The organism is Burkholderia territorii (genome assembly GCF_902833055.1).
GTDB lineage: Bacteria > Pseudomonadota > Gammaproteobacteria > Burkholderiales > Burkholderiaceae > Burkholderia > Burkholderia territorii.
This window is the reverse complement of record NZ_CADFEJ010000006.1, coordinates 57,429-112,768: the sequence shown is the minus strand read 5'-3', so window position 1 is coordinate 112,768 and position 55,340 is coordinate 57,429. Positions and strand designations below refer to the sequence as shown.

The window sequence follows — 55,340 nt, the reverse complement described above, 5'->3', positions numbered from 1 at the left end:
CGTTCTACCGCGTCGACACGGCGCGCACCAAGGCGGACGGCACCGGGCTCGGCATGGCGATCGTGCTGCGCCTCGTCGGCCGCTATCGCGGCGCGCTGCGCCTGCGCAACCGCAGCCCCGAAGCGGGCCTCGAAGTCACGCTCGAATTCCCCGGCGCCGGCAAGGCGCGTGCGACGGCGTGACGCGTTCGCGCACGCTTCTTGCGCGTCACACTATCGGCGCGGTTGAAAAAAACTATGGGAATCATTAGTCAGAAACTATTGAAGCGCCTTGTTAATAGTGTTATAGTCGAGCTCATGCTGTCACATCAGCGTTGCAGCACCGAGGTAGCTTGACTCAGTCTTCTTCCCAACTCACACAGGAGTATCCGCATGAAAACCGTGGGCGATAAACTCGAAGCATTCACCGTCGTAGCCGCGAAGCCGGGCTTCAACAATCACGAGGAAAACGGCCAGTCGGCGTTCGAGACCGTCACCGAAGCGTCGTTCCCGGGCAAGTGGAAGATCATCTACTTCTATCCGAAGGATTTCACGTTCGTGTGCCCGACGGAAATCGTCGAGTTCGCGAAGCTGGCGAAGCAATTCGAAGAGCGCGACGCCGTCCTGCTCGGCGGCAGCTCGGACAACGAATTCGTGAAGCTCGCATGGCGCCGTGAGCACAAGGATCTCGACAAGCTGAACCACTACTCGTTCGGCGACGTCAAGGGCGAGCTGATCGACCAGCTCGGCGTGCGCGACAAGGAAGCCGGCGTGGCCCTGCGCGCAACGTTCATCGTCGATCCGGACAACACGATCCAGCACGTTTCGGTGAACAACCTGAACGTCGGCCGTAGCCCGGAAGAAGTCCTGCGCATTCTGGACGGCCTGCAAACGGACGAACTGTGCCCGTGCAACCGCGCAGTCGGCGGCGCAACGCTGTAAGCGCATCGATGCACGAAGCCCGCGGCGCACGTCCTGCCTGCGGGCTTTTTTAACGGCCAACCCATAGGAGATATCAATGGAATTCATCGACTCGATTAAGGCACGCATCCCCGACTACGCGAAGGACATTCGCCTGAACCTCGACGGCACGATCTCGCGCTCGTCGCTCGAAGGCAACGATGCAGTCGGCGTCGCGCTGGCGGCGGCGGTCGCGGCGAAGAGCACCGTGCTCGTGAAGACGATCCGCGAAGCCGGCGTGCTGTCGCCCGAAGAGACGAACGCCGCGCTGACGGCAGCCGCGCTGATGGGGATGAACAACACCTGGTATCCGTATGTCGAGATGGCCGACGACGCCGACCTGAAGACCCAGCGTGCCGAGCTGCGGATGGGCGCGTATGCGTCCCACGGCGGCGTCGACAAGCGCCGGTTCGAGATGTATGCGCTCGCCGCATCGATCGTCGGCAAGTGCCACTTCTGCGTGAAGTCGCACTATGCGCTGCTGAAGAACGAGCAGGGCATGACGACGACGCAGCTGCGCGATGTCGGCCGCATCGCGTCGGTGATCAATGCCGCCGCGCAAGTGATCGCCGCCGAAGGCGAATAAGCGGCACCGCGGTGCGGCGATCACGCGCGCACCGCCTCGCACCGCAAAACGAAAATGCCACGCAAGCGCGTGGCATTTTTTCATTCCGGCGGCGCAACGGCGCGCCGCCCGGACCGGCTTCAGGCGCTCACGCGCCCTGCTTCACCAGCAACGCGGCGGCCTGCGCCTCGATGCCCTCGCCGCGGCCGAGATAGCCGAGCTTCTCGTTGGTCTTCGCCTTCACGTTCACGCGCTCGAGCGGCAGCCCGAGATCGGCCGCGATGTTCGCGCGCATGCCGTCGATGTGCGGCGCGAGCTTCGGCGCCTGCGCGATCACCGTGCTGTCGACGTTCTGGATCGTGAAGCCGGCCGCCGTCACGCGGGCAACGCACTCGCGCAGCAGCACGCGGCTGTCCGCGCCCTTGAACGCCGCGTCGGTGTCGGAGAAATGACGGCCGATGTCGCCCAGCGCGGCCGCACCGAACAGCGCGTCGGTGATCGCGTGCAGCAGCACGTCCGCGTCCGAATGACCGAGCAGGCCACGCTCGTACGGAATCGTCACGCCGCCGATGATGAGGGGGCGCCCCGGGACGAGCTGATGCACGTCGTAGCCTTGTCCGATTCTGAAATCCATGCGTATTCCGGTTGAGATGAGGTGAAAGTCAGGAAGCGTTCGCGGGGCGCGCGAGGATCGCTTCCGCGAGCGCGAAATCTTCCGGGTACGTGACCTTGAAGTTGCGCAGGCTGCCCTGCACGACGCGCGGCGTATGGCCGGCCCACTCGATCGCGCTGGCCTCGTCGGTCAGGTCGTGCCCTTCGCGCTGCGCGCGCAGGATCGCGTCGCGCAGCATGCCGATGCGGAACATCTGCGGCGTCTGCGCCTGCCACAGCGCGTCGCGCGATTCGGTGCGCGCGATCGCGTCGCCGCCGGCCGGCACGCGCTTGAGCGTATCGGCCACCGGCAGCGCGACGATCCCGCCGACCGGGTCGTCCTTCAGCGTCGCGACCAGCGTGCGGATCAGCTCGGGCGTGATGCCCGGGCGGGCAGCGTCGTGCACCAGCACCCAGTCGTGGTCGGTCGCGCCGAATTCGCCCAGCTCGAGCAGGCCGTTGAGCACCGACGCCTGCCGCGAGCCGCCGCCGCAGCGGCGCACCGCGAAACGCAGGCCCGCGAAGCGGCGCGCGTCGAAATGCGTGTCGTCGGGCGCGAGCACGACGAGCGTCTGCGCGAATTCGCTGCATGCGTCGAACGCGGCGAGCGTGTAATGCAGGAGCGCGCGGCCGGCCAGCGTGCGGTATTGCTTCGGCACGGCCGAACCGGAACGGCTGCCCGTGCCGGCGCAAGGAATCAGGGCGAAAAGTCGGGGAGTCACGAAGGGGAAACGCCGGAAAGATGAAATCGAGAAGCGGATTTTATAATAGGTCTTTCGTCTCGACCGGCGCACCGCGATGCGCCCGTGCCCGCCACCCCTGCCGTCCCTATGCCAGACAACGCTTCCACCCCGTTCGCCTCGCCCGTCGCCCGCGTCAAACCGGGCCAGCGGTTCGCCTTCGACGGTACGCACGGCTCCGCCGACGCGCTCGTCATCGCCCGCTATCTCGCCGACAACCGCGACGCGGTCCCGCTCCTCGCGGTGATCTGCGCGAATGCGGTCGACGCGCAGCGGCTGTCGCAGGAACTCCGCTACTTCTCGCCCGATGCGCGCGTGCGTCTGCTGCCGGACTGGGAAACGCTGCCGTACGACACGTTCTCGCCGCACCAGGATCTCGTCTCCGAGCGCCTCGCGACGCTGCACGACCTCGGCGAGGGCCGCTGCGACATCCTGCTGGTGCCCGCGACCACCGCGCTGTACCGGATGCCGCCCGCGTCGTTCATGGCCGCGTACACGTTCGCGTTCGCGCAGGGCGAGCGGCTCGACGAAGCGAAGCTGAAGGCGCAGCTCACGCTGGCCGGCTACGAGCACGTGAGCCAGGTCGTGCGGCCCGGCGAATACTGCGTGCGCGGCTCGCTGATCGACCTGTACCCGATGGGCTCGCCGCTGCCCTACCGGATCGACCTGTTCGACGACCAGGTCGACTCGATTCGTGCGTTCGATCCCGATACGCAGCGCAGCCTCTACCCGGTGCGCGACGTGCGCCTGCTGCCGGGCCGCGAATTTCCGTTCGACGAAGCCGCGCGCACGGCGTTCCGCAGCCGCTGGCGCGAAACCTTCGAAGGCGACCCGAGCCGCGCGCCGATCTACAAGGACATCGGCAACGGCGTGCCGTCAGCGGGCATCGAGTATTACCTGCCGCTCTTCTTCGACGAGACGGCCACGCTGTTCCACTACCTGCCGCAGGATGCGCACCTCGTGTTCGCCGGCGATCTCGAAGCGTCGATCCGCCGCTTCACGGCCGATACGAAGCAGCGTCACGCGTTCCTCGCGCACGATCGCGAGCGGCCGATCCTCGAGCCGCAGCGCCTGTTCCTGTCCGACGAGGATTTCTTCGCATTCGCGAAGCCGTTCGCGCGCGTCGTGCTGCCCGCGCAGCCGGCCGGCGGCTGGGCGACGGGCCTGCCCGAGCTCACCGTCGATCGCCATGCCGACGATCCGCTCGCCGCGCTGCGCACGTTCGTCGAATCGTCCGGCAAGCGCGTGCTGCTGACGGTCGAATCGGCTGGCCGCCGCGAAACGATCCTGCAACTGCTTGCCGAGCATCACCTGCGCCCCGCGTCGAACGACCACTTCGCAGGCTGGCTCGAAAGCGACGCGCCCTTCGCGCTCGGCGTCGCGCCGCTCGCGAGCGGCTTCGCGGTGCCGGGCGAAGGCTACGCGATCGTCACCGAAACCGAGCTGTACGGCGCGCTCGGCCGCCGTGCCGGGCGCCGCCGCCAGGAACAGGCGAGCAACGTCGATGCGATGGTGCGCGACCTGTCGGAGCTGAAGGTGGGCGACCCGGTCGTGCACGCGCAACACGGCATCGGCCGCTACATGGGCCTCGTGTCGATGGATCTCGGCGAGGGCGAGACCGAGTTCCTGCATCTCGAATACGCGGGCGACAGCAAGCTCTACGTGCCGGTCGCGCAATTGCACGTGATCTCGCGCTACAGCGGCGCCGATCCCGACAGCGCGCCGCTGCATGCGCTCGGCTCCGGCCAGTGGGAGCGCGCGAAGCGCAAGGCCGCGCAGCAGATCCGCGACACGGCCGCCGAGCTGCTGAACCTGTACGCGCGCCGCGCGGCCCGCGAAGGCCATGCGTTCGCGCTGGAACCGCGCGACTACGTGAAGTTCGCGGAAAGCTTCGGCTTCGAGGAAACCCCCGACCAGGCCGCGGCGATCGCGGCCGTGATCGGCGACATGACGAGCGGCAAGCCGATGGACCGTCTCGTGTGCGGCGACGTCGGCTTCGGCAAGACCGAGGTCGCGCTGCGCGCGGCGTTCATCGCGGTGATGGGCGGCAAGCAGGTTGCGCTGCTGTCGCCGACCACGCTGCTCGCCGAGCAGCATACGCAGACCTTCGCCGACCGTTTCGCGGACTGGCCGGTGCGCATCGTCGAGCTGTCGCGCTTCAAGACCACGAAGGAAGTGAACGCGGCGATCGCGCAGATCAACGAAGGCAGCGTCGACATCGTGATCGGCACGCACAAGCTGCTGTCGTCGGACGTGCAGTTCAAGCGCCTGGGCCTCGTGATCATCGACGAGGAGCATCGCTTCGGCGTGCGCCAGAAGGAAGCGCTGAAGGCGCTGCGCGCGGAAGTCGACGTGCTGACGCTGACCGCGACGCCGATCCCGCGCACGCTCGGCATGGCGCTCGAGGGGCTGCGCGACTTCTCGGTGATCGCCACCGCGCCGCAAAAGCGGCTCGCGATCAAGACCTTCGTGCGGCGCGAGGAAGAAAGCGTGATCCGCGAGGCGATGCTGCGCGAACTGAAGCGCGGCGGCCAGGTGTACTTCCTGCACAACGAGGTCGAGACGATCGAGAACCGCAAGGCGATGCTCGAGGAACTCGTGCCCGAGGCGCGCATCGTGATCGCGCACGGCCAGATGCACGAGCGCGAACTCGAACGCGTGATGCGTGATTTCGTCGCGCAGCGCGCGAACGTGCTGCTGTGCACGACCATCATCGAGACCGGCATCGACGTGCCGAGCGCGAACACGATCATCATGCATCGCGCGGACAAGTTCGGCCTCGCGCAGCTGCATCAGTTGCGCGGCCGCGTCGGCCGTTCGCACCACCAGGCGTATGCGTACCTGCTGGTCCACGACCCGCAGTCGCTGACCAAGCAGGCGCAACGCCGGCTCGAGGCGATCCAGCAGATGGAGGAACTCGGTTCGGGCTTCTATCTCGCGATGCACGACCTCGAGATCCGCGGCACCGGCGAGGTGCTCGGCGACAAGCAGTCGGGCGAGATCCACGAGATCGGCTTCCAGCTTTACACCGACATGCTGAACGACGCGGTGAAGGCGCTGAAGAACGGCAAGGAGCCCGACCTCACCGCCCCGCTCGCCGCGACGACGGAGATCAACCTGCATGCGCCCGCGATCCTGCCGGCCGATTACTGCGCGGACGTGCAGGAGCGGTTGTCGCTGTACAAGCGCCTCGCGAACTGCGAGCACGGCGACGCGATCGACGGCATCCAGGAAGAGCTGATCGACCGCTTCGGCAAGCTGCCGCCGCAGGCGCACGCGCTCGTCGAGACGCACCGGCTGCGGCTCGCCGCGAAGCCGCTCGGCATCGTCAAGATCGACGCGAGCGAGGCCGCGATCGGGCTGCAGTTCGAGCCGAACCCGCCGATCGATCCGATGCGGATCATCGAGATGGTGCAGAAACACCGGCACATAAAGCTCGCGGGCCAGGACAAGCTGCGCATCGAGACGCGCTCGCCCGACCTGGCGATCCGCGTGTCGACGATCAAGGAGACGCTGCGCGCACTCGCGCCGCGCGCCGACGCGGCGAGCGCGGCACGTTGACCGCACGGCCGCGATGTTGCACCGCATCGCGGCCGACGAAGGCGGGCGAACGCGTTTTTGAGTATGATTTTCCAATTCATCAGACGGAGTCTTGCCATGTCCACACTCGACGCGCCGGCGCCGTCCGCCGCACCCGAAGGCGACGCTTCGCCCGTCAGCCTGCCCTGGATCCAGCGGCTGGTGTCGATGGACACGACGAGCCGCGTGCCGAACCTCGGCCTGATCGAAACGGTGCGCGACGCGCTTGCCGCCAAGGGCATCGCGTCGACGCTCACGCACGATCCGCGCGAAGGCTGGGCCAACCTGTTCGCGACCGTGCCCGCGCACGACGGCTCGACCGACGGCGGCATCGTGCTGTCGGGGCACACCGACGTCGTGCCGGTCGACGGCCAGCAGTGGGACAGCGACCCGTTCGCACCGGCGCTGCGCGACGGCCGCCTCTACGGTCGCGGCACGTGCGACATGAAGGGCTTCATCGGCGCGGCACTCGCGCTGCTGCCCGAGATGCAGGCGACGAAGCTCGCGCAGCCGATCCATTTCGCACTGTCCTATGACGAGGAAATCGGCTGCGCGGGGGCGCCGCTGCTGATCGCCGATCTCGTCAAGCGCGGCGTGAAGCCGTCCGGCTGCATCGTCGGCGAGCCGACCAGCATGCGGCCGATCATCGCGCACAAGGGCATCAACGCGTACCGCTGCTGCGTGCGCGGCCATGCGGCACACTCGTCGCTGACGCCGAAGGGCCTGAACGCGATCGAATACGCGGCGCGCCTGATCTGCCACATCCGCGACATCGCCGAGCGCTTCCGCGCCGAAGGCCCGTTCGACGAGCTGTACGACGTACCGTTCACGACCGCGCAAACGAGCACGATCCAGGGCGGCAACGCGATCAACACGGTGCCGGCCGAATGCCGGTTCGATTTCGAATTCCGCAACCTGCCGACGCTCGATCCCGAGCAGATCTTCGCGCGCATCGAAGCGTATGCGCAGGAAACGCTGCTGCCGCAGATGCGTCGCGAGCATCCGAACGCGGCGATCGAATTCTCGAAGATCGCGGCCGCACCGGGGCTCGACGCGACCGAGCAGGCCGCGATCACGCAGCTCGTGCGCGCGCTGACGGCCGACCAGGACAAACGCAAGGTTGCCTACGGCACCGAGGCCGGACTGTTCGAACGCGCGGGCATCCCGAGCATCGTCTGCGGGCCCGGCAACATCGAACAGGCGCACAAGCCGAACGAATATGTCGAACTCGCGCAGCTCGCCGCCTGCGAGCAGTTCCTGCGCAAGTTCATCCGCAGCATGTCGGTCGACGCACGCTGACTGCCCCCGCCCCGCCGGCCTGCGTGCGCGGGCCGGCCCACCCCGCCACCTGCCACGTCATGTCGACTGAACAACAGGGCACCGCCCATACGACCATCGATGGCGAGCCGATCCCGACGCTCGATGAAATCGCCGCCCAGCATTTCGCGTTGTCGCCATGGGTCGCGCGCACGCCCGTGTTCGAGCGCGCCGACCTGCCGTCGCTGGAGGGCACGCACGTCAACTTCAAGTTCGAGCTGCTGCAGGTGAGCGGCAGCTTCAAGGCGCGCGGTGCGTTCACCCACCTGCTGGCCCTCGACGAAGCTCGCAAGAACGCCGGCGTCACGTGCGTGTCGGCCGGCAATCATGCGGCAGCCGTCGCCTACGCGGCGATGCGTCTGGGCAGCAGCGCGAAGGTCGTGATGTTCCATACCGCGAGCCCGGCGCGCATCGCGCAGTGCAAGCAGTACCGCGCGGAAGTCGTGCTCGCCGGCAGCGCGTCGCAGGCATTCGACCTCGTGCGGCGGATCGAGGCCGAGGAAGGCCGCTTCTTCATCCATCCGTTCAACGGCTATCACACGATTCTCGGCACCGCGACGCTCGGCTACGAATGGGCGACGCAAACGCCCGATCTGGACGCCGTGATCGTGCCGATCGGCGGCGGCGGGCTCGCGGCCGGCATGGCGACGGCGCTGCGGCTCGCGAATCCGCGCGTGCACGTGTATGGCGTCGAACCGGAAGGCGCGGATGCGATGTGCCGCAGCTTCGCGGCAAATCACACGATCAAGATGAGCGCGATGCAGACCATCGCCGATTCGCTGATGGCGCCGCACACCGAGGAATACAGCTACCAGCTGTGCCGGCGCCACGTCGATCGCATCGTGACCGTGTCCGACGACGCGCTGCGCGCGGCGATGCTGTTCCTGTTCTCGCACCTGAAGCTGTCGGTCGAACCGGCGTGCGCGGCGGCGCTCGCGGCGCTGCTCGGCCCGCTGCGCGAAACGCTGCAGGGCAAGCGGGTCGGCGTGCTGCTGTCGGGCACGAACACCGACCCCGCGACGCTCGGCATGCATCTCGCGCACGCGAAATTGCAGCGCTGAAGCCGCGCACCGCACCGAGGGTTATCCCCAGTTTATGTTGACAGCCCTGTTGATAACCCGCCGGACATGCACGCAAGTAGTTGAGCGCGCAGCGTTTTACGCGCGTGAAGCGTGCCGGACGCGAAATAGGCAGATAACGCCTGCGGACGCCCACGCCGCGACGTGGGCGCGTCGCGCGCGCCACGCGATCGGCGCTGCCGCCATCGCACTGCTCGCCGGTTGCGCGACACCGCCGTCGCCCGTCATCGACACCCCCGCCGCCTGCGTGCAGCCGGACGCGCGGCACATGCTGCAAGCCGACCTGCTGTTCGGGCGCGATATCGCCGGACGCGGCCCCGTCACCGATGCGCAACGCGCGGCATTCCTCGCCGACGTCGTCACGCCGCGCTTTCCGGACGGTTTCACGTACTGGGACACCCATGGCCAATGGCGCGACCGCGCCACCGGCCGGATCGTCCGCGAAGCGAGTTTCGTGATCCGCATCGTCGCCGACGATACGGCCGACACGCGCACGAAGCTTGCCGAGATCCGGCAAGCGTACCGCGAGCGCTTCCGGCAGGAGTCCGTCGGCATCACGCTCGTGCCGGCCTGCGCGTCGTTCTGATTCGTCCTCGCCGGCCGACGCGCGACGACGCGCAAAAAAACGGGCACCCGAAGGCGCCCGTCGCATGCGAGACATCCGCGTGTCGGTTACTTGTTCTCGAACATGTCCATGATCTGCTGCTTCTCCTGCTGCGTGACGGGCGGCGGCGCGAGCCCCTCCGAGCCGGCCGAGCCGAGCGCGTCGTTCGCGCTGATCGCGTTCGCGGCCGGGTTGATGTCCACGCTCCCGACGAAGCCGTTGCCCGGCGTGCGATCGGCGTAGTAAAGCTCGCCGTCGATCGTCGTCAGCCCGTCCGGCATCGGCATCTGCTGCTCGGGCACGCCGTTCAGCGCGGTGCGCATGTAGTTCACCCAGATCGGCAGTGCGAGCTGCGCGCCGAATTCGCGGCTGCCGAGACTCTTCGGCTGGTCGAAGCCCATCCATGCGACCGCGACGAGCGACTGCTGGTAGCCGGCGAACCAGCCGTCCTTCGCATCGTTCGTCGTACCCGTCTTGCCCTGCAGGTCACTGCGGCCGAGCACGTTGGTGCCCGCGCCCGTGCCGGCCGTCGCGACCGTGTGCAGCAGGCTGTTCATCACGTATGCGTTGCGGCCTTCGATCGTGCGCGGCGCGGTGCCGCCGGCGATCACCGGCTGCGACTTCTGCAGCGGCTGGCCGCGCGCGTCGTCGACTTCGGCGATCAGGTACGGATCGACCTTGTAGCCGCCGTTCGCGAACACCGCATAGCCGGTCGCGAGCTGCAGCGGCGTGACGAGGCCGGCGCCCAGCGCCATCGGCAGGTACGGCGGCGTCTTCGCCGGATCGAAGCCGAAGCGCTGCGTCACGTACTCCTGCGCATACTGCGTGCCGATCGATGCGAGGATCCGGATCGACACGAGGTTCTTCGAACGCTGCAGGCCCGTGCGCATCGACATCGGGCCGTCGGGCTGGTCGTCGTCCTTCGGCTCCCACGCGGTGCCGCCCGGCACGCTCGGCGGGAAGTACAGCGGCGCATCGTTGATGATCGTCGCCGGCCCGAGCCCCTTGTCGAGCGACGCCGAATAGATGAACGGCTTGAACGACGAACCCGGCTGGCGCCACGCCTGCGTCACGTGGTTGAACTTGCTCTTGTTGAAGTCGAAGCCGCCGACGAGCGAGCGGATCGCACCGTCCTGCGGCGCGATCGCGACGAGCGCGCCTTCGACCTGCGGCAGCTGCACGACCTGCCAGCCCGTCTTGCCGTCCTTCAGCACGCGCACGATCGAGCCCGGCTTGATCCGCAGCGTCGCATTCGCGCGCGGGCTCAGCGCGGCCGACACGAAGCGCAGACCGGCCGGCCCGATCGTCGTCGTCGCGCCGCCGACGAACTGCACCTCGACCGCGTTGGGCGACGCGGCGAGCACCACCGCCGACTGCAGGTCGCCGTTGTCCGGGTGATCGGCGAGCGCATCGTCGATCGCCTCGTCGCGATCGTCGCCGGCGGCCGGCAGGTTGATCGAGCCTTCCGGCCCGCGATAGCCGTGGCGGCGCTCGTAGTCGAGAATGCCGCGACGCACGGCCTGGTACGCGGCTTCCTGGTCGGCCGCGTTGATCGTCGTCGTGACGGTCAGCCCGCGCGTGTAGGTTTCGTCCTTGTACTGCTGATACATCATCTGCCGCACCATCTCGGCGACGTATTCGCCGTGCACCGCGTACTGGTTGCCCGGCGTGCGCACGTGGATCTCTTCCTTCACCGCCTGGTCGTACTGCGGCTGCGTGATGTAGCCGATCTCGAGCATGCGTTTCAGGATGTACTCCTGACGCACCTTCGCGCGCTTCGGATTGACGACCGGGTTGTACGCGGACGGCGCCTTCGGCAGCCCCGCGAGCATCGCCGCTTCCGCGAGCGTGATGTCCTTCAGGTCCTTGCCGAAATACACGCGCGCGGCGGCCGCGAAACCGTACGAGCGCTGGCCCAGATAGATCTGGTTCATGTACAGCTCGAGGATCTGGTCCTTCGTCAGCGCCTTTTCGATCTTGTACGCGAGCAGCATCTCGTAGATCTTGCGCGTATACGTCTTCTCGCTCGACAGGAAGAAGTTGCGCGCGACCTGCATCGTGATCGTGCTCGCGCCCTGCCGCGCGCCGCCGTGCATCAGGTCGGCAACACCCGCGCGCAGGATGCCGAGGAAGTCCACGCCGCCGTGCTCGTAGAAGCGATAGTCCTCGATCGCGAGCACCGCCTTCTTCATCACGTCGGGGATGTCCTGGAAGCGCACGAGGCTGCGGCGCTCCTCGCCGAACTCGCCGATCAGCACGTGATCAGCGGTAAACACTCGCAGCGGCACCTTCGGCTGGTAGTTGGTCAGCGCATCGAGCGACGGCAGTTGCGGCGCCATCACGACCAGCGCGTAGCCGACGATCAGCGCACCGACGACCGCGAGCGTCGCGAACAGGCCGACGAACCACAGCGCGACGCGCGAGCCGAACGAACGGCGATCGCCGCCCCCGCTTCCGCGACGCTGCGCGCGCCGGTCGTCGCCGCGCTCATCGTCATCGGGGTAATAGGCTCCCGACGGCGAACGGCGCAGCGTGTAGTGAGGTTCGTTCCGGTCGGAAGGAGAAGACGGTCGTTTGATAATTGGCATGTCGGAATGGCGGGCGGCGTGGCGCCCTCGGACGCATGCGGAAAATGCAAGCGGATGAGTCAGAGTGGGTGCATCGTGGCAACTGTCACGTCGACAGACCCCGCCGCGCGGCGATCCGTTCCCGCGACGTGACAGCGCATTTTAATGAAATCGTCCGGCCGGCTTCGCGATTTTTTGTAAAAATTCCCGCACGAGCGTGAATTGCGGAACGTATTCGCGCCATGCTCCGCCTATCATGGACTCGCAACCCGCTGCGTGCCGCGGCATTTCTTTCAGATACGAAAGGTCGGCATCCGCACGCGCATGGCGCTTGAACTCGCGCACTTAAGCCGTATTTAAGGGGCCGGCGGTGTAATATCCGCGAGCTCGCGCGGGTCGGAACGGATTCGCGACGGGCCTTGCCGCCCACGCGGCACCTTTTAACCACGGAGGATTTCATGTCGCTTTTCGACTCTGTTTCGCGCACGATCAAAGGCCTGCTGAACGACGCGGCCGACTCGGTACAGGATCCGTCGCGCGACGCACGGCAGATCGTGCGGGAGCTCGACGACAGCATCGGCCGTGCCGAGAATTCGCTGATCGAGATCGAAGCACAGGTCGCGACCCAGCGCAGCAAGCGCGACGCGGCCGACGACAAGGTGAAGAAGTACGAGGACGGCGCGAAGCGCGCGCTGCAGGCCGGCGACGAAGCGCTCGCACGCGAGGCGCTCGCCGCGCAGGCGAACGCCGAAGCCGAGCGCGATGCGCTCGCGGCCGAGCTGGCGACGCTCGAGCCGTCGGTCGACAAGCTGAAGGGGCAGATCGCCGACATGCGTCAGCGCCGCAACGATCTGAACGCACGCTCGAACATCCTGCAGGCGAAGCAGGAAATCGCGCAGGCGAAGGACGTCGCAGCCAGCGCGCTGGGCGGCATCGGCGGCAAGAACCTGTCCGAGGATTTCCAGAAGCTCGAGGACAAGGTCGCGCTGCAGAACGCCCGCTCGGACGCGCGCCTCAATTCGGCCGACACGTCGAGCGGCAAGGCGCTCGACGACAAGCTCGCCGCGCTGAACAAGGGCCCGTCGGTGGAGGACCGCCTCGCCGCGCTGAAGAAGCAGCTCGACACGCCCGCGCAGTAACGGCCACCGCGCCGCGGCCCGCCGGGCCTGCGGCGCGCACCGATCGTCAGGAGACGGGCGCTCGCGCCCGGTTCGACCATGAAGAAATCTCTCGCCGCTCTCGGCCTCTCGCTGATGCTGCTGTCGTCCGCCGCGTTCGCGGTCCCGTCGCTGCAGCAGGTCGAGCAATCGATCGCGCAGCGCAACTGGCAGCAAGCCGACACGCAGCTGTCGCAAGTCATCGACGCCCACCCGAACAACGCGCATGCGCGCTATTTGTACGCGCAGGTGCTGGACCGCGAAGGCCGCGCGTCCGACGCGCTCGCGCAACTGCAGAAGGCGAAGTCGCTCGACCCGCAACTGCGCTTCACCGACGCGTCGCGTTTCGCGCAGACCGAATCGCGCATCCGCGCGGACGCCGCGCGCACGAGCGGCAACGCACCGTCTGCCACGCAGAGCGGTTCGCTGCAGTCGTCGCTGGCCCCTGCCGCGCCGGTCGCGAAACACGGTCCGTCGACCGGCATGTGGATCGGCCTCGGCCTGATCGTCGCGATCGTCGCGCTGGTGCTGCGCTGGACGTTGCGACGCGCGCGCTCGGCCGGAGACGGTCGTGCCGACGACGAACGCCGCACGCAATTGAAGCGCGCGACCGACGTGCTGAACGACATCCGTCCGCTGAAGCTCGACGCGAAGCTGTCGACGGCGCCGGGCGCCGCCGCGCTCGTCAGCGAAATCGAAGGCATCGAGACCGACGCACGCACGCTCGTCGAAGCACTGTCGAACGGCAAGAATCCCGTGCCGCCGTATCGCGTCGACGAACTCGAACAGCGACACGCGAGCGTGAAGGCGCGCGTCGAAGGCCGCCCCGATCCGAGCGCGCAACCCGCGGCGCCCGCGAACGGCAGCGGCTCCGTGTACGCGCAGGAAGCCGATCGCGTGACCGGCGCGCAAGGCCAGCCATATCAGCAGCAACCGTACCCGCAACAGCCTTATCCGCCGCAACCGTATCCGCAACAGCAGCCGCCCGTCGTGATCCAGCAAGGCGGCGGCTTCGGCGGCGGGATGGGTGGCCTGCTGACCGGCGTGCTGCTCGGCGAGGCGATGTCCGGCGGGCGCGAACGCGTGGTCGAACGCGACGTGATCGTCGACGACCAGCGCCGACGCCAGGAAAACAACGAGCCGGGCTTCGACCTCGGCCGCGGCGACGACTCGAACTGGAGCGACGGCAACAGCGGCGGCGGCGTCGATCTCGGCAGCAACGACGACGGCTGGACCGACGACAACACCTGAGCATTGCACACGCGGGCATGGACGCATCGCATCGCGCCACGCCCGCCCCGTCGCACCGCGCTTCCTTTCAATTCCGCGCTCGCCGACCCGTCCGCGATTTGTTAATCATTTCAAGATGGGCTACCGGCAATGGGGCACGTTCGCTATCATGCGGCCATCGGCGTGCCTCCGATCCCCCTCCGACCCGTCAGACGCTTCGCAGCCCTGCGCGTCGCGGCACGCCTCCCCTCGCCCAACCAGGAGAAAGCCGCTCATGAGCATAATCAAGGAATTCAAGGAGTTCGCCGTCAAAGGCAACGTGATGGATCTCGCCGTCGGCGTGATCATCGGTGGCGCATTCTCGAAGATCGTCGACTCGGTCGTGAAAGACCTCATCATGCCGGTCATCGGCGTGCTGACGGGCGGTCTGGATTTCTCGAACAAGTTCGTTCTGCTCGGCACCATCCCTCCGTCGTTCAAGGGTAATCCCGATTCGTTCAAGGACCTGCAGGCCGCGGGCGTGGCCGCATTCGGCTACGGCTCGTTCATCACCGTGGCGATCAATTTCGTGATCCTCGCGTTCATCATCTTCCTGATGGTGAAATTCATCAACAAGCTGCGCAAGCCGGAAGAAGCCGCGCCGGCCGCGACGCCGGAAGACATCGTGCTGCTGCGCGAGATCCGCGATTCGCTCAAGCAGCGCTGAGCTTCGCGCCACGCAGCATCCGCCGGGCCCGCCAAGTGCGGGCCTTTTTCATGGGCGCGTGCCGCGCGTGGCCCATCGCACTTTTTTGTGACGCGCGAATGCACGCGCGGGAAAAGCAGGTCTATGATGGAGACTAAACGACAGTACGGGCGCCAAGACGCTGGCTGTGTCGATCATCGTGGCAAGCGGGTCGACGGGAGACATTGATCGTCGTACCGCGCGAGTGCAGCATTTTCGTGTGCTATAAAGGATCGACATGCGGCGTACATAGCCGGGAGTGGGTCGCATGAAAGTGCCGCATTTCTTGCAATTGTTTTTGAGGCGAGTGTTTATGTCCTTCCCGAAAAAACGTCGACGTGCGCAACAGGACGGCCAGGAGTCGTTCCTCGCGGTATTGCGCCACTCGAAACCGTTCGCGCAACTCGACACCAAGATTGCCCGCGCTCGCGCGCAGGACGAGCCCGTCCTCTATGCGCATGTGCTGCCCGGCCTCGACGTGCTCCTGTGCAGTGTGCGCGGCGCACAGCCGCCCTATCCGGCCATCGCCGAACTGCGCAAGCGCTGTATCGAATCGATCGCCAACGCACTCGAACAGCCGCTCGACGGCCTCGAGAACGGCGGGTACTGGTACGAGGCGAACGGCTTCGGCTTCCTCGTGTTCGCAAGCCGCGCCCGGGCACGCATCCTGCCCGAATTTGGTGCAGGCACGAAGGCCAGCCTGCGCGGCGGCCTCGGACGCCAGAACGCCGGCGACACGACACCGCGCTCGCTCGGCTGAACCGACACCGACACGATGGGCCGCCTCGCAGCGGCCCATCGGCCATTCAGGCTTCCCGCTTCAGCGTCGCCGCATGCTTACTGCGCCGCCGCACGTCCGTTGCCGGGCCGGACGATGTCGATGAACGCGGCGAAATCGGCACCGGCGAGCCCTTGCGCGGCGCCCAGCCGAAGCACCTGCTGCACCGTGGCCGATACGGGCATCACCGCGCCCGTGTCGCGTGCGGCGTCGGCGATCGCGTCGACGTCCTTCTGGAACGTACTCAGCGCGCCGATCGGCGGGTGACCGCCTGACGTCATGCGCGGCACGAACGTCTGCAGCAGCACCGAATCGGCCCACCCGCCGGCCAGCGCATCGGCGAGCCGCGCGGCGTCGATGCCGCTCGCCTGCGCGAGGCCGACCGCTTCCGCGATCGCGGTCACCGTCGCGGTAACGATCGCCTGGTTGCAGAGTTTCGCGGTCTGGCCCGCGCCCGCATCGCCCATGTGCGTGATGCGCGACGCATACGTGTCGATCAGCGGCCGCACCGCGTCGAGATCCGCCGCGCCGCCACCCGCCATCACCGCGAGCGTGCCGGCCTGCGCGCCGGGCACGCCGCCCGACACCGGCGCGTCGATCCAGCCGACGCCGAGCGTGGCCGCGCGCGCCGCATAGTCGCGCGTCGCGGCCGGCGGAATGCTCGAATGATCGACGATGCGCTTCAGGCGCCGCGCATTCGCATCGCCGGCAAGAAGCCCGTGCTCGCCGAACACGACGTCGCCGACCGCGCGACCGTCAAGCACGCAAACGAACACCGTGTCGACGCGCTCGGCCAGTTCGCGCGGCGTGTCGACCACCTGTGCACCGTCTTTTTCGAGCGCCTCTGCCTTGCCGCGCGTCCGGTTCCATACGCTGACCCGATGGCCCGCCGCCAGCAGATGCCGAATCATCGGCGCGCCCATCAATCCCGGTCCGCAAAATCCGACTTCCACGATGTTTCTCGCCTCCAATTGGGGTTGCACTTGCCGCCCATCATACCTATCACTCAAGAAGCCGGACACGCGCGGTGCCGCCTCGGGCCCGCCGCTTGCGCCGGCCGCACATACCGACATTCCAGGGAGCGCATCATGAGCGACCACGTCTACAAGCTGATCGAACTGACCGGCTCATCGCGGCAGTCTTGCGACGACGCCATCCGCAACGCGATTTCGAAAGCCGGCAAGACGCTGCACAACCTGCACTGGTTCCAGGTCACCGAAACGCGCGGCCACATCGAAGGCGACCAGGTCATCCACTGGCAGGTCACGCTGAAAGTCGGCATGCGCATCGACGACTGACGCACGCGCTTCACCTTCACGCGCGGTGCGGGGCCAACGGATGCGTGCAATGCGCATCCGCGCGGTGCCGCGCCCACCCGCCTCCGTCCGTTCGCGTCCTTCGCAAGGCCCGGCCGGCGGTCGTCTGCGGGTATCCATCTCTTGACGCTGACTTTCGTTCATATTAAAAACCATATACCCACAGCACCCCTCGATCAGCCCAGCCATATAAACTGGAGAAATCATGAGTCAGCAACGCGAGGCGATCGACACGTACCTCTTGCGCGTCTTGCACACCTTGTTGATGGAGCGCAGCGTCACGCGCGCGGCCGTCAAACTGAACCAGTCGCAACCGGCGATCAGCGCCGCGCTGCGGCGCCTGCGCGACATCACCGGCGACCCGCTGCTCGTGCGCGGCAAGTCCGGCATGGTCCCGACCGAATACGGATTGCGCCTGCTCGAGCCGGTACAGAACGCACTGCGCGAAATCGAGCGCATCAAGTTCCAGCAGCACAATTTCGACCCGGCCACGTCGATCCGCTGCTACCGGATCGGCTGCCCCGACTATCTGAACGTGCTGTTCGTGCCGACCGTCGTCGAGCGCTTCCGCCAGGCGGCACCGAACGCAACGCTCGAGTTTCACTCGCTCGGCCCCGCATTCGACTACGAGCTCGCGCTCGAAGACGGCAAGCTCGACATCGTCGTCGGCAACTGGCCGGAGCCGCCCGAGCAGCTGCACCTGTCGAACCTGTTCGTCGACGAAATCGTCTGCCTGATGAGCAACACGCATCCGTTCGCGAAGCGCGGCGGGCTCACGCTCGACCAGTATCTGAACGCGCCGCATCTCGCGCCCACGCCGTACTCCGTCGGCCAGCGCGGCGCGATCGACGTGCATCTCGCGCGCGAACGGCTCAAGCGTCACGTGGTCGTCACGCTGCCGTACTTCAACCTCGCGCCGTACGTGCTGGTGAAGTCCGACCTGATCTTCACGACGACGCGCCTGTTCGCCGATCACTACGCGAAGTTCCTGCCGCTGTCGGTCGTGCCGGCACCGCTCGACTTCCCGCCGATGCAGTACTACCAGCTGTGGCACGAACGCTGCCACTACTCGGACGAAGTGCGCTGGCTGCGCGGCCTCGTCGCCGAAGCAACCCGCACGCTGATCGAGGCGTAATCGCGCAGCACGCGCGCGGCGGTCGCGCCGTTGCAGCGCGGCCCGGTGCGATGCGCGGCGTGCGGCGGCCACGCCCGCCGCCGCGCGCCCGATCCGCGGCACGCGGCGTGACCGTCCCATCGACGCGTCAGCGCGACGCCTCCACCAGCGAGCGCGCCAGCGCGTTGTGACGTTCGATGACCGGCGGCAAATCGAGCGTCGCAAGCCGCCCTTCCCGCACCACCACCTTTCCGTTCACCACCGTGTACGCCGTCTGCGACGGCGCGCAGAACACGAGCGCCGCGACCGGATCGTGCAGCGCGCCCGCGAACAGCGGCTGGCGCAGGTCGAATGCGGCGAAGTCCGCGGCCATGCCGGGCTTCAGCGCGCCGATGTCGTCGCGGTTCAGCACCTTCGCGCCGCCCAGCGTCGCGATCTCCAGTGCCTCGCGCGCGGTCATCGCGTCCGGCCCGAAACCCACCCGCTGCAGCAGCAGCGCCTGCCGCACTTCGGCGACCATCTGCGCGCCGTCGTTCGACGCGGAACCGTCGACGCCGAGCCCGACCGGCACACCTGCGAGACGCATCTTCTTCACGGGCGCGATGCCGGACGCGAGCCGCATGTTCGAACACGGACAATGCGCGACGCCGGTGCCGGTGCGCGCGAACAGGCCGATGCCCGCCTCGTCGAGCTGAACGCAGTGTGCGTGCCATACGTCATGGCCGACCCACCCGAGATCCTCCGCGTATTCGGCAGGCGTCATCCCGAACTTCTCGCGGCTGTACGCGATGTCGTTGAAGTTCTCGGCCAGGTGCGTGTGCAGCGACACGCCGTAATCGCGCGCCAGCACGGCCGCGTCGCGCATCAGGCCGCGACTCACCGAGAACGGCGAGCACGGCGCGACCACCACCCGCAGCATCGCGTAGCGGCCTTCGTCGTGATAGGTCTCGATCAGGCGCTGCGCGTCGCGCAGGATGTCGGGCTCGCGCTCGACGACGGAATCGGGCGGCAGCCCGCCGTCGCGCTGGCCGACGCTCATCGCGCCGCGGCTCGCGTGAAAGCGCATGCCGATTCGCTGCGCGGCGCCGATGCTGTCGTCGAGCCGGCTGCCGTTCGGATAGATGTACAGATGGTCGCTCGACGTCGTGCAGCCCGACTGCAGCAGTTCGGCCATCGCGGTCAGCGTCGACACCTCGATCATCTCGGGCGTCAGGTGCGCCCAGATCCGGTACAGGTTCGTGAGCCAGCCGAACAGCTCGGCGTTCTGCGCGGCCGGCACCGCGCGGGTGAGGCTCTGGTACATGTGGTGATGCGTGTTCACGAGCCCCGGGATCACGAGGTGGCCGCGCAGGTCGAGCACTTCGTCCGCGGTATCGGGCAGCTCGGCGCTCGGGCCGACCGCGACGATCCGGTTGTCTTCGATATAGAGCCCCGCATCGCGCAATTCGCGGCGCGTGTCGTCCATGGTCACGAGCACGTCGGCGTGCTTGACCAGCAAGGTTTTCGGGCGGGATGAGGATGGGTGCGGCGCGCGTGCGCCGGCGTGCTGCTCGAGGTTCATGCGTTCTCCGCGTCGTCTGCCCCCGGGAGCCGCTCCCGGAGGCCGTCACAAGGCCGTTCGAACGCTGATTCGCGGCACGCCCCGGTGCCTGCGTCCGTTCGAACGCGCTGGCCCGGTTACCCGGCGTGAATGCCGTCTTCGGGGTACGCGCGGACCGACGCCCGACGCGCACGGCCGGAGCATCGCCCAAGTGCGCGCAACGCACAATGCGCGATCCGGAATACCGCACTTCACGGTTTCGATATGGTACGCCGCGCGCGGCCCGGGCGGGCGCCGGAATTCCGGGCCGCCGGCCGTTCCCGGCCGGGCGTCGACAGCGGTTCATGCGCGGCGCATTATCTTTGATATCGCGCCCGCATTCGCGCGGGGAACCTTTTTACAATGCCTGCACGGCGCTCGCTTCAATCTCGCCGACGGGTATGTAGCCACGTGACGTGGAGCCTCGATCCGCCGCACAGTCAATGGATCGAGTCGCCGCCGAACCTCGCATTCACACAAGGACAATTGCGAATGGGAAAGCTCACTACCCACGTACTCGATACGGCACACGGTCGCCCCGGCGCTGCCATCAAGGTGGACCTCTACGCGCTGGACGGCGAATCGCGCCGCGCGATCAAGACCGTGCTGACCAATAGCGACGGCCGCTGCGACGAACCGCTGCTCGAAGGTGCCGCACTCGCCGCCGGCGAATACGAACTCGTGTTCCATGCCGGCGACTACTTCGCGTCGCTCGGCGTGAAGGTGCCCGAACCCCGCTTCGTCGACCGCGTCGTGCTGCGCTTCGGCATTGCCGACACCGCCTCGCACTACCACGTGCCGCTGCTCGTGTCGCCGTGGTCGTACAGCACCTATCGCGGCAGCTGACACACGCATCGGCGCCCGCATCAAAGACAACGATCTGAGTCTGGAGGAGTTTCATGGAAGGCTTCATCACCGACTGGCTGAACCTCGCGCTGCGATGGCTGCACGTCATCGTCGCCATTGCGTGGATCGGCGAGTCCTTCTATTTCGTCGCGCTCGACAACAGCCTGAAACCGCCGACCGACGCGAACCAGCGCAAGCGCGGCGTGTTCGGCGAACTGTGGCACGTCCACGGCGGCGGTTTCTACAACATGCAGAAGTACACGGTCGCTCCGCCGGAAATGCCGGATGACCTGCACTGGTCGAAATGGCCGTCGTACACGACGTGGCTGTCGGGCTTCTCGCTGTTCTTCGTGTTGTACCTGCTCGCACCGAACACGTATCTGATCGACAAGAGCGTGCTCGACATGGGCCCGGTCGTCGCCGTCGCATCCGCTCTCGGCTTCCTCGCGGCCGGCTGGATCGTCTACGACTCGCTGTGCCGCATCCTCGGCACCAACGATCGCGTGCTGGGCATCTGCGTCGGCATCTACGTCGTTATCGCCGCGTACCTCGCGTGCCACATCTTCTCCGGGCGCGCGGCGTACCTGATCGTCGGCGCGATGCTCGCGACGATCATGTCGGCGAACGTGTTCTTCGTGATCATCCCGGGCCAGCGCAAGATGGTCGACAAGATGCTCAAGGGCGAGGAGCCGAACCCGATCTACGGCAAGCGCGGCAAGCAGCGTTCGGTGCACAACACGTACTTCACGCTGCCGGTCGTGTTCGCGATGCTGTCGAACCACTATGCGATGACGTACACGAACAAGTTCAACTGGGTCGTGCTCGTGTTGATCATGCTGGCCGGCGCGCTGATCCGCCAGTTCTTCGTGATGCGCCACCGTGGCAAGCAGCTGTGGTACCTGCCGATCGGCGGCGTCGCGCTGCTGTCGGGCGCACTGGTGTGGACGATGCCGAAGCCGGTCGCACCGGAAGCGCAAGCCGCGAACGCGCCGAAGATCGTGATCAACGACATCATGCCGATCCTGCAGCAGCGCTGCGTCGAGTGTCACTCGGCGAAGCCGACGCTGATGGGCAGCGCACCCGCCGGCGTCATGTTCGACACGCCGGACGAAGTGTCGAAGAACGCGCAGCGCATCTACGAACAGGCCGTGCGCCTGAAGGCGATGCCGATCGGCAACGTCACGCACATGACCGACGACGAGCGCGTGAAGCTCGCCGCCTGGTTCGAGGGTGGCGCGGTCAAGTAAGCCGCCGTGCGCCGGCACTGGATGCCGGCGCAATCCTCTCCGTTCGCGGGCCCGGAAACGGGCCCGTTTTTTTTGCGCGTCCGGAACGCGTCTCCGCTAGCCGCGCATCGCATCGCGCTGCAGCGCGACGAGCACATCGAGCGCGCGCGGGCCGTCGTCGAACGGCACGAAGATGTGATCGTGATACGCAGCAGCCATCACGTTGCAGCTGATGCCAGCCGCGCCGAGGGCACTTGCGAACGCGGCCGTCAGGCCGACCGCCGCGAGGTCCGAATGAACGGTCAGCGTGATCCAGGCAGCGCGAAACAGCACGGGCCAGCCACGACGCGCGGCCGTCGCCTCGTCGACCACGACCGTCAGGCCTTCCGTTTCGCGGAACGTCGCAATCGCTTCGGATAACGATACGTCGACATCGGCCGGCAGTGCGACGAAGGCGAACGCATCGCGATGCAGTTCGGGACGCATCGTGCGCAACAGGATCGCGAGGTCGTTTTCAGGGCGGCTCATCGTGGTACGGCCCGGAAGCCGGGCGTCGTGCGGTAGCGATGCGGGCACGATAGCATGCGATCGACGTCTTCGACATGGCGATCGCGCGATGCGCGTGCGTGCGCGGCGGACATAAAAAAACCCGCGCAGTTTCGCGCGGGTTTCCTTGATGAAACGAGGTACTGCAGAAATGCTGCTCAGGCCGTCACGGCATCCAGCGCATCCTCGGTGAGCCACAGCGATTCCTGCAGGTCCTGCTCGTTCAGATTCAATCCGTCGCCGCCACGATCGACGACGATGAAGTCGCTGACGCCGCCGAGCGCGATCAGCGGGTGATGCCACACGCCCTTCGCATAGTTCACGCCCTGCCACCCGCTCGTCACGAACGCGCGGATCTTCGACGGATCGAGATCGCCCGCCGGCGCGACGACGACCAGGTACGGCCGGTCGTTCAGCGGCACGAACGCCTGGCTGCCGAGCGGATGGCGCTCGAGCATCTTCACCTCGAACGGCAGCGTGCGCGGCTGGCCGCGGAACAGGTTCACGAGCGTGCGGCCGCCTTCGTCGGTCACGTCGACCTTCGCGAGATCGTGAAAGCGGATCGTCGTGCCGAGGTTGATCGGAATCTGCTTCGCGCCTTCCGTTTCGATCACGTCGCCGAACGGCGCGAACGCGTCCTTGGTCAGCGGTTCGATTGCAAGCGTCTTCATTTGTCGAGCGTCCCCCACAGACGCAGGCGCGACACGCCGCCGTCCGGAATGATGTTCAGGCGTACGTGGGTCACCGGGCCCAGCGATGCGATCTCGTGTTCGAAGTAATGCTGCTTGTCCATCTGCAGCTTCTGTTCGCCGAGCAGCGCCGGCCAGAACATCGACTGCGTGATCAGCGAGCTGTCGGTGCCGCCCGACACGTACGCGGCCTGGATCGAGCAGCGGTCCGGATAGTTGCCCTTGAAAAACGCGGTATCGACTTCGATCTTGCGGATCACGCCCGGCTGCGCGAGCGCGATGATTGCCCAGTCGTTGCCCGGTTCGCGGCGGCGGCGGGTCTCCCAGCCATCGCCCATGTTCACGCCGCGGCCGGGCAGCAGCAGGTTCGACGCGACGCCGAAATGCTGGTTGTTCGCGGCCACCACGTAACCACCGTTTTCCATCGCCGCGAGGTCGAACTGCTCGGTCGCGCTCGCGCCGGCCCAGTCCAGCTGCGGCTGGCCGTACACGCGCAGGCGCGCGATGCCGCCGTCCGGATAGATGTTCACGCGCAGGTGCGTGAATGCACGCGCGTCGCTCGCTTCGACGTAGTGATGGCTGTTGCCCTGCAGCGTCGTCGACGGCACGATCTCGACCCATTCGGTCGCATGCGTCGGCGCGCCATCGGCCACGTAGGCGGCCTCGATCGACGCGGCCGGCGGGAAGTTGCCGGTGAAGTGGCTCGTGTCGATGTCGAAGCCCTTGATCACACCGGGCCGCGCCAGCTTGACGATGCACCAGTCATAACCGGTCGTGCGCTTGCGGCGCGTCTCCCAGCCGTCCATCCACTTGCCGTGATCGTCGTACTTGCCGGGGATGAAGACCGCCGGCTCCGGATTCAGCATCCGCTCCTTCGGCGCGAAGAAGTCGTCGCTGGCCTCGAGCGCCTGCGCACCGAGGCGCGGGTCGGCGAGGTTCACGTAGCGCCGCGTGAAATCGGGTGCGTCGGGATCGAGAAGCGGAACAGCCATGATGTTTCCTTGTTTCAGTAAAGCGAACCGGCCGCTGCGCCGCAGCAGGCCATGTTGCGGAGTCAGGCGTCGATGAGGTCGTCGAGACGAAAGCGCGCGATCCGGTAGATCTGGTCGAGGCTCGCCCGCAGTTCTTCGGCGCGCGAATGGTTCACGCGCGACTCGAAATTCGCGATGATGCCGTGCCGGTCGTAGCCGCGCACCGCGAGAATGAACGGGAAGCCGAACTTCTCGCGATACGTGCGGTTCAGCGTCAGCAGCTTGTCGAACTCTTCCTGCGTGCACTGGTCGAGGCCCGCGCCGCTCTGCTCGCGCGTCGACTCGGCCGTCAGCTCGCCGCGCACGGCAGCCTTCCCGGCCAGTTCCGGGTGAGCGTTGATCAGTGCGAGCTGGCGCACTTCGCCGCTCGTCTCCACCGCGTTCGACATCGTCTCGTGCAGCGCGTCGATGCTCGCGAACGGTCGCGCGCCCGCGGCAATCTCGGCCACCCACGGCGAATGTTCGAAGATTCCCGACAGCGCCGCGACGAATGCGCTCGGCGCCATCGTGTTCAGTTGCTCCAACGTGTAACGCATCGCCTTCATGCTTTCCCTTCGTTTCGATGATTGGGCTGATACGGATGATGTTCACGCCAATGACGCGCGATATCGACACGGCGCGTCACCCATACGCGATCGTGCTTCTCGATGTGGTCGAGGAAACGCTGCAGGCCGCGGAAACGTCCCGGCCGGCCCAGCAGTCGGCAGTGCATGCCGATCGACAGCATCTTCGGCGCTTCGTCGCCCTCGGCGTACAGCACGTCGAATGCGTCGCGCAGGTACTCGAAGAAGTGCTCGCCGGTGTTGAAGCCCTGCGGCGTCGCGAAGCGCATGTCGTTCGTATCGAGCGTGTACGGGACGATCAGCTGGGGCGACGTGCCGCCGCCGGACACCTTGACGTCCATCCAGAACGGCAGGTCGTCGCCGTAGTTGTCGGAGTCGTACAGGAAGCCGCCGTATTCCGCGACGAGGCGGTGCGTGTTCGGGCTGTCGCGGCCGGTGTACCAGCCGAGCGGACGCTCGCCCGTCACGCGCTCGATCGCTTCCATCCCGAGGCGCATGTGCTCGGCCTCGAGCTCGGGCGACATGCTCTGGTAGTGGATCCAGCGCCAGCCGTGGCACGCGATCTCGTGGCCGAGTTCGACGAACGCACGCGCGAGTTCCGGATGGCGCTCGATCGCCATGCCCACGCCGAACACCGTCAGCGGCAGCCCGCGCTTCTCGAATTCGCGCAGGATGCGCCACACGCCGGCACGCGAGCCGTATTCGTAGATCGATTCCATGCTCATGTGGCGGTCCGGATACGCGGCCGCGCCGACGATCTCGGACAGGAACTGTTCGGAGCCCGGATCGCCGTGCAGTACGCAGTTCTCGCCGCCCTCCTCGTAGTTGAGGACGAATTGCACGGCGACGCGGGCACGCCCGGGCCAGTTCGCCTGCACGGGATGGCGGCCGTAGCCGATCAGGTCGCGAGGATAATCGGGATCGAGTGACATGGATTCGAGGTGCGGCGAAAGCCTGCTGAAGTAATGGGTTCGCATCGACGCGCGCGGCTGCCCGAGGGCCGGCCGCACGGGCCGATGCGATGACGGCCCAGTGTAGCGAAAACGTCCATACGCGCCCATACAGCGGCGCAGATAGTGCATGTCAGACGGCGTGTATGTGCGATTGCGGCAAATTCGGCACCGGTTCCTCGTCCGCGCCGCCGCTGCGCGCGGCCGCAGCGGCCGGCCCGGCCGTGGACGCGTCCTCCGGCGGGCTGAACCGCGCGAATTCGCCGTCGTAGCGCTTCGGCAGCGGCCGCGCATAATCGCCGCGCTTCGCGGTCGCGAGGCGCAGCGCGACGAGCGCCTCGGCCCACTTGACGGCCGCCGTGACGCCTTCCACCACCGGCGCGCCGATCTGCTGCTCGATCTCGTGCGCGAATTCGGCCATCCCGGCGCAGCCGAGCACGATCGCGTCGGCGCCGTCCTCGTCGAGCGCGCGCCGGCATTCATCGACGATGATCCGTCGCGCGGCCGAACCGGGGCGGTCGAGCTCGAGCACCGCGACATCGGTCGCCCGCACGTTGCGGCAGAACCGCTTCATCCCGTAGCGCTCGGCGAGATGCCACGCCATCCCGCAGGTGCGCGCGAGCGTCGTGACGACCGAGAAGCCCGGCGCAAGCACACTCGCCGCGTGCATCGCCGCCTCGGCGATCCCGATCACCGGCCCGCGCGCGAGTTCGCGCGCCGCATGAAGGCCCGGATCGCCGAAACATGCGATCACGTACGCGTCGCAGCCATCGCGCTCGCCCTGCGCGATCTCGGCCAGAAGCCCGGGCGTCGCGAGCGCCTCGTCGTAATAGCCTTCGATCGACGGCGGACCCATCGGCGGGCTCACCGCGACGATCTCGGTGCCCGCGGCCGCGACTTCGCGAGCGCAGCGGCCCATCGCATCGGTCATCCGCTGCGTCGTGTTGGGATTGATCAGCTTGATCTTCATCGTGCGCTCCTCAAGCCTTCGTGCTCACGAGCAGCCGGTAGAACACGAAGCCGAGCCCCGCGCCGATGAACCACGAGAAGTTCGCGGCGGCCTGCCAGCCCGGCGCCATCACGCAGACGACGGCGATCACCGCGGCCGGCAGCAGCGCGGCGAGCGCGCGGCGATTCACGCCGCCCGTGTACCAGTAGGTGCCGCGCTCGGACATCGTGTACAGGTCGTCACGCACGAGCCGGCCGCGCTTGACGAGGTAGAAGTCGGCGATCAGCACGCCGTACAGCGGGCCGATGAATGCGCCGAGCACGTCGAGCGTGTAATGGATCACGGCCGGATTGTTGAACAGGTTCCACGGCGTGATGAAGATCGACGCGACGGCCGCGAGCATGCCGCCCGCGCGCCAGCTGATCAGCCGCGGCGCCACGTTCGAGAAGTCGAACGCGGGCGACACGAAGTTCGCGACGATGTTGATGCCGATCGTCGCGATCGTGAACGTCAGCGCACCGAGGATCACGGCCGTCGGATGGTCGATGCGGCCGACCGTCTCGACGGGATCGGTGATGAGCTCGCCGAACACCGGAAGCGTCGCGGCGGTGGTGATCACCGTGACCAGCGAGAACGCGAGGAAGTTGACCGGCAGCCCCCAGAAGTTGCCGCGCTTCACGTCGCCGAACGAGCGGCAGTAGCGCGAGAAGTCGCCGAAGTTGAGCATCGGCCCGGAGAAGTACGACACGACCAGCGACACGGCCGTGATCATCACCGGAATCACTTCCGCGCCGTGATACTTGACGCCGCCGAGGTTGATGCCAATGTTGCGCCAGCCCGCACGCCACACCATGTAGCCGGCCAGGATGAACATCACGACGTAGACGGCCGGGCCGGCGAAGTCGATGAATTTCTTGATCGTCTCCATCCCGTTCCAGAACACGAGCGCCTGCAGTACCCACAGCAGCATGAAGCCGGCCCAGCCGACCGCCGACAGCCCGAGAAAACCGTAGCGATGGACGTCTGCGTACGGCAGCCATTGCGGAAAGAACTTCAGCACGACGATCACGAGCGCGCTGGACGCGAGATAGGTCTGGATGCCATACCACGCGATCGCAATCAGCCCGCGGATCACCGCAGGCACGTTCGCGCCGAGCACGCCGAACGTCGCACGGCATGCGACCGGATACGGCACGCCGATCTGCTGGCTCGGCCGCGCGATCAGGTTGCACAGCCGGTTCACGATCGTGATGCCCACGATCAGCGCGATCAGCACCTGCCAGCTCGTCAGCCCGAGCGCGAACAGGCTTCCCGCGAACACGTAGCCGCCGACGCTGTGCACGTCCGACATCCAGAACGCGAAGATGTTGTAGGCGCCCCACGTCTGATTCTTCAGGGGTGCCAAATCTTCGTTGTACAAACGTTGACTGTAACCGTCCGGCAACGCCGGGCCGCCGCCCTCGCCGCCTTCTTCCTCCGGATACGCGCTGTCGTGCGCCACACTGAACTGAGCCATGACTTCTCCTTGACGCGGCCTGGGAGCCGCTCCACCGTCATCGATATCGCTCCGGACATCGCCCGGAGTCGGACTGGCGGCCGACGGCGCGAACCGCCGGCCTGCATTGCTCTTGTCGTGTGGCGCGCGGCCGGATTCGCGTCGCCGCTCAGGCGCCGCCGAACACTTCGCGCAAATCGACCTGCCCTTGCGCGGGCCGGTCCAGCATCTTCAGTTCGACATGCTGCAGGTGGTGCGCCATCAGCGTCACCGCCCGCTTCGAATCGCCCGCTTCCAGCGCGGTCAGGATCTCGTCATGGTCGTCGCACGAGCACGGGCTGCGGCCGTGCGATTCATACAGCGCCGACATCAACGTCGAGCGTGCGACGAGCCCGTCGAGGCACTCGCAGAGTGTCGCATTGCCCGTCAGCGCCGCGAGCGCCGTGTGGAATTCGCCCGACAGCCGGATCCACGCCGCGAAGTCGTGCCGCTCGAACGCCTTGCGTTCCTTGTCGATCAGCGTAGCGATGCCTTTCAGCCGCTTCGCGCCCGGCCCCGTCGCGAGCCGCTCGACGACGGCCAGCTCGATGATCCGGCGCATCTCGAATACCTCGTGCACGTCCTGCAGCGTCGGACTCGCGACGAACGCGCCGCGGTTCGGCTCGAGATCGACCAGCTTGTCGGCCGCGAGCTGCGAGAGCGCCTGCCGGATCGTCCCGCGCTTCACGCCGAACACGTCGCAGAGCTGCGCCTCCGTCAGCTTCGCGCCGGGCGCGAGCCGATGCTCGAGGATCGCCGTGCGGATCCGCTCGGCGATCGCTTCGGGACCGGCAGCGCCGGACGGATGGGTATCGAGGTCGTTCATGTTCTGCATCGCGTGATGATCCTCATCCTAGGATGGACATAAAGATTGTCAACAATTCTTTTCGCTAAATGCGCACAATCCGCGTGCACCCGCCCGTGCCAGAGCGGTGCATCGCGCCCGAAATCTAGGCACGGCAAGCCTCTCCTGCTTCTCCATGGCGGCTCACGGTGTATACCCTCGCGGTCGTTTTGTTGACAAAATTGGTGCACACCCGGGCACCAAGCCGAGCGACGGTGACGAAAATAGTTGACCGTTAGTTGCACACTTGCTTAAAGAAAAAGGCGGAAAACTCCGCCTTTCGATCGTAGCCGACCGGCTCAGCCGAGATGCGGATAGTCCGACAGTGTGAGCCGGAAGCCGTGCGCATTGGCGACGAGCTCAGCCTGCGCGCCGAACGGCAGCGTCAGCAGATCGGGCACGTGACCGAACTGCAGCCCGGTGATGACCGGAATGCCGACCACCGAGCGCACCTGGTCGATCATCGCCTGCATGTCGTAGCCGTTGTCGTATTCGAACGGCCGCGCGCCCGTGAACTGGCCGAGCACGAGCGCCTGCTGGCGCGCGAGCACACCCGACAGGTGCAGCTGGTAGATCATCCGTTCGATCCGGAACGGCTGCTCGTTGACGTCCTCGACGAACAGGATGCCGCCCTCGATGTCGGGCATGTACGGCGTGCCGATCAGCGACGTGAGAATCGCCAGATTGCCGCCCCACAGCGTGCCCGTCACGTTCGCGGTCTGGACCTGCGGCGCATCGGCGACGATCGTCGTGCTCGGCTGCGACAGCGTCCGCCAGAAGTGCTGCATCGTGAAGTTGCTCGGTGTTTCCGCACCGAAGTCGGCGGAGAGCATCGGCCCGCCGAAAGTCTTGATGCGCGCCTTCGCATACAGCGCGAGCTGGATCGCGGTGAAGTCGCTGTGACCCACGAGCGCGATCGGCTGGTCGCGCAGACGTCGTTCGAGCCCGCGATAGTCGAGCCCGTGCAGGATGCGCGCGGCGCCGTAGCCGCCGCGCACCGCGAGCGCGATGTCCGGCAGCGCGCGCTCCGGGTCCGCGAGGCGGTTCAGGTCGCCGGCCCGCTCGCCGTCGGTGCCGCCGAATCGCTGGAAGCGGCGCTGCGTCGCCTCGATGTTCTCGATGCGATGTTGCGCGCCGCTCAGGCGCTCGAGCGCGCGATTGATCGCGTCGGGGTCGTGCGGATAACCGGACGGCGCCAGCAGGCGGATGGTGTAGGACGCAGCGGGCTGGAGGGACATGGCGAAAGGTATCGGGATCGTCAAACCTGCTTAGAGGGTCCGAACCGTCTCCGGTTCACGCAACGGTGCTGCCCGCCCCGCTTCAGGCGACGGGCGCGGCGGCTTACGGTGCGCCGGATTCGGTGTCGCGGGCGAGCCTTGCTTCACGCAGCGCGCGACGGCGCTCCGCGAAGAACGACTTCAGCGCGGCGCCGCACTCGTCGGCGAGCACGCCGCCCGTCACGACGGTATGGTGGTTCAGTTGCGGATTCGCGAACGCGTCGATCACGCTGCCGCATGCGCCCGTTTTCGGATCCGCGGCGCCATAGACGACTCGCGCGATGCGCGCATGCATGATCGCGCCCGCGCACATCAGGCACGGCTCGAGCGTCACGTACAGTTCGCAGCCGGGCATCCGGTAATTCTGCAGATGCTGCGCGGCCATGCGCAGCGCGGCCATTTCCGCGTGGGCGGACGGGTCGTGCCCGCCGATCGGATGGTTGAAGCCGCGTGCGATCACCTCGTCGCCGCGCACGAGCACCGCGCCGACCGGCACTTCGCCGGCCGCGCGCGCCTCTTCGGCCGCCGCCTGCGCGAGCCGCATGAAATGCAGGTCGCGGGCGGACACGGGCGCAGCTTCGGGAACGGCAGAATCGCAAGCGGCAGCCGATCCGGCTGCCGCGTCGTGCAGCGCGTCGGCGCTCACATCGGCCCCGCTTCGGCCGGCACGTCGTCGAGCCCGCGCTCGCACAGACGTTCCGCGATGCGTCGGCAATAGTCGCGCGGCATCACCATCGGGCCGCCGCGCAACGATTCGAGCGCCATGTCGAGCGCGAGGATCTTCGCCTGCAGCCGGCAGCGCGCGGCACGATCGCTGACCGCCTGCAGTTCATCCTGCAGATTGCGCAGCGCGCGCAGTTGCTCGACGGCCGGCGGCACGAAGCCCGCATTCTTCAGAATGCGGTTGGCCACCCGGACCTCCTCCGGTACGAGCAGGTCGTCATCCAGCGCCTGCGGCGCGCCGGTACCCGGCAAATCGTCGAACTCGCCCCGCGCGGCAGCGGCGGCAATGCGTTGTTCGACCAGTGCATCAAGCAATCTCATCAGTCAATCGGAACAAATGCGGCAGCCGAATTCTAGCAGGGTGACGTGCGTATGACAGGCCCTTCGAAGGTATGCTCGATATTGTGTTTTAGGGGCCGAATCGCTGCGCATGCGTGCCGATCACCGCGACTTCCCGCTGTGCTGCGCCGCAGCAGGCTCCGCGCGATTTTCGCGGCATTTTGCGCAGGCAAGCTCCGCTCCGGATTTGAATTTCGCCCGGCTGGACCGCGCTCGTCCTCCGGCCGAAATCGCGGTTTCGCGACTGCCCGGTCACGCGGCGAGCGCTTGCGACCGGGTCTTCGGAAACGGCCGGAACATCATCGCGACGAGGAACGCCCCGATGCCGATCGCGAACGATCCGAGGTACAGCCAGCCGTAACCGCCCAGTGCGTCGACGATCAACCCGCCCGCCACCGGCCCCGCCGCCATCCCGAGACTGCCGGCCATCGCGCAGCCGCCGATTACGGTGCCCATCATCCGCAGCGGGAAGTTTTCGCGTGCGAGCACCGCATAGAGCGGCATCACGCCCGCATAGATGAAGCCGAACAGCGTCGCGACCGCGTAGAACCCGTCGAGCGTGCGCACGAAGTAGTAGCCCAGCGCGCCGAGCGCCTGCGCGAGCAGCCCGGCCACCAGCATGCGCTTCGCGCCGAGGCGGTCGCCCAGCAGTCCGAACGCGATGCGCCCGCCCATGCCGGCAAGCCCTTCGACGCTGTAGATCGACACCGCGACGATCAACGGAATCCCGCACGTCACCGCGTAGCTGACCGTATGGAAAATCGGGCCGGAGTGCGTCGCGCAGCAGAAGAAGTTAGTCAGCAACAACACGATGAACTGCGGCGAACGCAGCGCGCCGCCGACCGACAGCGGCGCGGGCCCGCCGGCCGGCGCCGGCCCCGCAGGCGGCGCGTCGAGCGCAGGCGCGCGGCGCACGAGCAGCGACGCCGGAATCATCACGGCGGCCGCGAGCGCGGCAATCAACAACATCGACGTACGCCAGCCGTGCCCCGACACGAGCCATGCCGCGAGCGGCGACATCGTCATCGGCGCCATGCCCATGCCGGCCGACACCAGCGACACCGCGAGGCTGCGGTGCGTGTCGAACCAGCCCGTCACGCACGCCATCATCGGCGCGAACACCGCGGCCGTCGCGCTGCCGACGGCCAGCCCGAAAATCAGCTGGAACGCGAGCAGCGACGGCGCGCGACTCGCAAGCGCCAGGCTCGCCGACAGCAGGACGGCGCCCGACACGACCACCGCACGCGTGCCGATCCGGTCCGACAGGCTACCCCAGCCGATGCTCGCGAAGGCCATCGCGATGAAGCCGAGCGTCATCGCGGCGGAAATGCCGGTCATCGACCAGCCGGTGTCCCGTGCGATGGCCCGCAGGAACACCGGCAGCGAAAACATCGCGCCGATCGCGATGCAGCCCATCAGGCCGCCCGCGGCGACGATCACCCAGCGATAGCGCGAATCACGCATCTGGCACCTCCTTTCTCTCTGTCGGTCAGGCATTGATTGATGAGGAACCGGATTGCGGACGTCATCGCAAATCCGGTCGGCATCGATACGACGAACGAGACGCGGGCAAATCGACATGCGCGGTCCGTGCGGACGCGAATGTCCGATTGTCGACCCATTCGAGCGGGTGACAAGGGGGCAGATCCGATCCGCGTCCGGCCGCCCCGCTTTCCCGGAATCGGAAAGTCGAAATCAGAAATAGTTGGTTCGGGCAGGCACGCGCGCTCACTACACTCCAATCCTCTTGTCATGACAAGTTGACCCATGAACCCATCCAACGTCGTGCCGCTGTCGGCGGCACCGCTCTATGTGCAGATCAAGGACACGCTGCGCGCACGTATCCTCGACGGTTCGTACGCGCCGCACAGCCGGATGCCGTCCGAGCACGAACTCTGCGCGATGTTCGACGTGAGCCGCATCACGGTGCGCCAGGCGCTCGGCGACCTGCAGAAGGAAGGCCTGCTGTTCAGGCTGCACGGCAAGGGCACGTTCGTGTCGAAACCGAAGGCGTTCCAGAACGTGACATCGCTGCAGGGCTTCGCCGAGGCGATGTCGTCGATGGGTTACGAGATCGTCAACCAGTTGCGCAGCTTTCGCACCGTGAATGCCGACCGCCATCTCGCGACGAAACTGAACGTGCGGGAAGGCGCGCCGCTCGTCGAGATCCACCGCGTGCGGCTGCTGAACCGCGAGCCGGTGTCGCTCGAGCAGACGTGGGTGCCCGAGGCGCTCGGCAAGCGGCTCGCGGGCGCCGATCTCGCGACCCGCGACATCTTCCTGATACTGGAAAACGACTGCGGCGTGCCGCTCGGCCACGCCGACGTGTCGATCGACGCGATCCTCGCCGACGATGAAATCGTCGATGCATTGCGCGTCGAGGAAAGCAGCCCCGTGCTGCGGATCGAACGGCTCACGCACGACGCGTCAGGCATGCCGGTCGACTACGAACACCTGTACTTCCGCGGCGACGCTTTCCAGTACCGGCTGCGCATCGATCGGCAGAAGACACATCAACCCGTAAGGAATCCCCAATGAACACTCATATACTCGAATACGACATCGTCGTGGTCGGCGGCGGCACGGCCGGCCCGATGGCGGCGATCAAGGCGAAGGAACGCGATCCGTCGCTGCGCGTGCTGCTGCTGGAGAAGGCCAACGTGAAGCGCAGCGGCGCGATCTCGATGGGCATGGACGGCCTGAACAACGCGGTGATTCCCGGCCACGCGACGCCCGAGCAGTACACGCGCGAGATCACGATCGCCAACGACGGGATCGTCGATCAGGAAGCCGTGTACGCGTATGCGGCGCACAGCTTCGCGACGATCGAGCAGCTCGATCGCTGGGGCGTGAAGTTCGAAAAGGACGGCACCGGCGACTACGCGGTGAAGAAGGTTCACCACATGGGTTCGTACGTGTTGCCGATGCCGGAAGGACACGACATCAAGAAGGTGCTGTACCGGCAGTTGAAGCGCGCGCGCATCGCGATCACCAACCGGATCGTCGCAACGCGGGTGCTGACCGACGCGCACGGCCGCGCGAGCGGCGTGCTCGGCTTCGACTGCCGCACGGCCGATTTTCACGTGATCCGCGCGAAGGCCGTGATCCTGTGCTGCGGCGCGGCCGGCCGTCTCGGGCTGCCGGCATCCGGCTACCTGATGGGCACGTACGAGAACCCGACCAATGCGGGCGACGGCTATGCGATGGCGTACCACGCAGGCGCCGCGCTCGCCAACCTCGAATGCTTCCAGATCAATCCGCTGATCAAGGACTACAACGGCCCGGCCTGCGCGTACGTGACGGGCCCGCTCGGCGGCTTCACCGCGAACGGCAAGGGCGAGCGCTTCATCGAATGCGACTACTGGAGCGGCCAGATGATGTGGGAGTTCCATCAGGAACTGCAAAGCGGCAACGGCCCGGTGTTCCTGAAGCTCGATCATCTCGCGGAAGAAACCATCCAGACGATCGAGCAGATCCTGCACACGAACGAGCGGCCGAGCCGCGGCCGCTTCCATGCGGGCCGAGGCACCGACTACCGGCACCAGATGGTCGAGATGCACATCTCCGAGATCGGCTTGTGCAGCGGCCACAGTGCGTCCGGCGTGTACGTGAATGCCCGCGCGGAAACGACGGTGCCGGGGCTCTACGCAGCAGGCGACATGGCGGCCGTGCCTCACAACTACATGCTCGGCGCGTTTACCTACGGCTGGTTCGCCGGGCAGAACGCGGCGGACGACGTGGCCGGCCGCGATCACGCGCCGGTGGACGACGAACAGGTCGCGGCCGAACGCGCCCGCGTGCTCGCACCGCTCACGCGCGAACGCGGCCTCGCGCCGGCACAGGTGGAATACAAGCTGCGCCGCATGGTGAACGATTATCTGCAACCGCCGAAGGTCACGCGCAAGATGGAAATCGGTCTCCAGCGTTTTGACGGAATTATTGAGGATACCGAAGAACTTAAGGCGCACAACCCGCACGAGCTGATGCGAGCGGCGGAGGTGCGCGCGATTCGCGACTGCGCCGAAATGGCCGCGCGTGCGTCGCTGTTCCGTACCGAGAGCCGTTGGGGACTGTACCACCACCGCGTCGATTTTCCGCATCGCAACGACGACGAATGGTTCTGCCATACCTGGCTGCGCAAGGATGCCGACGGCACGATGCGCAGCGAGAAACGGCCGGTCGAGCCTTACATCGTGCCGCTCGCCGACGACGAGCGCAGCGCCTACGCGCACCTGCGCATCCGCGAACCGGCCGCCGTCGCGGCCGCCCTCTGACTCCGAGGAGCCTTACCGTGCCCCATACCCCGCACGACATCTTCCTGCGCAGCAGCGCGCCCGTGACGATCGACGAGGACCGCTGCATCGCCGACAAGGGCTGCACCGTCTGCGTCGACGTGTGCCCGCTCGACCTGCTCGCGATCGACGTGACCAAAGGCAAGGCGTACATGCAGTTCGACGAATGCTGGTACTGCATGCCGTGCGAGCGCGACTGCCCGACCGGCGCAGTGAAGGTCGACATCCCGTACCTGCTGCGCTGACCGGTGCGTCGCTTCCCGCCTTGCGGACTCACGACACATGAAAACCGACCAACGACCGCTGCGCCGGTTTGCCGTTTGCCGCGTCGCTCGCGCCGGCTGCGCCCCGTCGCGCGTGCGCGTCGCCGGCGTTCGCGTGCCGCGCTCGCGGCCGCGTATCTGCGACAGCAACATCGAACCTGCGTTCATCGACATCGAGCGTCGCTGCCTCACACACTTGCGCGATGCCAGCCTGATCGCACGTCACCTTTCTGCTGCGAGTTTTTACCCATGACCGCTTCTTCCCCTGCCTTCCCGCCGCCGGGCGCGCACGATCCCGGCCTCGCTTCGCTCATCGCGCGCGTGGCCGCGCCTGACCCATCAGTGCGCCGCATTGCGCTGCTCGAGCTCGACGATCTCGAGGATCCCGGCCTCGTGCCGATCTTCGTCACCGCGCTGCACGCCGATCCGTCCGCCGATGTGCGCCGCGAAGCCGCACGCGTGCTCGCCGCGTGGGAACAGCCAGATGTCGTCGATGCGCTATGCCGTGCACTGCTCGACGCCGACGCCGAGGTGCGTGCCACGGCCGCGCAAAGCCTGTCCGAACTGAAGGATGTCGGGTCCGGCGCCGTGCTGTGCCGCTGGGCCGAACGCGCCGAGCCATTCGTGTGCGGCGCGGCGCTGCGCGGCTTGCGCGAACTGCGCGACCCAAGGGCGTTCGCACCGGCGCTGCGCGCACTCGACGCCCCGACGCCGGCCGTGCGCGCGGAGGCCGTCGCCGTGCTCGGCTGGCTCAAGGACGTGCGCGCGCTGGCGCCGCTCGCACACATCGCGACGAACGATACACATGCGGACGTACGACGCGTCGCGGTGGGCGCGATCGGATTCGCGGCGCCGGACGAAACGTCCGTCGTCACCGCATTGCTCGCGGCATTGCGCGACACCGAATGGCAGGTGCGCGAGGAAGCGACCGCGACGCTCGGCAAGCTACGGGTCGCGACCGCGCGCGCACCGCTCGTCGCCGCACTCGACGACGACTACTGGCAGGTTCGCTTGCGCGCCGTGCGTGCGCTCGGGCAGTTGCGCGACGCCGCCGCAGCTCCGGCCGTGGCCCCGCTGCTGTCGCATCCGATCAGCAACCTCCGGAAGGAGGCGGCGCTCGCGCTCGGCGAATTGCGCGACCCCGCGACGCTGCCCGTGCTGCACGATGCGCTGAACGATCGCGATCCCGAAGTACGCAAGGCCGTGCGGATCGCCATTGCGCAGATCGAAGCAGACGCTCGATGATTGCGCCGACCGAAATCCTCGTCGACCATGCGGCGCAGGTATTGACGCTGCGCTGGCCGGACGGCGACATGCAGCGAATCGGCTATGTGCGATTGCGCAGCGCCTGCCCATGCGCGGCGTGCCGGAAGATCCGGCTCGATGGCGGCCGGGTCGCCGCGCCGCCGGGCGTGAAGCTGGACGGCGTGGAGGCCGCCGGTTACGGCATCCGCCTGCTGTTCGGCGACGGTCACGCGCGCGGGATCTACCCGTGGCCGTATGTGGCCGAACTCGGACGCGACGACACCGATGTCCGCGTCGCGTCACTCGCCGTGCCGGTCTCACGACAGCGCTCGAACTGACCGGCCACACGTCACCGCTGCGTGCCGGGCCCGCCGCGATCGGCGTCGTGCCGAGCGGGCAGGATGTGCTGCTCGTGCGGCTCTCGAACGCAGCATCGGGATACGCCGGGGAACGAGCATCCATCATCGGTAATCCGGCAAATCTTCGCGTGGCACAGAAAAAACGCCCGGCAGGTTTCCCTGCCGGGCGTTCGCATCATCCGATGCGTCGATCTGCTGGCGAGGCAGGCCTCGCCGCGTCCGTTATTCCCACTCGATCGTCGCCGGCGGCTTGCCCGAGATGTCGTACACGACGCGGTTGATCCCGCGCACCTCGTTGATGATCCGGTTCGATGCACGGCCGAGCAGCGCGTACGGCAGATGTGCCCAGTGCGCGGTCATGAAGTCGGTCGTCTGCACCGCGCGCAGCGACGTCACGTAGTCGTACGTGCGGCCGTCGCCCATCACGCCGACGGACTTCACCGGCAGGAACACCGCGAACGCCTGGCTCGTCAGGTCGTACCAGGTCTTGCCGACGTCGGCCTCGCCGCACAGCCCCGCTGCCGCGTCCTGCGCGGTGGCGGTCGTGCCGCGCAGTTCCTCGATGAAGATCGCATCCGCGCGACGCAGCAAGTCCGCGTATTCGCGCTTCACTTCGCCGAGGATCCGCACGCCGAGGCCCGGGCCCGGGAACGGATGACGGTACACCATTTCCGGCGGCAGGCCGAGCGCGACGCCCAGTTCGCGCACTTCGTCCTTGAACAGGTCGCGCAGCGGCTCGAGCAGCTTCAGACCGAGCGTTTCCGGCAGGCCGCCGACGTTGTGGTGGCTCTTGATCGTCGTCGCCTTCTTCGTCTTCGTGCCGCCGGACTCGACCACGTCCGGATAGATCGTGCCCTGGGCCAGCCACTTCGCCTTCGACAACTTCTTCGCCTCGGCCTGGAACACCTCGACGAACTCGCGGCCGATAATCTTGCGCTTCTGCTCCGGATCGGTCACGCCGGCCAGATGGCCGAGGAACTGCTCGGACGCGTCGACGTGCACGACCTTCGCATGCAGGCGGCCCTCGAACATGTCGAGCACCATCTTGCCTTCGTTCAGGCGCAGCAGGCCGTGATCGACGAACACGCAGGTGAGCTGGTCGCCGATCGCGCGATGGATCAGCGCGGCCGCGACGCTCGAATCGACACCGCCCGACAGGCCGAGAATCACTTCCTCGTCACCCACCTGCTCGCGGATCTTCGCGACGGCTTCCTCGATGTGGTTCTTCATGATCCAGTCGGCCTTCGCGCCGGCGATCTGCAGCACGAAGCGCTCGATGATCTGGCGGCCCTTCAGCGTGTGCGTGACTTCCGGGTGGAACTGCACCGCGTAATAGCCGCGCGCCTCGTCGGCCATGCCGGCGATCGGGCAGCTCGGCGTCGACGCCATCAGCGAGAAGCCCGGCGGCAGCTCGGCAACCTTGTCGCCGTGGCTCATCCAGACCTTCAGCATCCCGTGGCCTTCGGCCGTCTGGAAATCCTCGATGCCGTCGAGCAGGCGCGTATGGCCATGCGCGCGCATTTCCGCGTAGCCGAATTCGCGATGGTCGCTCCACTCGACCTTGCCGCCGAGCTGCACGGCCATCGTCTGCATGCCGTAGCAGATGCCGAGCACGGGCACACCGAGATCCCAGACGGCCTGCGGCGCGCGCAGCTGGTGATCTTCGTACGTGCTCGCATGGCTGCCCGACAGGATCACTGCCTTCGGCGCGAACTCGCGGACGAAGTCGTCGGACACGTCGTTCGGATGGATTTCGCAGTAGACGTGCGCTTCGCGCACGCGGCGCGCGATCAGTTGGGTGACTTGCGAACCGAAGTCGAGAATCAGGATTTTGTCGTGCATGGCTGCGGACAGGATGAAGAGAATAAGAAAAGCAGCGCACGAAGCGCTGCGTCAATAGCATGGACAACGGCGTCGGGCGGCGGGCGGCTCGCGCGACGCACCGCCGGTCAATCCTGCGACGGCGGGCGGGCGTCGAACGCGACGCTGCCTGACACTCGGTCGGATGCGGCCGGCGTGGCTGCCGACGACGGCGCCGCCGGACGGCCGACGACCGGCTCGACCCGCTGCTGCGCGGCGGCGGCCGGCGCCGGCGCCGGCGGACGCTGCGCGTCGCGAGCCTCGAGCGCCTGCGCCTTCTCGCGCCGCCGCACCGCCGACGCGAGGCGTACGCCGCCGACACCGAGCACGATCAGCGCGACACCGGCCATCGCCGACAGCACGCGGCCGGCAGCCGCGAGCGCGGGACCGTTGCCGGTGCCGAGCGACCACACCACCGCCAATGCGCCGATCAGCCAGTTCACGTGGCCGACCGCACGCGCGACGGGCGCCGTGAGATCGCCGTTGACCGCTGCATGAAACGCGAGCCACGCGAGGCCGAGCAGCGCGATGCCGAACGCCTGACCGAGCATCGCCGGCTGGATGTTCGCCAGCTGCAGCGCGTTGAACAGCGCCTGCCAGGGCGTCAGCACGAACAGCACGCCGAACGCCAGCAGCAGCACCGCATCGACGATCAGCACGGCTCGCAGCAACGGTTTCATCGCCGATCAGTCCACGTGGTAGTTCGGTGCTTCCTTCGTGATCTGCACGTCGTGCACGTGCGACTCGCGCATGCCCGCCGCGGTGATCTGGACGAATTCGGCCTTCTCGTGCAGCTCGTCGATCGTGCGGCAGCCGCAGTAGCCCATGCTCGCGCGCACGCCGCCGACCAGCTGGAACAGGATCGCGTTGACCGAACCCTTGTACGCGACGCGGCCTTCGATGCCTTCCGGCACGAGCTTGTCGATATTCGCGGAGTTGTCCTGGAAGTAGCGGTCTGCCGCGCCGTCCTTCATCGCGCCGACCGAACCCATGCCGCGGTACGACTTGTACTGGCGGCCCTGGTACAGGAACACGTCGCCCGGCGCCTCTTCGGTGCCCGCGAACATGCTGCCCATCATCACCGCGTTCGCGCCGGCCGCGAGGGCCTTCGACACGTCGCCCGAGAAACGCACGCCGCCGTCGGCGATGCACGGCACGCCGGTGCCCTTCAGCGCTTCCGCGACGTTCGCGATCGCGCTGATCTGCGGCACGCCGACGCCCGCGACGATCCGCGTCGTGCAGATCGAGCCCGGGCCGATGCCGACCTTGACCGCATCCGCGCCGTATTCGACGAGCGCCTTCGCGGCGGCTGCCGTCGCGATGTTGCCGCCGATCACCTCGACGTGCGGGAAGTTCTGCTTAACCCAGCGCACGCGCTCGAGCACGCCCTTGCTGTGGCCGTGCGCGGTATCGACGACGATCACGTCGACGCCGGCCTGCACCAGCAGCTCGACGCGCTCTTCGTTGTCCGGGCCGACGCCGACCGCCGCGCCCGCGCGCAGCTTGCCGTGTTCGTCCTTGCACGCATCCGGGTGTTCGGTCTGCTTGGTGATGTCCTTGACGGTCATCAGGCCGCGCAGTTCGAACGCGTCGTTGACGACCAGCACGCGCTCGAGGCGGTGGCTGTGCATCAGCGCCTTCGCCTCGGCGAGCGGCGTGCCTTCCTTGACCGTGACGAGACGCTCGCGCGGCGTCATGATCGACTTGACCGGCTCGTCGAGACGCGTCTCGAAACGCAGGTCGCGGTTCGTGACGATGCCGACGAGTTGCGGGCCTTCCACGACCGGGAAGCCCGAGATGCCATGCTGACGCGACAGCGCGATCACGTCGCGCACCTTCATCTGCGGCGGGACCGTGATCGGGTCACGCACGACGCCGGATTCGAAACGCTTGACCTTCGCGACCTCGCGGGCCTGCTCGGCCGGCGTGAGGTTCTTGTGGACGATACCCACACCACCCTGCTGCGCCATCGCGATCGCGAGGCGACCTTCGGTGACCGTGTCCATCGCGGCGGACACGAGCGGCATGTTCAGGGAGATGTTGCGGGTCAGCTTGGTTTTCAGGCTGGTGTCGCGCGGGAGAACGTCGGAGAAGGCGGGAACGAGGAGCACATCATCGAAAGTGAGTGCTTTTTGGATCAGACGCATGGCAAATCCTATGGGCGCAAAAGCGAATTATACGCGAAGCGCTGCGAATTTTCACAACACGAACAACGGGTTAGGCGTTTTCAAGCGGCCGGGGGCCGAATCGTTCGGATCGTCGTTCGGTTCGTTTTCGATCGCCTTTCGTTTCACCTCCGCATCGACCCATTCGCGCAGCCGGCCGGAATCGGCCAAACGGCGCGTCCCGGCCGCACGATGCCGGACCTGCCGGCGAGGCCTCGGCCTGCCCTCCGGAAACGCGCGGCCTGCCGCCAACGCGCTAGACCAGCCCGGCCGCGGCGCACACGATCATCGCCGCGCCGGCGCCGACCGCGAGGCCGCCGACGATCCGCGCGACGCGTTCGCCGGCCGGCGCCAGCCGCTCGGCGGCGATCGCCACGGTCACGGCGGCCATCACGCGCAGATCCATCATGCCGGCCGCCAGCGCAACGGCCATCAGGTTCCCGCAGCAAGCGCCGCAATGGAGCGCGGTCCGCACGCCGCACCGCCACGCGATCGCGGCCGCGGCGCCCGGCCGCCGCTCGCATGCATCGTCCGATGCATGCCGGCAACCAGCGAGCCGGCGCGCCTTCCAGCCGGAAAACTGCAGCATGCCCGCGCCGAGCACGACCGCGCCGGCCGCGAACGGCATTGCGGCGGCAAGCGCGGGCAGCCGCACGGCCACCGCCGCCAATGCGGTACCGCCCGGAAACACCAGCGCGCCGAGCGCCATCCACACCGTGAAATACCCGGCGCTCACGAGCGCGACCAACCATGCCGCGCGCGCGGCGCCCACCGGGCCGAGGCACTGCCGGTATCGCCAGAGCACCGGTGCCAGGACCGGCAGCATCATCGTCACTGTCATCGCGCCCCACATGCGAGCGAACGCGGCGAACGCGCGCCCTGCCCGCCATCCGCACGGCGCGAGCCATCCGGCCGACAGCGTCCAGCCGCCCGGCATCGGCATGCCGCCCATCGCATCCATCGATGCGTGCTGCACGAGCGTCGCCCAGATGGCGGCACCCAATACCGCGACGAGCGCGGCGCCGAATAGCCGCCGGCCATCGCCCGCATTGCCGCGCGCAGCCGGTTTCGTCGCAGCGTTCATGGTCCGCGCCCGCCGCGTGCCGGCCGGCGTTCAACCGCGCGCGTATTCGTCATGGCGGCGCCACCACACGCCCGTCTCGTTGCGCCCGAGCGGCGCGCGATCGAGCCACTGATACATCCCCCACAGCCCGTCGAGCCCGCGTGCGTACGTCGAATACGTGTGATAGACCACGCCGTCCTCGCGCACGAACGCGCTCATCCCCGGCCGGTCGCGGGCGTACGTGGCCGCGTCGGTGCCGCAGGTCGCCGCGAACTGCGCGACGGCCGCCGGCGGCGGGTCCATGTCCATCGCGTGACCGGCGCGCGCATAGTTGTATTCGACGTCGCCGGTGCGTTGCTGCGTTTCGGTGAACGACACGTTGAAGTCGAAATTGAACTCGCCGCCGTCCGACGACGCCCACGGAAAATGCCAGCCCATCCGCTGCCGGTACGCGAGCAGCTTCGCGAGCGGCGCGCGCGACACCGCCATGAGCGTCACGTCGTGGTTCGCCAGATGGATCGCAAAGCCGTCGAAACCGTCGGCAAGCGCCGAGCACGACGGGCAGCCGGCCTTGTAGTCGGGGCCGAACATGAAGTGATAGACGAGCAGTTGCGAGCGGCCGCCGAACAGGTCGTCGAGCGTCGCGGGACCGTCCTCGGTGTCGAACCGGTAAGCCTTGTCGACCCGCACCCACGGCAGTGCCTGACGCCGCCGCGCGAGTTCGTCGCTCTGCCGCGTCAACGTCTTTTCCGCATCGAGCAGCGCGCGCCGCGCGGTCAGCCATTCGGCGCGCGTGCCGGTGAGATGGCTCGTCATTGCAGGTTCCTCCTTTCGATGGATATCGGGACACGGCGCGTCTGCCATGTGCGTGGTGCTAGATTAGGGCCGGGCCTCGGACCGAAGGGAGTGACAACTGTGTCGGGATTCGGATGGATTCGCTGATCACGGCGGCCGCGCGGGCGCTCGCGGCAGGCGACCCGCTCGGCGCGCTGAACCGCGTCGCGCTGCGCGACGACGCGCCGGCGCTCGCGTTGCGTGGCATCGCGATGGCGCAGCTCGGCGATTTCGAGCGCGCGCGGGCGCTCGTGCGCAGCGCGGCACGCGCGTTCGGCGCGAAGGAAGCCGTCGCGCGGGCCCGCTGCGTCGTCGCGGAAGCCGAAATCGCGCTCGCGTCTCGCGACCTCGGCTGGCCGTCGCGCGATCTCGAAGCCGCCTGCGCGACGCTCGATGCACACGGCGATCGCGCGAACGCCGCGCATGCACGCTATCTCGGCGTGCGCCGGCTGCTGCTGATCGGACACGTCGACGATGCGGAGCGGCAGCTCGCGAACCTCGATCCCGCGCCGCTGCCGGCGGCGTCGCGCGCGGCCCACGAACTGATCGCGGCCGGCATCGCGATGCGCCGCATCCGGCCGCACTTCGCGCGCGCGGCACTGGCCCGTGCCCGCGCGGCCGCCCGGGACGCCGGCATTGCCGCGCTGACGGCCGAAGTCGAGACGGCCGCGCGCATGCTCGATACGCCGGCCGCGCGACTCATCGCACGCGGCACGTCGCGGCTCGTGCTGCTCGACGAGGTCGAGGCGCTGCTGGCATCGAACGCGCTGGTCGTCGATGCATGTCGCCACACGGTACGCGACGCACGCACGACCGTGTCGCTCGCGCGCCGCCCGGTGCTGTTCGTGCTCGCCCGCGCGCTGGGCGAGGCGTGGCCCGGCGACGTATCGAGAAACGCGCTCGTCGCCGCGGCGTTTCGCGCGAGACACGCGGACGAATCGCATCGCGCGCGCCTGCGCGTCGAGATCGGCCGCTTGCGCGCGATGCTGCGCCCGCTCGCGAACGTCACCGCGACGCCACGCGGCTTCGCGCTCGAGCCGCTCGGCCTGCGCGAGACCGTCGTGCTCGCGCGTCCGCTCGACGATCGCCACGCGGCCGTGCTCGCACTGCTCGCGGACGGCGAGGCATGGTCGAGTTCCGCGCTGGCGCTCGCGCTCGGCGCGAGCCAGCGCACCGTGCAGCGGGCGCTCGACGCGCTCGCCGAAGCGGACAAGGTGCAGGCGCTCGGGCTCGGGCGCGCGCGCCGCTGGATGACGCCGCCGCTGCCCGGATTCGCGACGACCTTGTTACTCCCCGCGCCGCTGCCGGGCGATTAGGATGGGCACACCAACGACGAGGTGACGGACATGAAACGCTCCACCGCAGACATCATCCGCGAATACGGCCCGTTTCCGGGCGTCGACGGCGTGCACGGCGTCACGTTCGACGGGCAGCGCGTCTGGTTCGCGTCCGGCGACAAGCTGAACGCGCTCGACCCGGCACGCGGCACGACCGTGCGCGCCCTCGACGTCGCCGCGCACGCGGGCACCGCGTTCGACGGGCGTCATCTGTTCCAGATCGTCGAGGACCGCATCGAGAAGATCGATCCCGATTCGGGCCGCGTGCTCGCGACGATCCCCGCGCCTGGCGGCGGCGCGGATTCCGGGCTCGCGTGGGCCGAAGGCACGCTGTGGGTCGGCCAGTATCGCGAGCGCAAGATTCATCAGGTCGATCCGCAATCGGGCGCCGTGCTGCGCACGATCGAATCGAACCGCTTCGTCACCGGCGTGACCTGGGTCGACGGCGAGCTTTGGCACGGCACCTGGGAAGCGGACGAGAGCGCGCTGCGGCGGATCGACCCGCGCACGGGGCAGGTACTCGAACAGGTCGACATGCCGCCGGGTGTCGGCGTGTCGGGGCTGGAATCCGACGGTCGCGACCTGTTCTATTGCGGCGGCGGCAACAGCGGCAAGCTGCGCGCCGTGCGCCGCCCCGCGCGAACACGCGCGCAAGGCGACGGTGCGACGGCAACCGAGCCGGTCGAGCGCTGATCGCCGATCATCGACGGGCCGCCCGGCCCGCCGCGATCCGCGGCAAACACCGCGGCGAATCGCGATGCCCCGGCCTCGCGCCGCCGATCCCGAGCCGTGCCCGCGCTCGAGTGCAGGAATGAACAAGACGCTGTCGCGCCGCCGTCGTTAAGATGCGCGCTCGTCGGTCATTCGTTCGGAGCAGTCGATGCAGCGCGGTGTGGTGTATGGCGTCCTGGCGGGCGCGTTGTGGGGAATGGTCTTTCTGGTGCCGCGGCTGATGACCGACTTCTCGCCGCTGCTGCTGAGCGCGGGCCGCTACGCGATGTACGGCCTCGTGTCGCTGGCGGCGGCACTGCCGGCCGCCCGTTCGCTGCTCGCGCGGCTGACCCGCGAGGATCTCGTCGCGCTCGCGAAGCTCGCGCTGATCGGCAACGTCACGTACTACATGCTGCTGTCCGGCGCCGTGCACCTGATCGGCATCGCGCCCAGCTCGCTGATCGTCGGCGTGTTGCCCGTGACCGTCACGCTCGCCGGCCTCGGCGACCAGGGCGCGATGCCGCTGCGGCGCCTCGCCGCCCCGCTCGCGCTGGTGATCGCCGGCATCGCGTGCATCAACGTCGATCTCTTCACATCGGAAGCCGCGCATGCGACGACGCTCGGCCAGAAACTCGCCGGCATCGCGTGCGCGACCGGCGCGCTCGCGAGCTGGACCTGGTACGCGGTCGCGAATACGCGCTACCTGCAGCGCCACCATCATTTCGGCGGCAACGAATGGTCGGTGCTGTGGGGCGTCGTGACAGGCGTGATCGGCGGCCTCTGCTGGCTCGCGATCCTCGCGCTGCCGGCGGGCACGATCCAGGCGGCAACCCCGGCATCGCGCTGGCAACTGTTCTGGCTGCTGAATCTCGTGCTCGCGATCGGCGCGTCGTGGCTCGGCAACGGACTGTGGAACGCGGCGTCGAAGCGGCTGCCGCTGACGCTGTCCGGCCAGCTGATCGTGTTCGAGACCGTATTCGCGATGCTTTACGCGTTCATCTACGACCAGCGGATGCCGCGCGTACTCGAGATCGCGGCGCTCGCGCTGCTGCTGGCGGGCGTCTACGGGTCGGTGCGCCGGCACGGCGACACGCATGCGGGCGGCGACACACGCGGCCGCGCGAGCGCGAACATCACGGCCCACTGAGCGCGTGCGCGCCTGGTCTGACGAATCGGGACAAAAACAGAGGAAGCGATGCTGGCGCAACGCGTCAGCGCGCGTCCTTGTGCATCCACTTGCGGCCCTCGATGGAGCCCTCGCGGCGGGTCTTGTCGACGCGCCGCTGGCGCGCGAGCTTCGGATCGACGATCAACGGCCGGTAGATCTCGACACGATCATGATCGGCGAGCGGCGCATCGAGCGGCGTGAGCTTGCCGAACACGCCGGTCTTTGCGTGCGCGAGGTCGATTTCCGGGTGCAGCGCGAGCACGCCGCTCGCGTCGATCGCCGCGCGCACCGTCGCGCCTTCGGGCAGCGACACCGGAATCAGCGTCTGGCGATCCGGCAGCGCGTAACAGACTTCGATCGACAGCATCGCGTCACCCCTTCCCGTAGCGCTGGTCGGCGCGCTTGACGAACGAATCGACGAACGTATTCGCGATATGGCTGAACACGGGCCCGATGATCTTCTCGAGCAGGATGCTCGAGAACTCGTAGTGCAGCGCAAACTCGATCTTGCATGCATCGGAGCGCAGCGGGATGAAGCGCCACGAGCCGGTGAACTTCTTGAACGGGCCGTCGGCGAACTCCATGTCGATCCGCGTCGGGCGCTGCTGCGTGTTGCGCGTCGCGAAATGCTGCTTGATGCCCTTGAAGTTGATGTCGATGCGCGCTTCCATCCCGCTGTCGTCCTGACGGCGAATCTCGACGCCGCCGCACCAGGGCAGGAAATTGGGGTAATCGGCCACGTCGGTGACGAGGTCGAACATCTGTTCCGCCGAATGGCGGATCAATACGGTTTTCTGGACATCTGCCATAAATCGCGCGGCATCGCTCAAGGTGAGAACGCAAGCCGGGCGATTCCCGCCCCGCTTTGCTAAAATCGTGATTTTAAACGAGTTGGCCCGATCCTTTCATGAGCATCATCGACAACAGGAAAGCGCACTTCGATTATCACATCGAGGAACGCTACGAGGCGGGGCTCGTGCTGGAGGGCTGGGAAGTCAAGGCGCTGCGCGCCGGGCGCGGCCAGATCAAGGAAGGCTACGTCGTGGTGAAGAACGCCGAGATCTTCCTGATCGGCACCCACATCAGCCCGCTGCCCGAAGCCTCGACGCACATCAAGCCCGATCCGGTCCGCACGCGCAAGCTGCTGCTGCACCGCGACGAGATCAAGAAACTGATCGGCAAGGTCGAGCAGCGCGGCTACACGCTCGTGCCGCTGAACTTCCACTACAAGGGCGGTCGCGTGAAATGCGACATCGCGCTTGCGAAGGGCAAGAAGCTGCACGACAAGCGCGAAACCGAGAAGAAGCGCGACTGGGAGCGCGAAAAGGCCCGCATCATGCGAGCCGGCACCTGACGCGCAATACCCGGCACTCTAAACGACACGGCCCGCTCGAAGCGGGCCGTTTCTTTTTGTGTCGTGCGATGCGTGTGGGCGTCGGTCGCACCGCTGCCTGTCGCGCCGGATGAATTGCTGCGTCACGCGCTTGCCGCCGTGCAAGCGCTGCTGATGTGAACCTGCGCGACGATTCGTCGCACGCGGCGCACATCTTCAACACATGCGCGGCGCCACACCGCTGCGAGACCGGCCAGCGCTGCAACGCCCGGCACGCGGTCGACGCACGCGCGCTCAGCCCTTCGCGCCCGCGGCCGGCGCCGCGTTCTTGACGATCGTCAGCGCCGACGCGATCGCGGTGCCGAGATCGGACAGGTTCGCCGGCACGATCAACGTATTGCCCTGTTTCGCGAGGTTCGAGAACGCACCGACATACTGCTCTGCAACCTTCAGGTTCACGGCGTCCATCCCGCCCTGCGACTGGATCGCGTTCGCGATCTTCTGGATGGCCTGCGCGTTCGCCTCGGCCACCGCGAGAATCGCCGCCGCCTCGCCCTGCGCCTGATTGATCGCGGCCTGCCGCTCGCCTTCGGACTTCTGGATCGCCGCCTCGCGCGCCCCCGACGCGAGGTTGATCTGCTCCTGCTTGCGGCCTTCGGATGCGGCGATCAGCGCGCGCTTTTCCCGCTCGGCGGTAATCTGCGCCTGCATCGCGTGCAGGATTTCCTTCGGCGGCGTCAGGTCCTTGATCTCGTAACGCAGCACTTTCACGCCCCAGTTCGCGGCAGCCTGGTCGAGCGCCGACACGATGTTGTGGTTGATGAAGTCGCGCTCCTCGAAGGTCTTGTCGAGTTCGAGCTTGCCGACCACCGACCGTAGTGTGGTCTGCGCGAGTTGCGTGATCGCGAGCACGAAGTTGCTCGACCCGTACGAGGCCTTCATCGGATCGGTCACCTGGAAGTACAGCACGCCGTCGACCTGCAGTTGCGTGTTGTCGCGCGTGATGCAGACTTGGCTCGGCACGTCGAGCGGAATTTCCTTCAGCACGTGGCGGTAGGCGATCCGGTCGACGAACGGCAGCACGATATTGAGGCCGGGCGACAGCGTCGCGTGATAGCGCCCGAAGCGTTCGAGCACCCACGCATGCTGCTGCGGCACGATCTTCACCGTCTTCGACACGATCACGATGGCGATGACGAGCAGGACGACCCAGATGATCAGCGAATCCATGAAATGTTTCCTCCTTGTTGTATTGGCGGACGATCAGCCCGCGGGTTTCGCTACGACCACGAGACAGTTGCCGCGCACGGCGCGCACCTGATACACGCGCGCATCGTCGCGCTCGCCGTGCGCGAGTTCGACGTCCCAGTCGGCGCCGCGATATTGCACGCGCGCGCGGCCGTCATGCCACGCGTCGACCGTGACGGTCGAGCCGATATCGAGATTGACGTCCGGATTCGTCGACGTGTCGCGCTTCTGCTTGCGCCCGAGCCCCGACCGACGCAGCACGATCATCGCGATGATCGCGACCGCGGCGGCCACGCCGAACTGCACGTGCGGCGCGAAACCGGCCAGTTGCAGCAAGCCGCCGGCGAGAAAGCCGAGCGCGATCATCAGCAGGTAGAACGTGCCGGTCAGCAATTCGGCGACGACCAGCACGCCGACTCCGACCCACCAGAACAGATGCCCCGACATCATTGTGGTCTCCAGAAAAACGCTCCCGTACGCACACTATATTCTTCGCCGCCGCAAGCGGATGCGGCCGGCACGCCCGGGTACACCCGAAATTCGCCCGTTACGTACCGACAAACAAAAACACCCCGGTGCTTACCGGGGTGTTTATAACACGAACCTTGCATTTTGCCTTCAACACAAGCGCGGCGGAGCGCGCTTGTGCCGAGCGGACATTACCGACCGTTACTTCCGGTTGGCGAGCGCCTGCCACGTATCGATGATCGTGTCCGGGTTCAGCGAGATCGACACGATGCCTTCGTCGGTCAGCCATTGCGCGAAGTCCGGGTGATCGGACGGGCCCTGACCGCAGATACCGACGTACTTGCCCATCTTGCGGCAGGTATCGATTGCCCGCTTGAGCAGGAACTTGACGGCCGGGTCGCGTTCGTCGAAGTCGACGGCCAGCAGTTCCATGCCCGAGTCGCGGTCGAGGCCGAGCGTGAGCTGCGTGAGGTCGTTCGAACCGATCGAGAAACCGTCGAAGTGCTCGAGGAACTCTTCGGCGAGGATCGCGTTGGTCGGAACTTCACACATCATCACGAGGCGCAGGCCGTTCTCGCCGCGCTTCAGGCCGAACTTCTCGAGCAGGCCGACGACGCGCTCCGCCTGCTTCACGGTACGCACGAACGGCACCATGATCTCGACGTTGGTCAGGCCCATCTCGTCGCGCACGCGCTTCAGTGCACGGCATTCCATCTCGAACGCCTGCGCGAAGTCTTCTGCGATGTAGCGCGACGCGCCGCGGAAGCCCAGCATCGGGTTTTCCTCGTCCGGCTCGTAGCGCGAACCGCCGATCAGCTTCTTGTACTCGTTCGACTTGAAGTCGGACAGACGCACGATCACGGGCTTCGGATAGAACGCCGCCGCGATCGTCGCAACGCCTTCCGTCAGCTTGTCGACGTAGAACTGACGCGGCGACGCGTGACCGCGCGCGACGCTCTCGACCGCCTTCTTCAGGTCCTGGTCGATGTTCGGGTACTCGAGGATCGCCTTCGGGTGCACGCCGATGTTGTTGTTGATGATGAACTCGAGACGCGCGAGGCCGACACCGCCGTTCGGCAGTTGCGAGAAGTCGAACGCGAGCTGCGGGTTGCCGACGTTCATCATGATCTTGACCGGGATTTCCGGCAGATCGCCGCGCTGCACTTCCGTGACTTCCGTCTCGAGCAGCCCGTCGTAGATCTTGCCTTCGTCGCCTTCCGCGCACGACACCGTCACCAGCGCGCCGTCCTTCAGCACGTCGGTCGCATCGCCGCAGCCGACGACTGCCGGCACGCCGAGCTCACGCGCGATGATCGCCGCGTGGCAGGTCCGGCCGCCACGGTTCGTGACGATTGCCGCCGCACGCTTCATCACCGGCTCCCAGTTCGGGTCGGTCATGTCGGCCACCAGCACGTCGCCCGGCTGCACGCGTTCCATTTCCGACGGATCCTGGATCACGCGCACGGGGCCCGCACCGATCTTCTGGCCGATCGCACGGCCCGTCGCCAGCACCTGCGACTGCCCCTTCAGCTTGAAGCGCTGCTCGGCCTTGCCGCTCGCCTGGCTCTTTACCGTTTCAGGACGCGCCTGCAGGATGAAGATCTTGCCGTCGCGGCCGTCCTTGCCCCACTCGATGTCCATCGGACGCTGGTAGTGCTTCTCGATGATGACCGCGTACTTCGCCAGCTCGATCACGTCTTCGTCGGTGATCGAGTAGCGGTTGCGCTGCTCGTGCGGCACGTCGACCGTCTTCACGCGGCCCGGCTCGCCCGGCTGCGTGAATTCCATCTTGATCAGCTTCGAGCCGATCGAGCGGCGGATGATCGGATACTTGTCCTGCGCAAGCGTCGTCTTGAACACATAGAACTCGTCCGGGTTCACCGCGCCCTGCACGACGGTTTCGCCCAGGCCGTAGCTCGACGTGATGAACACGGCGTCCTTGAAGCCCGATTCGGTGTCGATCGTGAACATCACGCCGGCCGCGCCGACGTCCGAGCGGACCATGCGCTGCACGCCGGCCGACAGCGCGACTTCGGCGTGCGTGAAGCCCTTGTGCACGCGGTACGAGATCGCGCGGTCGTTGTACAGCGACGCGAACACGTGCTTCATGCGATCGAGCACGTCGTCGATGCCGACCACGTTCAGGTAAGACTCCTGCTGACCCGCGAACGACGCGTCGGGCAGGTCTTCCGCGGTCGCGGACGAACGCACGGCGAACGACAACTCGCTCGGCGAGCCGTTCTTCAGGGTTTCGAACTGTGCGCGGATTTCCTGCTCGAGGCGTGCCTGCAGCGGCGCCTCGACGATCCACTTGCGGATTTCGGCACCGGCTTCGGCGAGCGCCTTCACGTCGTCGATGTCGAGCGACTCGAGACGCTTGGCGATGCGATCGGTCAGATCGTTGTGCTTGAGGAAATCACGGAAGGCGAGCGCGGTCGTGGCGAAACCGGTGGGCACGCGAACGCCTGCTTCGGAAAGCTGGCTGATCATCTCGCCGAGCGACGCATTCTTGCCGCCCACGATCTCCACATCGGTCATCCGCAACTGCTCGAACGGGATTACATACGCCTGGTCCTTTGCGACGTTTGCTGCGTTAGTCATACAAGCCCCTAAGTGTGAAAAAAATGCTCGATTGCGCAAGTGGGCTCGGACGCGGGCGCTTGCAAAAAGGCGCGGCGCGTCTTGCGCAACCTGTTGGAGAAACAATCGCAGCGGCGGAAAATCTTCCGACCCGATTTGCAAAAATCCCGGCAGAAGGGCGATATATTCAGACGAATCGCCGAACTTGCCGGGAGTTTTCGATCAATCAGGGCAAGCCCGCGGTGCCGTTCGCACCGTGCCCCCGCAATTGCTTATCCAACAGGTTGCCGCTATTCTACCGTGCCGGATGCCGGATGTGGCGCGACCTTGTCACTGCGTCTGGAGGCGGACCTCCAGCCGCCCGCGCAACCGCCCTTCACGCTCGACACCCAGATTCATGCTGCCTACCGTTTTCATCGTCTCCGACGGCACCGGGATCACTGCCGAAACCTTCGCGCACTCGATCCTCTCGCAGTTCGACCAGAAATTCCGCCTCGTGCGCTTGCCATTCGTCGACTCGCTCGACAAGGCGTTTGCGACCGTCGAGAAGATCAACGAAGCCGCGGTGCACGACGGCCGGCGCGCGATCGTGTTCACGACGCTCGTCGACAGCGAGTCGAACGACATCGTCAAGCGCTCGAATGCGCTCGTGCTCGACATGTTCCAGCGCTTCGTCGAGCCGCTCGAGCAGGAACTGGAGCTGAAGTCGAGCCACGCGATGGGCCGCGGCCACCAGAACGCCGATACCGAGGAATACAAGACGCGGATCGAGGCGATCAACTTCTCGCTCGCGCACGACGACGGCCAGTCGAACCGCAACCTGTCGGAAGCCGACGTGATCCTGGTCGGCGTGTCGCGCAGCGGCAAGACGCCGACGAGCCTGTATCTCGCGATGCAGTACGGCGTGAAGGCCGCCAACTACCCGCTGATTCCGGAAGACTTCGAGCGCGGCAAGCTGCCGTCGGCGCTGTCGCCGCATCGCGACAAGCTGTTCGGGCTTTCAATCGACCCGCAGCGTCTGTCGGAGATCCGCAACGAGCGCCGCCCTGGCAGCAAGTACGCGGCCCCGGAGAACTGCCGCTACGAGATCAACGAGGCCGAGGCGATGATGCGTCGCGAAGGGATCAAGTGGCTGTCGTCGACGCACAAGTCGATCGAGGAGATCGCCACGACGATCCTGCAGGAAATCCGTCTCGACCGGCAGTCGTACTGACGGCCTGGCCGTCGGCCGCCGCCGGAAACGGAAAGGCCGCGTCGAACGCGGCCTTTCTTCATGGTGCGGGTTACGGCGCACGTGCAACGCGGTGCGTCACGCCGTCATGTCACGCGCGCCGCTGCTGCCGCACCTGCTCGAACAGGCACACCGCCGCCGCTGCCGCGACGTTCAGCGACTCCATGCCGCCCGGCTGCGGGATCGTCACGCGATGCGTGGCCGCGTCGCGCCAGAACGCCGACACGCCGGCGCCCTCGTTGCCGAACACCCATGCGACGGGCCCGGACAGGTCACAGTCGTAGACGGCCTGCGCGCCGTGCGAATCGGTCAGCGCGACCGGCACGTCGAGGCGCACGGCGAGCGCGTCGGGCTCGACGTCTTCGTGGATCGACAGCAGGAAATGCGCGCCCATCGCCGAACGCAGCACCTTCGACGACCACGCGTAGGCCGTGCCCGGCGCGCAGAAGACGTGCCGCACGCCAGCGGCCGCCGCGCTGCGCAGGATCGAGCCGACGTTGCCGGCGTCCTGCACGCCGTCGAGCACGACCGACGTGTGCGCGATGCGCTCCGGCAGCGGCTGCGCGGGCCGATCCACGAGCAACAGGAAGCCGACACCGCTGACCACGTTCGACAGTTGCCCGAACAGCGCATCGGGCAGCGTGACGACGCGCTGCGCATCGACGCGCGCGATGAGCGCCTGCGCTTCGTCGTGCGCGAGCGCGCCTTCGGTGGCGACGCACAGTTCGGGCACCGCGCCCGTGTCGAGATACGCGCCGGCGAGGTGGAAACCCTCGAGCAGTGCCTGGCCGCCGCGGCGCTGCTGGGACGTCGAACCCGCGAGCGCCTTCAGGCGCTTGTACAGCGGATTGTCGCGGGAAGTGATGCTTTTCATCGAATCAGGTCAAGTGCCGCACGCACCGGCGCGAACGAGCGCCGATGGGCTTCGCACGGGCCGTGCTCGCGCAGCGCGGCAAGGTGTTTCTCGGTGCCGTAGCCGGCATGCACGTTGAAGCCATATACGGGGAAGCGCTCGTGCAGCTCGACGAGCATGCGGTCGCGCGCGACCTTCGCGAGGATCGACGCGGCCGAGATGCTCGGCACGAGCGCGTCGCCGCTGACGATCGCCTCGGCACGCACCTTCAGCGTCGGGCAGCGATTGCCGTCGATCTGGGCGAGCGTCGGCAGCACCGACAGGCCTTCGACGGCCCGCTTCATCGCGAGCATCGTCGCGTGCAGGATATTGAGCGTATCGATCTCGTCGACGCTGGCCGAAGCGACGCAATATGCGCGCGAGCGCGCGACGATCAGGTCGTACAGCGCGTCGCGCTTTTTCGCGGACAACGCCTTCGAATCGTCGAGCCCGTCGATCGGCTGCGCGGGATCGAGGATCACCGCGGCGGCAACCACCGGCCCCGCGAGCGGGCCGCGGCCCGCTTCGTCGACGCCGCAGACGATCTCGTCGGGCCGGCTGAAGTCGAAGCCGCTTTGCACGTCGATCGACACGCGGCGGCGTGGTGCACGAACTGCCGTCATGCGCGCCCCTTGCGTTGCTCGAGGACCCGCACGACCGCCTCGGCCGCCTTCGCGGCCGTGTTCTGCCGCAGCGAAAGATGCATTTCGGTAAACACTTCCGTCAGCGTGCGGCGGTTCGCGTCGTCGCGCAGCTGCGTGAGCGTCGCATCGGCGAGCGCCTCGGGCGTCGCGAAATGCTGCAGCAGCTCGGGCACGACGAAGCGCCCCGCCAGG

General features: G+C 67.1%; 57 protein-coding genes (2 of these 57 cut by a window edge). 26 read left to right on the top strand and 31 right to left on the bottom strand.

All coding sequences use genetic code 11. From position 1 onward, the window contains the following. The 3 genes from HW466_RS14220 to HW466_RS14210 form a co-directional block, all read left to right on the top strand. Positions 1 to 182, top strand: the end of a protein-coding gene (locus HW466_RS14220) for an ATP-binding protein (protein ID WP_059449970.1). Its footprint begins 1,180 nt before the window's first position; the window shows 182 of its 1,362 coding nt (coding positions 1,181–1,362); the start codon falls outside the window, past its left edge; it ends in the stop codon at positions 180 to 182. Positions 183 to 371: 189 nt separating this feature from the next. Continuing rightward, positions 372 to 920: a peroxiredoxin gene (locus HW466_RS14215; protein WP_009691824.1), complete on the top strand. Its 549-nt coding sequence runs from the start codon at positions 372 to 374 to the stop codon at positions 918 to 920. A gap of 76 nt (positions 921 to 996) precedes the next feature. Beyond that, on the top strand, positions 997 to 1,524 hold the full coding sequence (locus HW466_RS14210) for a carboxymuconolactone decarboxylase family protein (protein WP_059503217.1): 528 nt from the start codon (positions 997 to 999) through the stop codon (positions 1,522 to 1,524). Between the two features lie 127 nt (positions 1,525 to 1,651). On the opposite strand, the gene ispF is transcribed toward HW466_RS14210, so the two are convergent. Beyond that, entirely contained in the window at positions 1,652 to 2,137 is a 486-nt protein-coding gene (gene ispF / locus HW466_RS14205; protein WP_059449972.1) for a 2-C-methyl-D-erythritol 2,4-cyclodiphosphate synthase, read from the bottom strand. Between the two features lie 28 nt (positions 2,138 to 2,165). Beyond that, positions 2,166 to 2,876 (bottom strand): 2-C-methyl-D-erythritol 4-phosphate cytidylyltransferase, encoded by a 711-nt coding sequence (ispD, locus tag HW466_RS14200; protein ID WP_059503221.1) that lies wholly within the window; start codon positions 2,874 to 2,876, stop codon positions 2,166 to 2,168. Between the two features lie 108 nt (positions 2,877 to 2,984). Between ispD and mfd the strand changes: the two genes are divergently transcribed. The 4 genes from mfd (at position 2,985) to HW466_RS14180 (ending at position 9,455) form a co-directional block, all read left to right on the top strand. Continuing rightward, positions 2,985 to 6,455 (top strand): transcription-repair coupling factor, encoded by a 3,471-nt coding sequence (gene mfd, locus HW466_RS14195; protein WP_151003956.1) that lies wholly within the window; start codon positions 2,985 to 2,987, stop codon positions 6,453 to 6,455. Between the two features lie 96 nt (positions 6,456 to 6,551). After that, on the top strand, positions 6,552 to 7,772 hold the full coding sequence (argE, locus tag HW466_RS14190; RefSeq protein WP_151003958.1) for an acetylornithine deacetylase: 1,221 nt from the start codon (positions 6,552 to 6,554) through the stop codon (positions 7,770 to 7,772). Between the two features lie 59 nt (positions 7,773 to 7,831). Beyond that, a complete protein-coding gene (locus tag HW466_RS14185) occupies positions 7,832 to 8,851 on the top strand; it encodes a threonine/serine dehydratase family protein (protein WP_059464303.1) in 1,020 nt (339 codons plus the stop codon). Between the two features lie 34 nt (positions 8,852 to 8,885). Then, complete coding sequence (locus tag HW466_RS14180; RefSeq protein ID WP_151003960.1) at positions 8,886 to 9,455, top strand: DUF3574 domain-containing protein; 570 nt, start codon at positions 8,886 to 8,888, stop codon at positions 9,453 to 9,455. 86 nt (positions 9,456 to 9,541) lie between these two features. Here HW466_RS14180 and HW466_RS14175 read toward each other — a convergent pair whose 3' ends face one another. Beyond that, positions 9,542 to 12,061 (bottom strand): penicillin-binding protein 1A, encoded by a 2,520-nt coding sequence (locus HW466_RS14175; protein WP_060119397.1) that lies wholly within the window; start codon positions 12,059 to 12,061, stop codon positions 9,542 to 9,544. A gap of 437 nt (positions 12,062 to 12,498) precedes the next feature. Here HW466_RS14175 and HW466_RS14170 point away from each other — a divergent pair, with 437 nt between their 5' ends. The 4 genes from HW466_RS14170 to HW466_RS14155 all read left to right on the top strand — a co-directional run bounded on the left by HW466_RS14170 (position 12,499) and on the right by HW466_RS14155 (position 15,911). Beyond that, positions 12,499 to 13,179 (top strand): PspA/IM30 family protein, encoded by a 681-nt coding sequence (locus HW466_RS14170; protein ID WP_059449977.1) that lies wholly within the window; start codon positions 12,499 to 12,501, stop codon positions 13,177 to 13,179. A 78-nt stretch (positions 13,180 to 13,257) separates the two neighbouring features. Next, on the top strand, positions 13,258 to 14,448 hold the full coding sequence (locus tag HW466_RS14165) for a tetratricopeptide repeat protein (protein ID WP_151003962.1): 1,191 nt from the start codon (positions 13,258 to 13,260) through the stop codon (positions 14,446 to 14,448). Positions 14,449 to 14,701: 253 nt separating this feature from the next. Next, positions 14,702 to 15,133, top strand: coding sequence for a large conductance mechanosensitive channel protein MscL (gene mscL, locus HW466_RS14160; protein WP_006752022.1), 432 nt, complete (start codon positions 14,702 to 14,704; stop codon positions 15,131 to 15,133). Positions 15,134 to 15,464: 331 nt separating this feature from the next. After that, complete coding sequence (locus HW466_RS14155; RefSeq protein ID WP_027784713.1) at positions 15,465 to 15,911, top strand: hypothetical protein; 447 nt, start codon at positions 15,465 to 15,467, stop codon at positions 15,909 to 15,911. Between the two features lie 77 nt (positions 15,912 to 15,988). Here the strand turns inward: HW466_RS14155 and HW466_RS14150 are convergent, their stop codons facing one another. Beyond that, complete coding sequence (locus HW466_RS14150; RefSeq protein ID WP_059503230.1) at positions 15,989 to 16,882, bottom strand: NAD(P)-dependent oxidoreductase; 894 nt, start codon at positions 16,880 to 16,882, stop codon at positions 15,989 to 15,991. Between the two features lie 135 nt (positions 16,883 to 17,017). Between HW466_RS14150 and HW466_RS14145 the strand changes: the two genes are divergently transcribed. Both HW466_RS14145 and HW466_RS14140 read left to right on the top strand, forming a co-directional pair. Beyond that, positions 17,018 to 17,227, top strand: coding sequence for a dodecin (locus tag HW466_RS14145; RefSeq protein WP_006755984.1), 210 nt, complete (start codon positions 17,018 to 17,020; stop codon positions 17,225 to 17,227). A gap of 223 nt (positions 17,228 to 17,450) precedes the next feature. Further along, positions 17,451 to 18,380 (top strand): LysR substrate-binding domain-containing protein, encoded by a 930-nt coding sequence (locus HW466_RS14140; RefSeq protein WP_040144447.1) that lies wholly within the window; start codon positions 17,451 to 17,453, stop codon positions 18,378 to 18,380. Between the two features lie 127 nt (positions 18,381 to 18,507). Here HW466_RS14140 and HW466_RS14135 read toward each other — a convergent pair whose 3' ends face one another. Beyond that, positions 18,508 to 19,920 (bottom strand): 8-oxoguanine deaminase, encoded by a 1,413-nt coding sequence (locus tag HW466_RS14135; protein ID WP_151005695.1) that lies wholly within the window; start codon positions 19,918 to 19,920, stop codon positions 18,508 to 18,510. A gap of 510 nt (positions 19,921 to 20,430) precedes the next feature. Between HW466_RS14135 and uraH the strand changes: the two genes are divergently transcribed. Beyond that, positions 20,431 to 20,784: a hydroxyisourate hydrolase gene (gene uraH, locus HW466_RS14130; protein WP_011657188.1), complete on the top strand. Its 354-nt coding sequence runs from the start codon at positions 20,431 to 20,433 to the stop codon at positions 20,782 to 20,784. 53 nt (positions 20,785 to 20,837) lie between these two features. Beyond that, entirely contained in the window at positions 20,838 to 22,031 is a 1,194-nt protein-coding gene (locus HW466_RS14125; protein ID WP_059449982.1) for a urate hydroxylase PuuD, read from the top strand. A gap of 96 nt (positions 22,032 to 22,127) precedes the next feature. Here HW466_RS14125 and HW466_RS14120 read toward each other — a convergent pair whose 3' ends face one another. The 12 genes from HW466_RS14120 to HW466_RS14065 all read right to left on the bottom strand — a co-directional run bounded on the left by HW466_RS14120 (position 22,128) and on the right by HW466_RS14065 (position 32,919). Next, on the bottom strand, positions 22,128 to 22,538 hold the full coding sequence (locus HW466_RS14120; protein WP_151005693.1) for an ACT domain-containing protein: 411 nt from the start codon (positions 22,536 to 22,538) through the stop codon (positions 22,128 to 22,130). A 176-nt stretch (positions 22,539 to 22,714) separates the two neighbouring features. Next, positions 22,715 to 23,227, bottom strand: a complete 513-nt coding sequence (locus HW466_RS14115; RefSeq protein WP_059503238.1) for an ureidoglycolate lyase — start codon at positions 23,225 to 23,227, stop codon at positions 22,715 to 22,717. Further along, a complete protein-coding gene (gene alc / locus HW466_RS14110; RefSeq protein ID WP_059449984.1) occupies positions 23,224 to 24,237 on the bottom strand; it encodes an allantoicase in 1,014 nt (337 codons plus the stop codon). Before alc ends, HW466_RS14115 begins: the two co-directional genes overlap by 4 nt. Positions 24,238 to 24,299: 62 nt before the next feature. Next, on the bottom strand, positions 24,300 to 24,821 hold the full coding sequence (gene uraD / locus HW466_RS14105) for a 2-oxo-4-hydroxy-4-carboxy-5-ureidoimidazoline decarboxylase (RefSeq protein WP_151005691.1): 522 nt from the start codon (positions 24,819 to 24,821) through the stop codon (positions 24,300 to 24,302). Further along, entirely contained in the window at positions 24,818 to 25,771 is a 954-nt protein-coding gene (gene puuE, locus HW466_RS14100; RefSeq protein WP_059503542.1) for an allantoinase PuuE, read from the bottom strand. Before puuE ends, uraD begins: the two co-directional genes overlap by 4 nt. Positions 25,772 to 25,922: 151 nt before the next feature. Beyond that, positions 25,923 to 26,759 carry an aspartate/glutamate racemase family protein gene (locus HW466_RS14095; RefSeq protein ID WP_059547308.1) on the bottom strand — a complete coding sequence of 279 codons (837 nt, stop codon included), beginning with the start codon at positions 26,757 to 26,759 and terminating at the stop codon, positions 25,923 to 25,925. A 10-nt stretch (positions 26,760 to 26,769) separates the two neighbouring features. Beyond that, positions 26,770 to 28,254 (bottom strand): NCS1 family nucleobase:cation symporter-1, encoded by a 1,485-nt coding sequence (locus HW466_RS14090; protein ID WP_059503241.1) that lies wholly within the window; start codon positions 28,252 to 28,254, stop codon positions 26,770 to 26,772. A 148-nt stretch (positions 28,255 to 28,402) separates the two neighbouring features. Then, positions 28,403 to 29,107, bottom strand: coding sequence for a GntR family transcriptional regulator (locus HW466_RS14085; RefSeq protein ID WP_059449989.1), 705 nt, complete (start codon positions 29,105 to 29,107; stop codon positions 28,403 to 28,405). A gap of 308 nt (positions 29,108 to 29,415) precedes the next feature. Continuing rightward, on the bottom strand, positions 29,416 to 30,354 hold the full coding sequence (gene ldcA / locus HW466_RS14080) for a muramoyltetrapeptide carboxypeptidase (protein ID WP_174905741.1): 939 nt from the start codon (positions 30,352 to 30,354) through the stop codon (positions 29,416 to 29,418). Positions 30,355 to 30,457: 103 nt separating this feature from the next. Then, positions 30,458 to 31,039 (bottom strand): tRNA adenosine(34) deaminase TadA, encoded by a 582-nt coding sequence (gene tadA / locus HW466_RS14075; RefSeq protein ID WP_059503245.1) that lies wholly within the window; start codon positions 31,037 to 31,039, stop codon positions 30,458 to 30,460. Next, positions 31,036 to 31,437, bottom strand: a complete 402-nt coding sequence (locus tag HW466_RS14070; protein ID WP_057925390.1) for a DnaJ family domain-containing protein — start codon at positions 31,435 to 31,437, stop codon at positions 31,036 to 31,038. The genes tadA and HW466_RS14070 overlap by 4 nt, the downstream gene beginning before the upstream one ends. Before the next feature lie 270 nt (positions 31,438 to 31,707). Beyond that, complete coding sequence (locus tag HW466_RS14065; protein WP_174905742.1) at positions 31,708 to 32,919, bottom strand: MFS transporter; 1,212 nt, start codon at positions 32,917 to 32,919, stop codon at positions 31,708 to 31,710. 303 nt (positions 32,920 to 33,222) lie between these two features. On the opposite strand from HW466_RS14065, the gene HW466_RS14060 reads away from it, so the two are divergent. The 6 genes from HW466_RS14060 to HW466_RS14035 are packed head-to-tail and all read left to right on the top strand — an operon-like array spanning position 33,223 to position 37,593. Then, entirely contained in the window at positions 33,223 to 33,993 is a 771-nt protein-coding gene (locus tag HW466_RS14060) for a GntR family transcriptional regulator (RefSeq protein ID WP_059503248.1), read from the top strand. Continuing rightward, positions 33,990 to 35,729 carry a fumarate reductase/succinate dehydrogenase flavoprotein subunit gene (locus tag HW466_RS14055; protein ID WP_151006433.1) on the top strand — a complete coding sequence of 580 codons (1,740 nt, stop codon included), beginning with the start codon at positions 33,990 to 33,992 and terminating at the stop codon, positions 35,727 to 35,729. The genes HW466_RS14060 and HW466_RS14055 overlap by 4 nt, the downstream gene beginning before the upstream one ends. Positions 35,730 to 35,746: 17 nt before the next feature. Further along, entirely contained in the window at positions 35,747 to 35,992 is a 246-nt protein-coding gene (locus HW466_RS14050) for a 4Fe-4S dicluster domain-containing protein (protein ID WP_006755644.1), read from the top strand. Between the two features lie 37 nt (positions 35,993 to 36,029). Beyond that, on the top strand, positions 36,030 to 36,263 hold the full coding sequence (locus HW466_RS14045) for a hypothetical protein (protein ID WP_174905743.1): 234 nt from the start codon (positions 36,030 to 36,032) through the stop codon (positions 36,261 to 36,263). Next, a complete protein-coding gene (locus HW466_RS14040; RefSeq protein WP_174905744.1) occupies positions 36,260 to 37,255 on the top strand; it encodes a HEAT repeat domain-containing protein in 996 nt (331 codons plus the stop codon). Before HW466_RS14045 ends, HW466_RS14040 begins: the two co-directional genes overlap by 4 nt. After that, entirely contained in the window at positions 37,252 to 37,593 is a 342-nt protein-coding gene (locus HW466_RS14035; RefSeq protein WP_151006638.1) for a gamma-butyrobetaine hydroxylase-like domain-containing protein, read from the top strand. Before HW466_RS14040 ends, HW466_RS14035 begins: the two co-directional genes overlap by 4 nt. 243 nt (positions 37,594 to 37,836) lie before the next feature. Here HW466_RS14035 and guaA read toward each other — a convergent pair whose 3' ends face one another. The 6 genes from guaA to HW466_RS14005 all read right to left on the bottom strand — a co-directional run bounded on the left by guaA (position 37,837) and on the right by HW466_RS14005 (position 43,518). Then, complete coding sequence (gene guaA, locus HW466_RS14030; protein ID WP_059449999.1) at positions 37,837 to 39,456, bottom strand: glutamine-hydrolyzing GMP synthase; 1,620 nt, start codon at positions 39,454 to 39,456, stop codon at positions 37,837 to 37,839. A 107-nt stretch (positions 39,457 to 39,563) separates the two neighbouring features. Beyond that, positions 39,564 to 40,154 (bottom strand): hypothetical protein, encoded by a 591-nt coding sequence (locus tag HW466_RS14025; protein ID WP_176316085.1) that lies wholly within the window; start codon positions 40,152 to 40,154, stop codon positions 39,564 to 39,566. Positions 40,155 to 40,160: 6 nt separating this feature from the next. Then, on the bottom strand, positions 40,161 to 41,621 hold the full coding sequence (guaB, locus tag HW466_RS14020; protein WP_034207642.1) for an IMP dehydrogenase: 1,461 nt from the start codon (positions 41,619 to 41,621) through the stop codon (positions 40,161 to 40,163). A 51-nt stretch (positions 41,622 to 41,672) separates the two neighbouring features. Next, entirely contained in the window at positions 41,673 to 41,810 is a 138-nt protein-coding gene (locus HW466_RS14015; RefSeq protein ID WP_170296757.1) for a hypothetical protein, read from the bottom strand. Between the two features lie 85 nt (positions 41,811 to 41,895). Further along, entirely contained in the window at positions 41,896 to 42,723 is an 828-nt protein-coding gene (locus HW466_RS14010) for a DUF2182 domain-containing protein (RefSeq protein WP_174905921.1), read from the bottom strand. 30 nt (positions 42,724 to 42,753) lie between these two features. Then, entirely contained in the window at positions 42,754 to 43,518 is a 765-nt protein-coding gene (locus HW466_RS14005; RefSeq protein WP_174905920.1) for a DUF899 domain-containing protein, read from the bottom strand. A 113-nt stretch (positions 43,519 to 43,631) separates the two neighbouring features. On the opposite strand from HW466_RS14005, the gene HW466_RS14000 reads away from it, so the two are divergent. The 3 genes from HW466_RS14000 (at position 43,632) to HW466_RS13990 (ending at position 46,731) form a co-directional block, all read left to right on the top strand. After that, positions 43,632 to 44,852, top strand: coding sequence for a helix-turn-helix domain-containing protein (locus tag HW466_RS14000; protein ID WP_174905919.1), 1,221 nt, complete (start codon positions 43,632 to 43,634; stop codon positions 44,850 to 44,852). Between the two features lie 30 nt (positions 44,853 to 44,882). Further along, positions 44,883 to 45,566 carry a Vgb family protein gene (locus HW466_RS13995; RefSeq protein ID WP_151007321.1) on the top strand — a complete coding sequence of 228 codons (684 nt, stop codon included), beginning with the start codon at positions 44,883 to 44,885 and terminating at the stop codon, positions 45,564 to 45,566. Positions 45,567 to 45,753: 187 nt separating this feature from the next. Continuing rightward, positions 45,754 to 46,731: a DMT family transporter gene (locus HW466_RS13990; protein WP_151003803.1), complete on the top strand. Its 978-nt coding sequence runs from the start codon at positions 45,754 to 45,756 to the stop codon at positions 46,729 to 46,731. A gap of 64 nt (positions 46,732 to 46,795) precedes the next feature. Here HW466_RS13990 and HW466_RS13985 read toward each other — a convergent pair whose 3' ends face one another. Together HW466_RS13985 and HW466_RS13980 are read right to left on the bottom strand one after the other, a co-directional pair. Continuing rightward, positions 46,796 to 47,119, bottom strand: coding sequence for an RnfH family protein (locus HW466_RS13985; RefSeq protein WP_151003805.1), 324 nt, complete (start codon positions 47,117 to 47,119; stop codon positions 46,796 to 46,798). A 4-nt stretch (positions 47,120 to 47,123) separates the two neighbouring features. After that, a complete protein-coding gene (locus HW466_RS13980; RefSeq protein ID WP_059450007.1) occupies positions 47,124 to 47,561 on the bottom strand; it encodes a type II toxin-antitoxin system RatA family toxin in 438 nt (145 codons plus the stop codon). 98 nt (positions 47,562 to 47,659) lie between these two features. Here HW466_RS13980 and smpB point away from each other — a divergent pair, with 98 nt between their 5' ends. Next, entirely contained in the window at positions 47,660 to 48,106 is a 447-nt protein-coding gene (gene smpB, locus HW466_RS13975) for an SsrA-binding protein SmpB (RefSeq protein WP_050012888.1), read from the top strand. Between the two features lie 273 nt (positions 48,107 to 48,379). Here the strand turns inward: smpB and HW466_RS13970 are convergent, their stop codons facing one another. From HW466_RS13970 to ppsA, 3 genes are all read right to left on the bottom strand, one after another. After that, positions 48,380 to 49,315 (bottom strand): SPFH domain-containing protein, encoded by a 936-nt coding sequence (locus tag HW466_RS13970; protein WP_059450008.1) that lies wholly within the window; start codon positions 49,313 to 49,315, stop codon positions 48,380 to 48,382. A 33-nt stretch (positions 49,316 to 49,348) separates the two neighbouring features. Further along, positions 49,349 to 49,783 carry an NfeD family protein gene (locus HW466_RS13965; protein WP_059450009.1) on the bottom strand — a complete coding sequence of 145 codons (435 nt, stop codon included), beginning with the start codon at positions 49,781 to 49,783 and terminating at the stop codon, positions 49,349 to 49,351. A 219-nt stretch (positions 49,784 to 50,002) separates the two neighbouring features. After that, positions 50,003 to 52,402 (bottom strand): phosphoenolpyruvate synthase, encoded by a 2,400-nt coding sequence (gene ppsA, locus HW466_RS13960; protein ID WP_059450010.1) that lies wholly within the window; start codon positions 52,400 to 52,402, stop codon positions 50,003 to 50,005. 376 nt (positions 52,403 to 52,778) lie between these two features. On the opposite strand from ppsA, the gene ppsR reads away from it, so the two are divergent. Continuing rightward, positions 52,779 to 53,594, top strand: a complete 816-nt coding sequence (gene ppsR, locus HW466_RS13955) for a posphoenolpyruvate synthetase regulatory kinase/phosphorylase PpsR (protein ID WP_059450011.1) — start codon at positions 52,779 to 52,781, stop codon at positions 53,592 to 53,594. Positions 53,595 to 53,703: 109 nt separating this feature from the next. Here ppsR and HW466_RS13950 read toward each other — a convergent pair whose 3' ends face one another. The 3 genes in view from HW466_RS13950 to lpxB are tightly spaced (each overlapping or abutting the next) and all read right to left on the bottom strand, a layout consistent with a single transcriptional unit that may run on beyond the window. Then, positions 53,704 to 54,486: a TrmH family RNA methyltransferase gene (locus HW466_RS13950; RefSeq protein ID WP_151003807.1), complete on the bottom strand. Its 783-nt coding sequence runs from the start codon at positions 54,484 to 54,486 to the stop codon at positions 53,704 to 53,706. After that, positions 54,483 to 55,127 carry a ribonuclease HII gene (rnhB, locus tag HW466_RS13945; RefSeq protein ID WP_059547267.1) on the bottom strand — a complete coding sequence of 215 codons (645 nt, stop codon included), beginning with the start codon at positions 55,125 to 55,127 and terminating at the stop codon, positions 54,483 to 54,485. The genes HW466_RS13950 and rnhB overlap by 4 nt, the downstream gene beginning before the upstream one ends. Beyond that, a protein-coding gene (lpxB, locus tag HW466_RS13940) for a lipid-A-disaccharide synthase (protein ID WP_059547264.1) crosses the window boundary here: on the bottom strand, positions 55,124 to 55,340 show its final stretch. 953 nt of this gene lie beyond the right edge of the window; 217 of the gene's 1,170 nt are visible here — the last part of the coding sequence; its start codon lies off the right edge, out of view; its stop codon occupies positions 55,124 to 55,126. The genes rnhB and lpxB overlap by 4 nt, the downstream gene beginning before the upstream one ends.

Excerpts from the sequence above, each read along its gene's own strand:
- HW466_RS14215 (WP_009691824.1), top strand. The coding sequence starts at position 372 with ATGAAAACCGTGGGCGATAAACTCGAAGCATTCACCGTCGTAGCCGCG.
- HW466_RS14210 (WP_059503217.1), top strand. The coding sequence starts at position 997 with ATGGAATTCATCGACTCGATTAAGGCACGCATCCCCGACTACGCGAAG.
- ispF (WP_059449972.1), bottom strand. The coding sequence starts at position 2,137 with ATGGATTTCAGAATCGGACAAGGCTACGACGTGCATCAGCTCGTCCCG.
- mfd (WP_151003956.1), top strand. The coding sequence starts at position 2,985 with ATGCCAGACAACGCTTCCACCCCGTTCGCCTCGCCCGTCGCCCGCGTC.
- argE (WP_151003958.1), top strand. The coding sequence starts at position 6,552 with ATGTCCACACTCGACGCGCCGGCGCCGTCCGCCGCACCCGAAGGCGAC.
- HW466_RS14185 (WP_059464303.1), top strand. The coding sequence starts at position 7,832 with ATGTCGACTGAACAACAGGGCACCGCCCATACGACCATCGATGGCGAG.
- HW466_RS14180 (WP_151003960.1), top strand. The coding sequence starts at position 8,886 with ATGTTGACAGCCCTGTTGATAACCCGCCGGACATGCACGCAAGTAGTT.
- HW466_RS14175 (WP_060119397.1), bottom strand. The coding sequence starts at position 12,061 with ATGCCAATTATCAAACGACCGTCTTCTCCTTCCGACCGGAACGAACCT.
- HW466_RS14170 (WP_059449977.1), top strand. The coding sequence starts at position 12,499 with ATGTCGCTTTTCGACTCTGTTTCGCGCACGATCAAAGGCCTGCTGAAC.
- HW466_RS14165 (WP_151003962.1), top strand. The coding sequence starts at position 13,258 with ATGAAGAAATCTCTCGCCGCTCTCGGCCTCTCGCTGATGCTGCTGTCG.
- mscL (WP_006752022.1), top strand. The coding sequence starts at position 14,702 with ATGAGCATAATCAAGGAATTCAAGGAGTTCGCCGTCAAAGGCAACGTG.
- HW466_RS14155 (WP_027784713.1), top strand. The coding sequence starts at position 15,465 with ATGTCCTTCCCGAAAAAACGTCGACGTGCGCAACAGGACGGCCAGGAG.
- HW466_RS14145 (WP_006755984.1), top strand. The coding sequence starts at position 17,018 with ATGAGCGACCACGTCTACAAGCTGATCGAACTGACCGGCTCATCGCGG.
- HW466_RS14140 (WP_040144447.1), top strand. The coding sequence starts at position 17,451 with ATGAGTCAGCAACGCGAGGCGATCGACACGTACCTCTTGCGCGTCTTG.
- HW466_RS14135 (WP_151005695.1), bottom strand. The coding sequence starts at position 19,920 with ATGAACCTCGAGCAGCACGCCGGCGCACGCGCGCCGCACCCATCCTCA.
- uraH (WP_011657188.1), top strand. The coding sequence starts at position 20,431 with ATGGGAAAGCTCACTACCCACGTACTCGATACGGCACACGGTCGCCCC.
- HW466_RS14125 (WP_059449982.1), top strand. The coding sequence starts at position 20,838 with ATGGAAGGCTTCATCACCGACTGGCTGAACCTCGCGCTGCGATGGCTG.
- HW466_RS14120 (WP_151005693.1), bottom strand. The coding sequence starts at position 22,538 with ATGAGCCGCCCTGAAAACGACCTCGCGATCCTGTTGCGCACGATGCGT.
- HW466_RS14115 (WP_059503238.1), bottom strand. The coding sequence starts at position 23,227 with ATGAAGACGCTTGCAATCGAACCGCTGACCAAGGACGCGTTCGCGCCG.
- alc (WP_059449984.1), bottom strand. The coding sequence starts at position 24,237 with ATGGCTGTTCCGCTTCTCGATCCCGACGCACCCGATTTCACGCGGCGC.
- uraD (WP_151005691.1), bottom strand. The coding sequence starts at position 24,821 with ATGAAGGCGATGCGTTACACGTTGGAGCAACTGAACACGATGGCGCCG.
- puuE (WP_059503542.1), bottom strand. The coding sequence starts at position 25,771 with ATGTCACTCGATCCCGATTATCCTCGCGACCTGATCGGCTACGGCCGC.
- HW466_RS14095 (WP_059547308.1), bottom strand. The coding sequence starts at position 26,759 with ATGAAGATCAAGCTGATCAATCCCAACACGACGCAGCGGATGACCGAT.
- HW466_RS14090 (WP_059503241.1), bottom strand. The coding sequence starts at position 28,254 with ATGGCTCAGTTCAGTGTGGCGCACGACAGCGCGTATCCGGAGGAAGAA.
- HW466_RS14085 (WP_059449989.1), bottom strand. The coding sequence starts at position 29,107 with ATGCAGAACATGAACGACCTCGATACCCATCCGTCCGGCGCTGCCGGT.
- ldcA (WP_174905741.1), bottom strand. The coding sequence starts at position 30,354 with ATGTCCCTCCAGCCCGCTGCGTCCTACACCATCCGCCTGCTGGCGCCG.
- HW466_RS14070 (WP_057925390.1), bottom strand. The coding sequence starts at position 31,437 with ATGAGATTGCTTGATGCACTGGTCGAACAACGCATTGCCGCCGCTGCC.
- HW466_RS14065 (WP_174905742.1), bottom strand. The coding sequence starts at position 32,919 with ATGCGTGATTCGCGCTATCGCTGGGTGATCGTCGCCGCGGGCGGCCTG.
- HW466_RS14060 (WP_059503248.1), top strand. The coding sequence starts at position 33,223 with ATGAACCCATCCAACGTCGTGCCGCTGTCGGCGGCACCGCTCTATGTG.
- HW466_RS14055 (WP_151006433.1), top strand. The coding sequence starts at position 33,990 with ATGAACACTCATATACTCGAATACGACATCGTCGTGGTCGGCGGCGGC.
- HW466_RS14045 (WP_174905743.1), top strand. The coding sequence starts at position 36,030 with ATGAAAACCGACCAACGACCGCTGCGCCGGTTTGCCGTTTGCCGCGTC.
- HW466_RS14040 (WP_174905744.1), top strand. The coding sequence starts at position 36,260 with ATGACCGCTTCTTCCCCTGCCTTCCCGCCGCCGGGCGCGCACGATCCC.
- HW466_RS14035 (WP_151006638.1), top strand. The coding sequence starts at position 37,252 with ATGATTGCGCCGACCGAAATCCTCGTCGACCATGCGGCGCAGGTATTG.
- guaA (WP_059449999.1), bottom strand. The coding sequence starts at position 39,456 with ATGCACGACAAAATCCTGATTCTCGACTTCGGTTCGCAAGTCACCCAA.
- HW466_RS14025 (WP_176316085.1), bottom strand. The coding sequence starts at position 40,154 with ATGAAACCGTTGCTGCGAGCCGTGCTGATCGTCGATGCGGTGCTGCTG.
- guaB (WP_034207642.1), bottom strand. The coding sequence starts at position 41,621 with ATGCGTCTGATCCAAAAAGCACTCACTTTCGATGATGTGCTCCTCGTT.
- HW466_RS14010 (WP_174905921.1), bottom strand. The coding sequence starts at position 42,723 with ATGAACGCTGCGACGAAACCGGCTGCGCGCGGCAATGCGGGCGATGGC.
- HW466_RS14005 (WP_174905920.1), bottom strand. The coding sequence starts at position 43,518 with ATGACGAGCCATCTCACCGGCACGCGCGCCGAATGGCTGACCGCGCGG.
- HW466_RS14000 (WP_174905919.1), top strand. The coding sequence starts at position 43,632 with ATGGATTCGCTGATCACGGCGGCCGCGCGGGCGCTCGCGGCAGGCGAC.
- HW466_RS13995 (WP_151007321.1), top strand. The coding sequence starts at position 44,883 with ATGAAACGCTCCACCGCAGACATCATCCGCGAATACGGCCCGTTTCCG.
- HW466_RS13990 (WP_151003803.1), top strand. The coding sequence starts at position 45,754 with ATGCAGCGCGGTGTGGTGTATGGCGTCCTGGCGGGCGCGTTGTGGGGA.
- HW466_RS13985 (WP_151003805.1), bottom strand. The coding sequence starts at position 47,119 with ATGCTGTCGATCGAAGTCTGTTACGCGCTGCCGGATCGCCAGACGCTG.
- HW466_RS13980 (WP_059450007.1), bottom strand. The coding sequence starts at position 47,561 with ATGGCAGATGTCCAGAAAACCGTATTGATCCGCCATTCGGCGGAACAG.
- smpB (WP_050012888.1), top strand. The coding sequence starts at position 47,660 with ATGAGCATCATCGACAACAGGAAAGCGCACTTCGATTATCACATCGAG.
- HW466_RS13970 (WP_059450008.1), bottom strand. The coding sequence starts at position 49,315 with ATGGATTCGCTGATCATCTGGGTCGTCCTGCTCGTCATCGCCATCGTG.
- HW466_RS13965 (WP_059450009.1), bottom strand. The coding sequence starts at position 49,783 with ATGATGTCGGGGCATCTGTTCTGGTGGGTCGGAGTCGGCGTGCTGGTC.
- ppsA (WP_059450010.1), bottom strand. The coding sequence starts at position 52,402 with ATGACTAACGCAGCAAACGTCGCAAAGGACCAGGCGTATGTAATCCCG.
- ppsR (WP_059450011.1), top strand. The coding sequence starts at position 52,779 with ATGCTGCCTACCGTTTTCATCGTCTCCGACGGCACCGGGATCACTGCC.
- HW466_RS13950 (WP_151003807.1), bottom strand. The coding sequence starts at position 54,486 with ATGAAAAGCATCACTTCCCGCGACAATCCGCTGTACAAGCGCCTGAAG.
- rnhB (WP_059547267.1), bottom strand. The coding sequence starts at position 55,127 with ATGACGGCAGTTCGTGCACCACGCCGCCGCGTGTCGATCGACGTGCAA.